The following is a 57,050-nucleotide window of genomic DNA, read 5'->3' as shown; positions in this document are numbered from 1 at the left end:
TCACCCCAGTCCTCGCCGGCCACGTGCAGCCAGTTGGCCAGGTACTGCATGGTGCCGCCCTCGGTGAGCAGGTCCGGCGCGGCGGCGGCGAGTTCGGCGGCGATCCCGTCACCGATCCGGCCCGAGTCGCGGTAACTGTGCGTGGTGGTGCCTGGGCCGACCACGAACGGCGGGTTGCTCACCACCAGGTCGAAGCGGCGACCGGCCACCGGGCCGACCAGGTCGCCCTTGAGCAGCTCCCAGTGGCGTCCGTTCAGCGCGGCGGTGGTCGCGGCGAACCGCAGAGACCGCTCGGAGACGTCGGTGGCGGTCACCGAGCGGGCGTGCTCGGCCAGGTGCAGGGCCTGCACGCCGCTTCCGGTGCCGAGGTCGAGGGCGCTGCCGACCGGGCGCCGGATGGTCGCCCCGACCAGCGTGGTGGTCGCCCCGCCGATCCCGAGTACGTGGTCGGCGGCGAGCGGCTGGCCGGGACGGGCGCTGGCCGGCACGTCGGAGATGACCCACCAGGTGTCCCCGTACGGCTCCAGGTCGACGCCCTGGCGGAGCCCGTCACCGACCCGTTCGAGCAGCCCTCCGGCGAGCGCCTCGGCGAGCGGCAGCGGGGCGAGGGCCGCCCGCACGGCCGCCTCCGGCTCGGTCTGGGCGCAGACGAAGAGCCGGATCAGGGTGGCGAGCGGGTCGCGGTCCTCGGTGCTGCGCAGCGCCGCCCGGTAGTCGTTGCGGGCCAGTCCACTCGTCGCGGCCGGGCCGAGCCGGTCGGCGATGCCGCTCGAGGTGTAGCCCGCGCTGGTCAGTGCCGTCCGGAGCTGGTCCACCCCAGCCGGGGACAGCAGCATCTCGTTCCCGTCCACGGCGTCCATCCTGCCCGTCGCCCGGACCGGGCCGACCCGCAACCCCCGCAGTTGGCGGCCCGGAACCACCCGTCGGGTGTAACGGGTCGGCACGTCGCCGGTCAGTCGGTCGGTCCGATCGGCGTCTGACCAGCTCGCGGCCCCTGTGTCGGGGCGGTCGGCGCCTGATGTCCGTGCTGCCCGCCCCGGTCGTGCTGGCCGTTCTGCCGGCTGTCCTGGTCGGTCCCGGGGAAGGGCTGCCCGGCCCCGGGGAGCGGTTGCGCCGGCCTGAGGAGTGGATGTTCCGGGACGGGGGCCGGATAGCCGGGTGGGACGAGTGGATGCCCGGGGACGGGGACGGGGGCGGGGTAGCCGGAGACGGGGGCCGGGTAGCCGGGGGCAGGGAACGGGTGTCCGGGGACGGCGGCCGGGTGTCCGGGGACGGGGAACGGGTGTCCGGGGACGGGGGCCGGGTGGCCGGGTGGCCGGACCGGCCACTCGGACGAGACGGTCGGCAGCCGGCGGCGGCGGGCCAGCCGGAGCACCGCGACGGCGTAGCCGGCGTTCACCAGCAGGCTGACCGCGAACATCTCCCACGGAGCGTCGGCGGCGGTCTCGTCGCTGCCGAGTTGGCCCAGCGCGGCCGCGCCGACGAACGAGACGAGGTTGTTCACCACGTGCAGCGCGACCGCGGCCTCCAGGCCACCGGTACGGACAGTCAGCCAGCCGAGTACGCCGCCCATGATCACCAGGTCGGCGAAGCCCCACCGGGTGCCCCAGCCGTGGGCCAGCGCGAAGAGTACGGCCTGCAGGGCGATCGCCGGCCACGGCGTCCGGAGGAACGTCCCGACGAGCTGCACCAGCCAGCCCCGGAAGACGTACTCCTCGGCTGCGGCCTGCACCGGCACCAGCAGGAGCAGCAGGACCAGTGCGCCGAGGAAGCCGGCCCAGCCCGGCCAGCCGGTGCCGACCGCCTCGTCGCCGTCGGCGCTGCCGGTCAGGGCGAGCAGGCCGAAGCTGCCACCGAGCAACAGCAGCACCGCCGGTAGGGCGATCAGCGCACACCAACCGAGCCAGCGCCAGCGCAGCCGGCCGAGTACCGAGGAGACCGTACCGGCCGGACGGGCCTGCACCCAGCGCGCCGCGAGCAGGACGAAGGGCAGCGCGGCGGCGATGGCGGTCAGTAGCAGTACGAGATCACCCAGTGCGCCCAGCGCCGGCAGGCCGTCCGGGCCGGTCGGGCGCCCGGCGACGGCGGCGATCGCGGTGCCGACCCCGACCAGCAGGCAGAGCACCACGAAGGTGCCGCCGAGGATCAGCAGGGTCCCGAGCAGCGGGCGCCACCAGCGGTGCCGGTCGGTACGGGCCAGCCGGTGGTAGGCGGTGCCGGGCGCGGGTGCGGTCGTCATGTGACAAGGGTGCCGGGTCGGTGCCAATGAGACATCGGCGGGAAGCCCTGACACGGTGCGGGCCCGAGGTGTTCAACCCGGCGGGACGGGCCGGGAAAAGCCGTTCTCGACGGGATGCCATCGCCGGATCGGGCCGGTGGTGGCATCCCGTCGAGAGCGTCACGGTTCGCCGCGCGGGGGCGGGCCGGGCGACGTGCTCGCGGTGCGGAGGCCGTGGCTCAGTGGGTCAGAACGTCACGTCCGAGCAGCCGTAGAAGGTCTCCGTGCTGTCGGAACGGGTCCAGACCGAGTAGATGATGTGGTGGCCGCTCTTGCCGGACGGCAGTCGACCGGTCCAGTAGTAGTGGCCGTCGTTGCTGCCCACGTTGCCCCGCTGCGGCGGGTTGGTGACCGAGGAGAACGGGGTCGCCTCCAGGTCGCTCCAGGCCAGCGCGCGGGTGGGGCTCCAACCGTTCCGGGTGACGTACAGGTCGAAGCGGCCGGGGTGCGCGGCCCAGTTGCTGTACCGGAACTCGATGCTCGCGCCCGAGCTGACCTGGGCCTTCGGGAAGTCGTTCCGAGCCAGGTCCCAACCCCGGAAGGTGGAGTTGCCGCCGCTGCACAGCTGGCCGTCCGGGATGAAGCCCCGGGTCCGGCCGGCGCCGTCCGAGCGGAGCACGCTGAACCAGTTGTAGAGCGGGGAAACGCCGCTGATGTTGGCCGCGGCGACACAGCCCGGGTTCTTGTTCACGATGTTGCCCTGCGGGGTCAGGCCGTCCCGGTAGCAGGCGTACGTCCGGCTCGCCGGAACCATCAGCGCGCCGTGTGCGTTGGCCGGGGTCGGCGAGATCACCGTCAGGAGGCCGGCGGTCAGTACGGCGGAGACCCCGACGACCGTCAGTCTGCGCATGAGTTTCACGAGTGGATCCCTTCTGTTCGACCCGCTGCCCAGGGATGTCGTCGGGCGGCGCGGTCGGGTGGATTCCGGCGGGGCGTGCGGGCGTGGTGGTGGTGTCCGTCCGTCGCGCCCGGTCACCGGCTACTGGCACATCTGACCCGGATCCCACACACGCAGCACGGTTGCCCCCGTACTGCGGCGATATGAACCATTGCAGCACGGATGGCCGGCTCAATCAATAGGTGTCTATCGATACGTGCGCGACGGAATGGTCCCGCATGTCCACCCGGCCCCGGGGCTGTCGGGCCCGGCTCAGGCCAACTGGAAGTCGGCGAAATCGAAGCCGGGCGCCACCACGCAACTCACCAGGACCGGCTGGTCGCCCGCCGGCTCGGCCGACTGCCAGACGCCGCCGGGGATCAGCAGCTGTGGCTGCTCACCGGCGGTCACGTCCGGGCCGAGCCGGGCCTCGGTCGGTTCCTCCGCCGGCACCTCGGCCGCGCCGCCGAGCCGCAGCCGCAGCGGGCCCCCCGAGTGCCAGAGCCACAACTCGTCCGAGCGGACGACATGCCAGCGGGACCGCTCCCCGGGTTGCAGCAGAAAGTAGATCGCGGTCGCGGCGGCACGCGGCCCGGCGTACCCGTCGGGGGTGAAGGCGTGCGTCGAGCGCCAGGTCTCGCGGAACCAGCCGCCTTCGGGGTGCGGTGCCAGGTCGAGCCGCTCGGCCAGCGGGGGTCGCTGCGGTGTCGTCACGGGTCGACCTCCACTCGGGTACGCCGGGTCCACCCCGAAACCCGACGAACCGGAAGTCTACCGAGCGGGGTAGGCCCCGGCGGCCGGACGGGATCGGGTACGACCTCGCCGCCGGCCGTCCCGGGCGGTCAGAGCCCGGCCGCCTCGTCGTACCGGCGGCGCAGGTCGGCCATCTCGGACTCGTCCAGTGCCTCCTTCTCCGCCAGTTCCTCGTACTTGTCCGGGAACATCTCCCGGAGCCGGTCGATGAACCGGACGTCGGCGGTCGCCTCGACCACCTGGATGCCGGGCGGTTCGGTGGTCATGTCCACGATCACCGGGCCGGCCAGCTTGACCGCCCAGTCCCAGGGGCGGTTCTGCTCGGCGACTCCGCAGAGGTGGAAGCCGTAGACCGTCTTCACCTCGGCGAGCGTGGTCACCTCGCTCGGTTCGAAGCCGTAGACCCGGACGCCGCAGATGACCGCCGGCTTCTTGCCGTCCTTCTCGGCGGTCGCCTGTTGCACGTTGTGTCCCGCGTGCTGGTGTTGCGCCGGGTCGGCCGACTCCAGTGTGGTCCTCAGCCGGGTCATGATCTGCCCCCGCAGATCCGGTGGCCTGGCCTCCGAGCCGGCGGTGTTGATCAGTATGACCGTGCCGGCCGACACCGCCAGCAGGATGACCGCCACCCACACGAAGCGGTTGCGGTACCACCCCGCGAAACTGTTCCGGGTATTCATGATCGATTCTCATCTCGTCGCCGGTCTGGTGCGTTGGCAGATCTCGTCGGACGCGCCGACCCGAGGTGGGGTGGGTGTGTCCGTCCCGTCGTTGGTGCTGAGTGGCCCGGCGAATGCGGCGCGGATCCTGGTGCGGCGTGGATCCGAGTGCGCCGCGGATCCGAGTGCGCCGTGGATCTGGTGCGCGGCGGATCCGATGCGACAGCGCCCCGGGTGTGCTGCGGTCCGGGTGCAGCGCGGAGGCGGCGTCGGGTCGGCGCGCTGCCGGCATTGCGGGGCTCCCGTGCTGGCCGTTCCCAGTGCGGTTGCCCCCGCACTGCGGCGATATGAGTCATTCCAGCACGCCGCGCCCCACCCCGGCAACATCGACGATCCTCAGCGGCCCGCCCACTCCGCCGCCGCTCCCGGCACCCGCACCGTCGACGCTGCTCGCTGCGCCGGCGGGGTTACGGTGGCGGCAGCGGCGGGCACCTGCCGGGTCGGGGTGGCGCGGTTCTTTCGCAGCCCCGACCCGACACGTTTGCACCGGCGCTGCGCCGGTGGTTGATCCGACCACCCGCTGACAGTTCTTCCGGCCTCACCGAGGTTTTCCCGCCGTACGAACCAGCAGCGTACCGCCTTTTTTCGTCCATCCTTCCCGCCTCCGTGCCGGAGCGTGATTCCTGTTCGCGGCACGGAAAATTCTCCTTCCGTGAATCGGAACAAGAATGGACTCATTTCGCGTCTTGACGAATCCTGTTCGCTTGCACATGATCCCTCCAATCGACGAGATCAGCGGGCGGGCTGCAGACCGCCCGGCAGATCCTGCTCTCGTCGCGACTATCGGACCTCCGGTCGGCGTGCACGTTAAGGGTGTCGCCGTCGGCGCAACTGAGGAAGGCCGAGATGCCTGCAAAGAAAGGAGACCCGGATTCCGGGTCTGGGGGGAAATCGTCGGAACGGGGTCGTCTCGTTGCCGGCGCCGCGATTGCGGCCGTACTGCTCGTCGCCGTGCTCGCGATGTTGATGGGTTGCCTGCTCCTGCTGCTGTGGATCGGGGTACCGCTGTGGCCTGCCCTGGCCGTCATCGTCGTGCTCTGTGGAGTGGCTGTCGCGGTGGTCCGCCGGGTCACGGCACCGGCGTCGGGGGAGGGGCGCGACGGCTGGCTAGGCCGGCTGCTGAAGGTGGCGATCATGATCGGAGTGGGTGCCGCCTCAGGGCAGTGAGCTGCGGTTTTCCGGGACGGGGCGACGCCGGGAGTCGATGGTGAATGGGGGCCTTCCGCTGCAACGGAAGACCCCCGCCCGACTCCGCTGGACCCATGGAAGGCCGGATCGGGAATCTGTGATCACTCGGTCACGATTCGTAGAAACCTTACCCTAGGTAGCCGGGTGGCGACAGTCCACTTCGGCCTCGGTTGGTGGATGCCGCCACTCGTACGGCGGACGCAGGTGAAGCATTCTCGGATTGACTGGGCAACTCTCTTGCTGAAGCGATTGTTGTCACAACACATAGCGATCGACCGATTTATGGTTGGATCGCGGCCGAAGTTTTGTTTTTTCTGGACTAGCTTCGGCGGCGCCGCGATGGGATGATCCGAATTGTCGTTCGAGATCATCGGGCCGGCTGCAACCGGTCCGGGCGGGAAATGATCTCCGACGATGGTCTGGAACCGCTGGACCCGGCGGGTGACGCATCGCGCCGCGACGCGTTACCCGCCCCTCGAAAGGCCACGAGAGCGTGCAAGACAGTGACTGGCATCGTCGCCAGCAGTCCACCGAGCCCGGTGTCGAGCCCGGACCGATCGGGCGCCCCGGCCCGCTCGGGCAGCCGGGAACCCCCGGCCCGCCTCGGCAGTCGGGACGGCTCGATCCGCTCGGGCGGGTCGGTCAGCCGGCGACCGCGAGCGGTGCGGACGGGACCGGGAAGGGTGGGGACGGCCGACGCCGTACCGACGGGACGCGGACCGGACGGCCGGGTAACCCGGTGCTGGGCTTCGGGCCGGTGGCCCGGCTCGCGCGGGCGCTCCGCCGGGTTTACGAGCAGGCCGGCAGGCCGCCGCTCGAACGGATGAGGCTCGGCCCCAGCAGCAGCACCGCCAACCTCTCCCGGGCGAAGAACGGTCAGGTGATGCCGACCTGGGAGTGTGTGGAGGCGTTCCTCCGGGGCTGTGACGTCACGGGCGGCGAGACCTACCACGACGTACTCCGGATCTGGGAAGAGACGGCTGCGGCCGCCGCGGCGTTCCGACCGGACCTGGCGAACTGCGAGACCGAGGACGACCTGGTGGATGCCCTGCTCGCGCTCGCGGCCGGGCAGGGACTGACCGTCGACGGGCGGTTGGACACCGCCGTGCTGGCCAGGCGGTTGGTCGAGGCTGCCGGGAGCGTCATCGGGGAGACGAAGAAGGACCGGAAGAAGTGGACGGTGCGGCCGGTACCCGAGCCGGAGATGGTCGCGGAGTTCGTCGACCGGGCTCGCCCGCCGACCGAGCCGGTACTGGACCACGTCGTCTTCGCCTGTGGCGGGATCGACGGCGACGTCCGGTACTGGCGGAAGCACCTTGCCCGGATCCACGAACTCCGCCGCAAGGACCACCTGCTCGCCGAGATCGGATCGCCGCTGCCGGCGAGCCCACCTCGCGTGCGCCTGCTGCCGGAGACGACGGCACCGGCGATTCCCGCGCCTCGAAGGCCCGAGCCCGTGCCCTCGATCCCCGCGCCCGTACCCTCGGCGCCCGCGCCGTCCCCGGTTTCGCCGTCGCCGGTTCCGCCCCGGTGGGCGGGCATCGTCTGGACTCGCCGCAGGGTGTTGGGGGCGGTGGCCGGGGCCGCCGGGGTGGCCCTCGCGGGTGCCGGCGGAGTGCTGCTGGCCGTCCGGGGTGGCGACCGGGAGACTCCGGCCGCCCCCACCACGCCGTCGAGTCCACCGGTCGGGTCCGGCGCACCCGTACTTCCGGAGACGAGCGTGCGTCACCGGCTGCACCACCTCGCCGACCTGGTCCGGCAGGGCTCGGACGCCCCGGCGACCGGCCGGTACGCGTACACCCGGATCCAGTTCTGGTCCCGGGAGACGACGCCGGCCGGGCGGGACGGGGCGCTGACCGTCGAGGAGGAGCGGCTGTGGTGGGCCGAGGACCTCTCCGGACTACGAATCGTGATCCGGACGGACCGGGGTGCCGAGGTACGCACCTCGGATCCGTCGCCGCCCGGTGGGATGACGATCGTCGTCAGGTATCCCTCGGTGGACCCGACGATCCTGGCCGGACAGCTCGACGCGGAGCAGCCGCACGCCGGGCCGGTCGGCCGGCTGCGTGCCGTGGCCAGTGTCAACATGTTCCACCCGCTCGACCGGCAACAGCGGGCCGCCGTCCTGACGGTGCTCGCCGAGACGGAGGGCCTGAGCTACCGGGGCGCGATGCAGGACCAGGCCGGTCGCGACGGCATCGCGATCAGCGCCGACGTCGTCGCGAGCGGCCCGGTCCGGGAACGGGTCACCCTGATGTTCAGTACGACGACCGGTGAGCTGCTCAGCCAGGAGACGAGCAGGCTGCCCGGTCCCGGCGGGCCGGATCCGGCCTACGGTGCCACGAGCGACTACACGCTCTTCCTCGAACGGTCGCGCACCAATCGCCGTGGTTGAGCCGTAAGGCACCGAATTCGCGGCACGCTGTCAATTTCACGTCACGAGTGACCGGGGCGCCGCTGATTCACGGGATATTCGCGTACCCGATCGGGACGATATCGCCGTGAACAGCCGCGACCGGCCGGCGGACCCCACGGATCGGCGGACAGTCTAGAAGGCCCGCGCCATCCGCCGATCTCCGACAGCGATTCACTCACGTCATTTGCTTGGTACGAGTGGCGATCACGCGCGCCTCGTTCCTACTCTGGGAGCAGCGGTGACAGCGGAGAGTGTTGGTACGGCTACTTGATCATCGTCTCCTCGACGCCCTCCGGGTGACCGCATCGCCGGCGTTTTTCTGTCATGCATTCACCCCCGTGAGGCCATCCATGACACCAATTCTCAGACGCTGCTCAGCCATCCTGCTCAGTCTGGTCGGTGCGGCCGTCGTCGCAATTCCCGCGACCCCGGCCGCGAGTTCGTCGGCGCGGCCGGCCGATGTCCCGAAGACGATCTCGGACTATCTCGCCACGCATCCCGGTGGCGTGGTCCTCAACGACAACGAGATCGGTTACGACGGCGGCCGGTTCGTCGTCACCCTGACCCGCCCCGCACACACCCGCGCCGCGGTCGCCGACTGCCCGCGGGACTGGTACTGCTTCTACGACCGCACCAGCTACGGCTACCCCCGGGGCAGGCTCTCCGACTGCGGCGGACAGAACCTGGCGACCTGGGGCTGGCAGTACCGCGTCGAATCCGCGCACTACAACCTCAGCAGCGGGTCGGTGGCGTTCCTCTACAGCGGCAGTCGCCTCTTCTCGGTCGGTGCCGCCGCGCGGGCCCTCGGCGACGTCGCGCCGTACCGGAACTGGGCCACCCACGTGTACCGGTACTGCTAGACCCGACTCGTCGGTGCGCTGCGTTGTTGACCTCGGAGGTAATCGACAGCCTCCGGGTGCGGTGGCAGGTTCGACGGCGTCGGCGGCGCGAATTCCACCCCCGCCGCCGGCGCCACCTGCACCGCTGTCCAGGAAGGACACTCGCATGACCGACTTCAAGGGGCTCGTCGACCGGTACCTCGGCCTGTGGAACGAGCCGGACACCGCCGCCCGCTCGGCCGGAATCGCCGCTCTCTTCGCCGAGGACGCCACCTACACCGATCCACTCGCCGACGTCAGCGGACATGACGGAATCCACGCGTTGATCGGCGGCGCCCGGGAGATGTTCCCGGGGTTGCGCTTCGCGCCGAGCGGGGCGGTGGACGGGCATCACGACATCGTCCGATTCGGCTGGCAACTCGTACCGGCGACCGGCGGTGAACCGGTCGCGGTCGGCTTCGACGTCGCGGACCTCACCGCCGACGGGCGGATCCGGGCGATCTACGGCTTCCTGGACAAGGTCCCCGGCTGACGAGAGATCCGGCTGACGAGAAGTCCCGGTGGTCCGCGCCGCTCGACTCGGACCATACCGCAGCCCAGGCGGATGCCGGTGGTCAGTGACTGGGCGCCGGGCCGGGCGGCGGCCGGTGACCGGGGACCAGGCTCCGAGCCGCGCCGGCCAGGAAGAGCAGCGCCGAGGGCAGGAACGCGACCCCGAGGCCGCCGAGGGCCAGCAGCAGACCCCAGCCGCCGACCGCGACCGCGGCGACGAGATCGAGGTACCCGCCGAAGCGCGGGAAGAACCGCTGGGCCAGCGCTGGCAGGGCGGCGGCGAGCACCGGCACGCCGAGCAGGAAGGAGGCCGCCGCGCCGGAGTCCTCGACGGTGAGCGGTGCGAGGATGACCGCCACCAGTACGGTGATCACCAGCCCGGACCAGCGGACCAGCCGCTGCCCGTCGCCCCCTCTGCCGAGCATCACCAGTACGCCGACCGCCAGTACGGCGGCGAGCGCACCCAGCGTCGTCACCAGGATCAGAGCCATGGCCCCTCCGAGACACCCGGGAAGATCCGGACCGACGGCCCACTCGGCAGTGAACACCAGCGTGTCCGACGCCGACGGGCCACCTGGTTAGATTAGCGTCGATTCCGGAACGCGGACCCACCGTCGTCCGCCGCCGTGCTGCCCGCCGGCTCGGGGGCGTTCCTTCGGTGCCGGGGTGAGCAGGCAAGATAGCCGTATGACGCTCTCGCTGCCCATCGACACCGAAGCAAACGAACTGCTCCGGCGCGACCCGCTCGCGCTGCTGATCGGCATGGTGCTGGACCAGCAGGTCAGCATGGAGAAGGCCTTCGCCGGCCCCTACGAGTTGGTCAAGCGGCTCGGCCACCCGCCGGACGCGGCGGAACTGGCCGGCTTCGACCCGGACGCGCTGACCGCGATCTTCGCCGAGCGCCCCGCCCTGCACCGGTTCCCCAAGGCGATGGCGGGCCGGGTGCAGGAGGTGTGCCGGACCCTCGTCGAGCGGTACGACGGTGACCCGAGCCGGCTCTGGTCGGAGGCCGAGAGCGGCCGCGAGCTGCTGAAGCGGATCACCGGGCTACCCGGGTTCGGCAAGCAGAAGGGGCAGATCTTCCTGGCCCTGCTCGGCAAGCGCTTCGGTGTGCAGCCGCCCGGCTGGCGCGAGGCGGCCGGCGACTACGGCGTCGACGGTGCCTACTACTCGGTCGCCGATGTGGTGGACGAGACGTCGCTGGCCAAGGTACGCCAGCACAAGCAGCAGATGAAGGCCGCCGCCAAGGCCGCCGCAGCAGGCTGATCCGGCCCTCGCCCCGGCCACGCGCACGGCCACCGGCCAACCGCCCCGAGTTCCAGGTGTCCGGGCGGGTCATCCCACCTCGGGTGGCCGGTCTGGTCCTGCTGGGAGCGGTGGTGCCGGCGACAGGTCGGCTGCCCCTGCTGGCGGTCGCCGGCACCGTCGCCGTTCTGAACGGCGCCGGCTGCTGGCCGGCCTGTCCACTGCCGGGATCACGGGTCCGACCGGCGGTCGTCCCGAGGCGTCGACCGCCGGCGGTGGGGCTCAGACGGTCGGTTCGGGCGGTCGGGCTCAGGCCGCGGTCGGGTGGGCGAGCGCGGCCAGGGCCCGGCGTACGTCGGCCAGCGACACCGTCGCCGAGTCGTCCAGGTCGGCCAGCCCGGCCTCGATCCACTGCCGCATCAGGGTGGTCACCCCGATGCCCCGCGCCTCGGCGGCCGAGCGGACCCGTTCGTAGGTGTCCAGCGGCAGGCGTACGGAGCGGCTGACCATCGGCACGTCGGTGTCCGGGGTCGGCAGCTCGACCGGCTGCGCGTCGTTGATCAGGTCCGCGATCTGGTCGTCTCCGGCGTCGAACCGCTTGATGGCATCGTCTCGGTGCATCGTCACCGCCTCCTCCTCGTCTCCGTGCTCGATCCGGTCTCCCGGTGCGCGATCCCCGGGCCCGCCCGGTCGGGCCGACGGACTCATCCTCGGCGCCCCTGGATCGCCTCCTCGTAGCGCTTGGACTCGATGTCGGTCAGGTCCCGCGCGGAGAGGATGTCCCAGTCGTTGTCGTTCTGCTCGGCCTCGGCCAGCAGGATGGCCAGTCGTCGCCCGCGCCGTGCCGCGGCGTAGACGACCATCACGTCGTCACCGAGGTGGCGGATCACTCGTCGGGCGCTGTGCAGCGCCTCCCACACCTCGCCGGGGGTGACGTCGTGGACCCGCAGGTTGCCCAGTGCCTCGTCGGTGAAGCTGAACCGGCTGCCCACCGAGGGAGCGTACCACGTACGTAACACGCCGGTGTGGTACCGACAGGGGCCTCGGGCCCGCGCCGCTTCTCAGGCGAAGGTGCGAGGATGGGGACGGCATCCCGGGACGGGAGAGTTCCGGGCTGGACCGACCGCATCCCTTCCGGAGGCCGTGGTGAAGCGCCAGGCATACCAGCCGATCCTGATCACCGACGCCTCGCGCAGTCAGGACGACCAGCTCCGTACCCGCCAGCGCCGGTACATCGTGATGATGTCCATCCGGGCGCTCTGCGTCGTCGTCGGTGCGATCCTGGTCGGCGCCAAGGCCCCGCTGCTCTGGCTCTGGCTGCCGCTCTGCGCCGTCGGCATGGTGCTGATCCCGTGGCTGGCGGTGATGCTGGCGAACGACCGCCCGCCGAAGGAGCAGCACCGGCTCGGCACCAAGCTGCGCCGTAATCACCTCGACGAGACCCCGCCCCGGGCGCTGCCCGCCGAGGAGCGGCCACACCGGGTGATCGACGCCGAGCCGTGATCCGTACCGGTCCCCCCGTCGGTAGGTAGTCTCACCCGGGCCGGCGATCGACTTCGCGTACCGGCCGCCGCCCGTCGGGACGCGAACGGTCAGGAGAGCAGCGGTGGGGAACTGGGGCTTCGGCAACTTCGACAACGACACCGCGGCGGACCACCTGTCGATCGTCACCAACCGCCTGCTCGACGAGGTCGCCGAGGCGATCTCCGGCGACCCGGTCGAGCTGGAACCGGACGAGTACTGGGGCGTGGCGGTGCCGTGCAACCTCGAACTGCTCTACCGGCTCGCCGAACTCCGCTACGTCGGCGTGACGCTGCCGGAGCCGGATGTCGCCACCGAGTGGAAACGGCACTACCTGGCCGTCTGGGACGAGAGCATCGGCGGGCTCGTCGAGTCCGCGCAGGCCCGGGAGGCTCGCCGGGCCGTACTCGTGGAGACCTTCGACCGGTTCATCGCGGCGGCCGGCCGGGACGCCACCGACTGAGCGGGCGCGGGCGGAACGGTCGCCGACCGGGCAACCGACCCGCCGTCGCCGGTCAACCGATCGCCTCGGCGGAGCCGTCGGCCTGTCGGTCGGGCGCCGAGGGTGCCGACGTCGGCCGGGCGCCGAGGGTGCCGACCGCCGCCGCGCCCAGTTCGGCCGCGCGGTCCAGCGCCTCGGCGGCGGCCGCCCCGGCGACCCAGGCCGCCAGCAGGCCGGCCGCGAACGCGTCGCCGGCTCCGGTCACGTCTTGCACCGGAACCCGGCGGGCCGGCACGGAGACCACCTCGCCACCGCGTTCGGCCCAGACCGCACCGGCGGAGCCGTCCTTCACCACCACGTGCCGGGTCACCTCGGTCAGCGCGCGTGCCTGCCCGGCCGGTGCGCCCGGGCCGGCGAGTACCGCCGCCTCGTCCGCGTTGGCGAGCAGCAGGTCCGCATCGCGTACCCAGGAGAGGAACGCCGCCGCACCGACCCGGCGCAGCGGTTCGGCGGAGGCCGCGTCGACGCTGGTGGTGAGGCCGCGTCCGCGCGCGGCGGCCAGCGCGCGCCGCCCGGCCTCCCGCGACCCGGCGTCCAACAGGGTGTACGCCGACAGGTGCAGATGCCCCGCGTCCACGCTCGCGCCCAGCGCGGCCTCCACGTGCTCCGGGCTCAGCCGGAGGTTCGCACCGCGCTGGGTCACCATGGTCCGCTCCCCGTTCCCGACGAGCACGATGACGGTGCCGGTCGGTACGTCCGGATGCCGCCGCACCGCGCACCGCACGCCCAGCGTGGTCAGCTCGGCGAGCCGCGCGGTGCCGGCCTCGTCGGCGCCGACCTCGCCGACCAGGGTGACCGGGCATCCCCGCCAGGCCAGCCAGGCGGCGGTGTTGGCGGCCTGGCCGCCGCCGGTGACCCGGATCTCGGCCGAGGTGTCCGAGCCGGGCGCCACCGGCCCGGCCAGCACCGCCAGCACGTCGGTGACGACGTCGCCGACGACGACGATCCTGCTCCCCGTCCCGGGTTCCGCGGTGGCCATCACCGGTCGGCGGCGGCCACGGCGATCCGGGCCGCGAGGGCCGCGTTGCGCAGGATGATCCGGACGTTCACCGCCAGGCTCGCGCCCTCGGTGGCGGAGTGGAAGTGGGCCAGCAGGAACGGGGTCACCGCCTTGCCGGTCACCCCGTCGGCGGCGAGCCGGGCCAACCCGTCGGCCAGGGTCCGGTCGTGCAGGGCCGGATCGAGCTGCTCGTCGGTGGGGAGCGGGTTGGCCACGATCAGCGCACCCGGCTGCACCCCGTGGGCGGTCCGGGCCGCCAGCACGGCGGCGACCTGCTCCGGTGAGTCGACCGACCAGTCCAGGTCGAAGCCGCCGTCGGTGACGAAGAAGCCGGGGAACCGGCGGCTGCGGTAGCCGGCCACCGCCACGCCGAGCGTCTCCAGCCGTTCCAGCGTCGCGCCGACGTCGAGGATCGACTTGACCCCGGCGCAGACCACCGCGATCGGGGTCCGGGAGAGCGTGGTCAGGTCGGCCGACTCGTCGAAGGTCTGCGCCGCCTCCCGGTGCACCCCGCCGAGCCCGCCGGTGGCGAAGACCCGGATTCCGGCCGCCGCCGCGACGGCGCTGGTGGCGGCCACCGTGGTGGCGCCGTCCGCCCCGGTCGCGGCGGCCACCGCCAGGTCGCGTACGGAGAGCTTGGCGACCCCGTCCGAGGAGGCCAGCCGGGTCAACCGGGCGTCGTCGAGGCCGACCACGAGTTCACCCTCGACCATCCCGATGGTGGCCGGTACGGCGCCCTCGGCGCGTACCGTCGCCTCGATCTCGCGGGCCACCCGCAGGTTGTCCGGCCGCGGCAGGCCGTGCGAGACGATGGTGCTCTCAAGGGCGACGACGGGGCGCCCGGCGCGCAGTGCCTCGGCCACCTCGGCGCCGTACCGGATCTGGAAATCGTTCACGGCTGACCACCGTACGGGCCGGGGCCGGCGGGTGTTCCGGTGGACCGCTCGGCAGTGACCTGCCAAACTTGAGCGTTGGCGGGGTCACTTAGGGAGGAATCACTGCCGTGAGCACAGAGGTTCTCGAGCGTCCGGAGCTGAAGGACGCGGACACCGGACCGGAAATGTTCCACTACGTCCGGAAGGAAAAGATCGCCGAGAGTGCGGTCATGGGGACCTTCGTGATCGCGCTCTGCGGTGAGACGTTCCCGGTCACCAAGGCCGCCAAGCCCGGCTCGCCGGTCTGCCCGAAGTGCAAGGAGATCTACGACTCCATGCGGGACTGAGCCGAGCCGAGCCGGCCGTCGGGCGCGTAACATCCTGCGGTGACCGCCGCAACCGCCCTACTCCTCGCCGACCTCACCGGGGTGGCGATCTTCGCTGCCTCCGGTGCGTCAGCCGCGGTCGTGAAGCGCCTCGACCTGTTCGGTGTGGTCTTCGTCGGCTTCGTCGCCGCGCTCGGCGGCGGCCTCTTCCGGGACGTGGTGATCGGCGACGGGCCACCGCTGGCCTTCGCCGACTGGCGGTACGCGGTCACCGCGATGGTCACCGCCGCGGCGGTCTTCTGGCTGCACCCCCAGCTTGCGCGGCTGCGTACCACCGTGCTGGTCCTCGACGCGGCCGGGCTCGGCCTCTTCACCGTCACCGGTACCCTCATCGCGCTCGACGCCGGCCTGCCACCCCTCGGCGCCGGCATGATCGGCATGATGGCCGGGATCGGCGGCGGGCTGGGTCGGGACCTGCTCACCGGGGAGATCCCGGTGGTGCTGCGCCGGGAGATCTACGCGGTGGCGGCGCTGGCCGGCGCGGTCGCGGTGGTCGGCCTCGACCGGGCCGGCCTGGCCGGCCCCGGGCCGTTGATGGCGGCGGCGCTCCTCGTCTTCGCCCTCCGGCTGGTGGCCCTGCGCCGGCGCTGGTCGGCTCCGGTGCCGGCCGGCGCGCGGACCGACGACGGCTCCGGCCTCGCGTACCGGGTGGTCGACGACGGCTCCGGCCCGGCGTACCGGGTGGTCGACGACGGCTCCGGTCCGGCGGACCTGCCGGCCGACGGCGGACGCCCGGCCGACCGGGGGCGCTGACCCGGCGCGATCACGGGGCGGCCCTGCACCGTCGAGAGGTCCCGGCCCGGCGGTGCCTGCCGTGGCTGCCGTGGCTGCCGTGGCGTCGGTGTCGCCTGGGTCGGCTGGGTCCGGCTGGTTATGCTGGTACGGCCTTCGCGCTGGATCCGGTCGCGGGGGCGTTTTCGTGTGGTCCGATACCTGGCCGTCGGAGGGGAGTGTTCTGGGTGGGAGCCCCACTGCCGGTTCTCGAGTCGTTCCCGGCGCTGCGGGCATGGCAGCGTAAGGCGCTGGTCGAATACCTGCGGCGCCGCGCGGAGGACTTCCTGGCCGTCGCCACGCCCGGTGCCGGCAAGACCACCTTCGCGCTGCGGATCGCCGCCGAACTGCTCGCCGACGGCACCGTCGAGGCGGTCACCGTGGTCGCGCCGACCGAGCACCTGAAGACCCAGTGGGCGGTCGCGGCGGCCCGGGTCGGCATCCAGCTCGACGCCGCGTTCCGCAACGCCGACCTGCACTCCTCGGCGGACTTCCACGGTGCGGTCGTCACCTACGCCCAGGTCGGCATCGCCCCGCAGGTGCACCGCCGCCGGACGATGACCCGACGGACCCTGGTGATCCTCGACGAGATCCACCACGCCGGCGACTCCCGGTCCTGGGGTGACGGGGTCAAGGCGGCCTTCGAGCCCGCGGTACGCCGGCTGATGCTGACCGGTACGCCGTTCCGGTCGGACGAGAACCCGATCCCCTTCGTCAGCTACGAGCGGGGCGCCGACGGTCTGCAACGCTCCCGGGCCGACTCCGTGTACGGCTACTCCGACGCGCTCGCCGACGGCGTGGTCCGTCCGGTGATCTTCCTGGCGTACTCGGGGGAGACCCGGTGGCGGACCAGTGCCGGTGACGAGCTGGCGGCCCGGCTGGGTGAGCCGATGACCCAGGACCTGATCGCCCAGGCGTGGCGTACGGCGCTGGATCCGGCCGGGGACTGGATGCCGCAGGTGCTGCGGGCCGCCGACGCCCGCCTTCAGGTGCTCCGGGCGGGTGGGGTCTCCGACGCCGCCGGCCTGGTGATCGCCACCGACCAGAACTCCGCCCGGTCGTACGCCCGGCTGATCGAACGGATCACCGGGGAGCGGGCCGTGGTGGTGCTCTCCGACGACCAGGGTGCCTCGGCCCGGATCGCCGCCTTCTCCGCCTCGGAGCAGCGCTGGATGGTCGCGGTGCGGATGGTCTCCGAGGGGGTCGACATTCCCCGGCTGGCCGTCGGCGTCTACGCCACCAGCGCCTCCACGCCGCTCTTCTTCGCCCAGGCGATCGGGCGGTTCGTCCGGGCCCGCCGGCCCGGCGAGACCGCGTCGGTCTTCCTGCCCAGCGTGCCGCACCTGCTCGGGCTGGCCAGCGAGATGGAGGTCGAGCGGGACCACGTGCTCGGCGCGCCGAAGCGCGGTGACGGGCTCGACGACGACCTGCTGGAACGCGCACAGCGCGACGAGCAGGCCAGCGGGGAACTGGAGAAGCGGTTCGAGGCGCTCTCCGCCACCGCCGAACTTGACCAGGTCATCTTCGACGGGGCGTCCTTCGGCACCGGCGCCCAGGCGGGTACGCCGGAGGAGGAGGAATATCTCGGCCTGCCCGGCCTGCTCACCGCCGACCAGGTGGCGGTGCTGCTGAGCAAGCGCCAGGCCGAGCAGTTGGCCGCGCAGCGCCGCCGGAAGACCGCCGAGCCGGCGCCGGCGCCCCGGCCGGAGAGCCGGCCGCTCAGCGCGGCGGAACGGCGGGTCAACCTGCGCCGTCAGCTCAACGCACTGGTGGCGGCGCACCACCACCGGACCGGGCTGCCACACGGCAAGATCCATGCCGAGCTCCGCCGCCGCTGCGGCGGTCCGCCCAGCGCGCAGGCCACCATCGAGCAGCTCGAGGAGCGGATCGCCACCGTACAGACGCTGTGACGACGTTTGACGGCCGTTCGAGCGTCCTGCGGCCGATCGTCGGCAGTGTCGGCAATCGGCACTGTCGGGGAATAGACGACCGGAGGCGCCCGCTCGGGGCACCTCCGGTCAGCTATGTCCTTGGTTGGGTTAGTTCGCCATCAAATCGGCGCCACGCCAGCTGAACTCGGGGTCAACCGCGTACCGGACCGTGATCTTCACGAGATCCTCGGCGTACTTGTTCGCGTGATGCCCACAGAACACCAGCTCGCTCCCACCCGCGAGGGTGATCCGGAGCTTGCCGGCGGCGTTACAGCGGTCGCACCGTTCATCGGCGGCTGGGGGAGCCACCGTCTCGGGCGGCGGCGTGAGGGTCGGGGTCATCGCCTTCCTCCTGCGGTCGTCACCGATGAACACTCTCGTCGTTCATTGCTCACCTATCGTGCAACACCCTTGTGGGGTGTGGCCTTCCCAGTGTGCCCCCGGGGGACCGATGTCACACGTGGTAGAGACAGTGTGCCGTGCCACCAGGGTGCCACGTCAACGATCACAAGTGGGGAACCATCCGATCACCGCGCGCCCGATGTACGCGTGGTGATCAGATGGACACGACTGGTTGACTTTTGGGGTCAGTCAAGATAATCGCGCAGTACCTGCGAACGGGACGGATGGCGCAGCTTCGACATCGTCTTGGACTCGATCTGCCGGATCCGCTCGCGGGTCACGCCGTAGACCTGGCCGATCTCGTCCAGGGTACGCGGCTGCCCGTCGGTCAGCCCGAATCGCAGCCGCACCACGCCGGCCTCCCGCTCGGAGAGCGTCTGGAGCACCTGCTGGAGCTGGTCCTGCAACAGCGAGAAGGAGACCGCGTCGACCGCGACCACCGCCTCGGAGTCCTCGATGAAGTCGCCGAGCTGGCTGTCCCCCTCGTCGCCGATGGTCTGGTCGAGCGAGATCGGCTCCCGGGCGTACTGCTGGATCTCCAGCACCTTCTCGGGTGTGATGTCCATCTCCTTGGCCAGCTCCTCCGGGGTGGGCTCGCGGCCCAGGTCCTGGAGCAGCTCGCGCTGTATCCGACCCAGCTTGTTGATCACTTCGACCATGTGCACCGGGATGCGGATGGTGCGGGCCTGGTCGGCCATGGCCCGGGTGATGGCCTGTCGGATCCACCAGGTGGCGTAGGTGGAGAACTTGTAGCCCTTGGTGTAGTCGAACTTCTCGACGGCGCGGATCAGGCCGAGGTTGCCCTCCTGGATCAGGTCCAGGAACGCCATGCCCCGCCCCGTGTACCGCTTGGCCAGCGAGACCACCAGCCGCAGGTTCGCCTCCAGCAGGTGGTTCTTGGCCCGCTCCCCGTCCCGGGAGATCCACATCAGGTCGCGCTGCATCTCCCGGACGAGCTTCTCCTCGCCCTCCTCGGCGGCGCGCAGCCGCTCGGCGGCGTAGAGCCCGGCCTCGATCCGCTTGGCGAGCTCGACCTCCTGCTCGGCGTTGAGCAGCGGGACCTTGCCGATCTGCTTGAGGTAGGCCCGGACCGAGTCCGCCGAGGCGGTCAACTCGGCGTCCCGGCGCGCCTGCTTCAGCGCCTCGGACTCCTCGTCGTCCCACTCGAAGTCGTTGTCGGTCGCGGCGTCGGCGGCGTCCGCCTCGGCGGCCTTGGCCAACTCGGCCGGCTCCTCGACCACCACGTCCTCGATCTCGGCGGCGAGCACCTCCGGATCGATGTCGTCGCCGGGACCGTCCGGCTCGCCACCCTTGGTCGGGGCGGCGGCCTTGGCGGCCTTGGCCGGGCCGGTGCCGGCGGCCTTCGCCGCCGTACGGCCGGCCTTCGCCGGAGCCTTGGCGGCCGTCTCAGCGGCCTTGGCGGCCGGTCTGGCGGCACCGGCCGGCGACGCGCCGTCGGCCGCGAGCGTCGGCTTGCGGACCGCCGGCTTGCGCGCCGGGCCGGCCTCGTCGGCGGCGGGCGCCTGCTTCGGGGCCGGTGGCGCCGACTTCTTGGTCGCCTTGGCGGTGGTCGCCCGCGACGCGGGGGTGGCGGACCGGGCGGCGGCGACCCGGCGACGGGTACTCGCCGAGCCGTCGACCACGACGGTGACCCCCGCGTCCGAGAGCGCACGCAGGATCTTCTTGGCCTGGGCCGGAGTCACCTCAGCAGACTCGACCGTACGCGCCAGCTCTGCCGACGTGAGCTGGCCGCCGGCGTTCTGCGCGTGGGCGATCAGGGTGTCGGTGAGCGAGCGTACGTCGGCGCCGATGTGGCGGGGTTCTGTCACGAATGACCTTCCGGAGGCGATGAGCGAGCACGGCCGGGATCGGCCGGCGCAGCGCTATGCGTTGTGTCGGGCCGATGTGGTTGAGGGACCCCCGTGTCCCGGGCCGGCCGGGCTCGGCGGTCCGTGGCGCGTGGGCAGGCGTGAATTGTAGCGCCGTCTGCGGCGATCATCCCGCGCCGCACGCCGGAGACGTGGTCCGGAGCCACCGACTCGATACGCGTGTTGACTTTGTAAGGATGATACTCGCGCCGGAGGCAGGACGTCACAGGCGTGCGGGAAGGGGACGCCATGCACGGGACGACACCGGCTCCGGAGGAGCTGCTCAAGATCGCGGTCGAGGTGGCCCGGGAGGCGGCGGAGACCGCGTACCGGATGCGGGCCGAGGGAGTCGCCGCGGTCGCCACCAAGAGCACGGTGACCGACGTGGTCACCGCCGCGGACCGGGCGGTGGAGCGGCAGGCGGTGGCGACCCTGCGGGCGGCCCGGCCCGGCGACGCCGTACTGGGCGAGGAGTACGGCGACGCCGAGGGTGCCGGCCCGGCCGCCGGCAGCGGCGTACGGTGGATCCTCGACCCGATCGACGGCACGGTGAACTACCTCTACGGGCTGCCGCACTACGCCGTCTCGCTGGCCGTCGAGGTCGACGGCGAGGTGGTCGCCGGAGTGGTCCGGAACGCGGCCACCGGCGACGAGTGGACGGCGATCCGGGGCGGGGGCGCCTACCGGGCCGGCCGGCGGCTGAGCGGCTCGGTGGAGACCGATCTCGGACAGGCGCTGGTGGCCACCGGGTTCGGCTACGACCCGGCGCGCCGGGCGCACCAGGCCGGGGTACTGCACCGGCTCATCCCGTACGTCCGGGACATCCGGCGGTTCGGGGTCGCCTCGATCGACCTGTGTCTGGCCGCCGAGGGCCTGGTCGATGGCTACTACGAGAAGGGGCTGAACCTCTGGGACCACGCGGCCGGCGGGCTGGTCGCCACCGAGGCCGGGCTCCGGGTCGACGGGCTGGCCGGTGCCGACCCGGGACCGGACCTGCTGATCGCCGCCCCACCGGCGCTCTTCGGACCGCTGCACGACCACCTGGCCCGGCTCGACGCGGCGGGCGGCCCCTGACGGTCGGGCGGGCCGCCGGCCCGTGACGGTCGGCGGCGGGAGGGCCGGCCCGGTCAGCTCAGGTTGGGGTCGGCGCAGGTGCGCGGCGGCAACTGGGTGCTCTCGCTGTCCCGCTGGGTCAGCGCCTGGTTGACCTCGGTGATGGTCGCCAGTTGCTTGAACTCGCCACCGATGACCACGTCGACCACGTCGTTGTCGCGGTCGAGCTGGAACTCCGGCTCCGCCTCGTTCAGGAAGTACGCCTTGAGCACGTGGTAGGAGCCCACGCCCTTCGGTCCGTACCGCAGCACCGCGACCTGGTCGTCGATGCCCTTCCTGCTCGGCTCGTCGCCGGCCTTGAGGACCTGGAACTGCCGGTTCTGGAAGTCGGTCTTCACCGTGTTGGCCAGGCCGATGGTCTCGGTCGCGTTGTAGACGTTGATCTTGATGTCCTTCGGCAGCCGCAACCGGGTGTCGGCGAGCTTGTCGCCTTCCTGGCAGTCACTGGCGACCTCCCGGCCGGCCTGGGTGTCGCGGACGAGGGTGACGGCGACGAACACTATGGCGATCACCGCGAGCACGCCGACGACGAGGAGGGCTCGGACGCGCGCGAAACTCATCTGCTTGGCTCCTGCGAAGGTGGTGTGTGGAACAGACGACCGCACGGGCCGCCGTGGCTATCGAGTATGCCGGTGAGGCCAGCCGTTGTCCGACCGGGTGCTGAATCCGCCAGATTTGTCGGCGCGGCGACGACGATCGGCCGACCACTACCCCTATCTTCGTGTCGCCTGAGTCACATTGGGAACAACTCCGCGCGCTCGGACGTACATGCATGCCGCAGGGACGGTATACATGCCTCGCCCGAAGGGGGGTAAGGTACCCCGCTCGCCGGGGGAGTTTCGCCCGGCGGCCGCGACCCGGAACGTGCGCCGGGTCGGGCGACCGGAAGTAAGGCCGGCCAGCGGGAACCGAAACAGCGTCCTCCGGCGTTACAACCGGAAGCGACTATATCGATATGGGAGAGTGAGACCGATGGCCACCGACTACGACGCCCCGCGTCGCGACGAGGTCGACCTCGGCGAGGACAGCCTGGAAGAGCTCAAGGCTCGGCGGGTCGACTCACAGTCGGCCGCCGTGGACGTCGACGAGGCCGAGGTCGCCGAGAGCTTCGAGCTGCCCGGTGCCGACCTGGCCGACGAGGAGCTCACCGTGAAGGTGCTGCCGATGCAGTCGGACGAGTTCCGCTGCGCGCGCTGCTTCCTCGTGCACCACCGCAGCCAGCTCGCGGTGGAGCGCAACGGTGATCTGATCTGCCGCGAGTGCGCCTGACTTCCGAGGCCGGAGCGGTCTTCCCGGGCAGGGGAGCCCGTCCGGCGGGTACGGGGTGAGTCTTCCGGGACGGGGGAAGCGGCGACCTCCACCGCTGGGGGTCGCCGCGCGTGATTCGACATGCGGGGTTGGTGGGTAACTGCTTGACTCGATGCGCGTGATGGCAAGCCCAACCGACGACACGCGCTGGAGGTCATGATGAGCCGCTCTGACCGGGCATCCGACGCGTCTCCGCCGGTACGGGCCGAAGCGTCCTCGCCGGGCGACGACACGACCTCGGCCACCCCCGCCGACCAAGGGCCGGCGGCCGGTGCGACCACGGGTGGCGAACTCGTGCCCGCTGACGCCCGGCGGGGGGCGGCGTCCCGGGACGACGAGCCGAGTTCGACCGACGAGCTGAGTTCGACCGTCGCCGCGCTCACCGCCGACGAGCTGAACCGGTCCCGTCGGCGACGACTGCTCGGCCGGTTGGTCAGCCAGGTCCGGACCAGCCGACCCGGCAACCTGTTCAAGCCGAAGGCGGCGGTCCGCTGGCTCACCGACACGGTGACCGAGATCGCGCCGCACATCCCGATACGCGACCGGGAGACCCTGCTCCGGCACTTCGACGGCCTCGACTCCGACGCGCTGGCGGAGCGTCTGATCCGCAACGCCGTACGCTCCACCGCCGGGGTGGGCGCGGCCGGTGGCGGGGTCGCGGCCGTGGAGTGGGTGGCCACCCCGACCCTCCTCTCGGCACCGGTACTGCTGGCCGCCGAAACCGTCGCCGTGGTCGCCATCGAACTCAAGCTGATCGGCGAACTGCACGAGGCCTACGGCGTGCGGCTGCCGGGCGGCACCAGCCAGCGCGCCGTCACGCTGCTCCGCTCCTGGGCGGCCCAGCGCGGGGTCAATCCGCTGCTGCCCGGGGTCGGTGTCGGCGCGGTGCTCGGCACCGCCGCCCGCAAGGAGTTGCGGGACCGGCTGCTGCGGCGCTTCGGCCGCAACCTGACCACCCTCGGACCGTTCCTGACCGGTGCGGCGGTGGCCGGTTTCCTCAACGGCCGCGCCACCCGGGGACTCGGCGAGCGGGTCCGGGAGGATCTCCGCCAGGGACCGAGGGCGCTCGGGAGCTGACGTCGCCGGCCGGCGGACAACTCAGCCGGGTCGGCGGCCGACCCGGCTGGTGGATCGGGCTGGAGGGCGGTCAGTCCGGGTCGCGGGCCGCGAGGATCGCCTCGGCCAGGCGTACCGGATGGCGGGAGCTGACCACCCAGTAGGGCGTCGGGTCGGCCGGATCGTCGAGGACCACCTGCACCGCCCCCGACACCCACGGACGCTGCACCACGAACGCCAGCGGATCGGCACCGACCCCGAGCACCTCGCGCCGGCCCTCGGCGTCCAGCGGGACGGCGTCGGCGACGAACCGCACCGGCAGCCGGGCGTCGTCGACCAGGAGTTCGCCGTCGCGTACGGCGATCCGGATCCGGCCGAGCCAGCCGAGCCCGACGGCGGCCAACGGCAACAGGACCACGAAGGGCAGCCAGGCGCGCATGCCGGTGGAGCCGAGCCAGATCTCGGCGGCCAGCAGCCCGGCGACGGCGACCCCGGCCAGCCATAGCCACCAGGGCAGGGTCAGCCGCTCGGCGTACCCGGCACGGGCCGGGACGACGGCGGGCTCGGAACTTGTCGGGGCCACGCTGGAAGGGTACGACCCGATGCGGCCGGTCGACCCGGCAGGATGGGGGCAGCACCGGTGGATCCGCGAACCTGCCAGGAGAGTGAGAGCGTGACGCACGTGCTGCCCGTACCCGTCCGGCGAATCGACCCGGACCTGCCGCTGCCGGCGTACGCCCATCCCGGTGACGCCGGAGCGGACCTGGTCGCCGCCGAGGAGGTCGAGATCCCGCCCGGCCAGTGGCGGCTGGTCCGCACCGGCGTCGCGCTGGCCCTGCCGGTCGGGTACGTCGGGCTCGTCCATCCGCGGTCCGGGCTGGCGGCCAGGCTCGGTGTGACGGTGCTCAACGCGCCCGGTACGGTCGACGCCGGTTACCGGGGCGAGATCCTGGTCAACCTGATCAACCACGACCGGGTCACGCCGGCGAAGATCTCCCGGGGCGACCGGATCGCACAGCTCGTGGTGCAGCGGGTGGAGCGGGTCGAGTTCCTGCCCGTCGACGAGTTGCCGGACTCCCCGCGCGGTGCGGGCGGGCACGGCTCGACCGGTGGGCACGCCGGGCTGGTCGTCGCCGACCAGCCGGAGGAGCGGGTCGAGGGGACGCAGGGCCGGTGAATCGGCCGGAAAGAGGTGCCCGGGTCGGCCGTGGCCGTACGTCGTACCCGACAATGCGAGTGAGATCGGCCCATCCGGCAGCCGGAAACGGAAGGTAGCAGGTAAGCACGATGATCTTCTCCCGAGGACGCGGCGGGCGCCATTCCCGCGACGAGCGCTCCGGTCGGCAGTCGGCCGACCCCCAGGACCTCGCCGCCGCGACCGAGCCCGAGGGGCCCGGGCACGGACCGTACGACATCGGCGACGAGCCGCCGGACGTGCAGCGGCTCGACCTGGGCAGCCTGCACATCCCGGCCGTCCAGGACGTGGAGGTGCGCGTCCAGGCCAACCCGGACGGGGTGATCCAGCAGGTCGTCCTGGTGCACGGGGAGAGCGCCCTCCAGTTGGGGGTCTTCGCGGCACCGCGTACCGAGGACATCTGGCCGGAGTGGCGGGAGGAGATCCGCACCTCGCTGGCGGCCGACGGGGTGGTGGCCGAGGAGGTGGACGGCGAGTACGGCACCGAGCTGCGGGCCCGGGTCCGTACCCCGGACGGCGGCATCGCCGACCTGCGCTTCGTCGGCGTCGACGGGCCGCGCTGGATGATCCAGGGCGTCTTCCAGGGGCGTGCCGCCAGCGACCCGGCCGCCGCCGGACCGCTCACGGAGTGCCTGAACGGGCTGGTGGTCGACCGGGGGCAGGAGGCCAAGCCGGTCCGCGAGCCGCTGCCGCTGCGGTTGCCGCGCGAGGCGACCCCCGCCGGTGCCGAACCGCAGCCGGACGGCCACCAGCCCGGCGGGCCGGTCAACGGCGTCGTCTCGGGCCAGCAGCACCCGCCACGCCCCGAACCCCGGCCCCGCCGCCGCGACGGCGCCTGACCGCTGCCCCGTCGCAACCGGCCCTTCCGGGCCGCTGCCCGGGCCGGGCGGGCGCGGGTGGCGAAGGGTCGGCAACCCGGCACCGGGCGACCGGGGCACGGGCGCCGGATCGGCGTACGCTTGCGGGACGGCTGCACGCCAGTCGTGTCGAGGACGCGCCGGGACGGCGCGTCGAGGAGGGTGACACCGGGTCATGGCGACCGACCAGGGCCGAGTCTCGTGGCGGGGTTTCCTGCAACGGCTGACCGCGAGCGAGGCCGAGATCGAGGCGGAGGAGCTGCTCCGGGAGAGCGCCGAGTGCGGCAGCACCCCCGCCGGGCAGTGCAGCCGGGGGCAGGTGGTGTCGGTCTCGGGCCGGCTCCGTACCGTCGTCTACACCCCCCGGACGAACCTGCCGACCCTGGAGGCGGACCTCTACGACGGCAGCGACATCGTGACCCTGGTCTGGCTGGGGCGCCGGCACATCTCCGGGATCGAGCCGGGCCGGCAATTGACCGCGCGCGGTCGCATGGCGGTACGGGATGACCGTAAAGTCATCTACAACCCGTACTACGAGCTGGAGTCGCCACGGTGAGCACGGAGACCGGCGCCCCCGGCCGCGACCGGAAGACACACAGATGACCGCTGGACAGCCCCGCACCGACAGCCCGGGCAGTGACCCGACGGCCAGCCGGACCGAGGACGAGGAACAGCTCCCCAGCCTGACCGAGCAGATGGCGGAGCAGCTCGGCGGCTGGCGGGGGATGGTCGAGTCCAGCGTCCCGGTGGTCGTCTTCGTCGCGGTCAACATCATCACCGAACTGCGTCCCGCGGTGATCGCCTCGGTGGCGGTCGCGGTGCTGATCGCGGTCGTCCGACTCTTCCAGCGGCGACCGGTCCGGCACGCCGTCAACGGCCTGGTCGGGATCGGCATCGGCGCCATGATCGCCTGGCGTACCGGCGACGAGCGGGACTTCTACCTGCCCGGCATCCTCTACGGCATCGTCTACGGGCTGGTGCTGCTCGGTTCGGCGGTGATCCGCCAGCCGCTGGTCGGCTGGATCTGGTCCATCATCGCGGCCGGTGGCCGGTCGGAGTGGCGGCAGGATCCGCGGCTGGTCCGCACCTTCAACCGGCTCACCGTGCTCTGGGGCGTCGTATGGCTGGCCAAGGTGGGCGTGCAGGCCGGGCTCTATCTGGCCGACATGGACACCGCGCTCGGCATCGCCCGGCTGCTGCTCGGCTATCCGCCGTACGCGCTGCTGCTGGTGATCACCATCTGGACGGTCCGCCGGGTGAACCGGGTGCCGACCGTACCGGCACCGCTCGGCGGCTGACCGCCGCCGGCAGGAGTCGCCGACCGCTTCGGGCCGCTCAGCTGCTGCTGCGGGTCCGCTCGACGCTGTCCGGACCGAGGATCACCTTGCGGACCTCGTCCTCGACCTCGGCCGTGCACACGAAGATCAGCTCGTCGCCGGCCTCCAACGGGTCGTCGGGGCTCGGCACCAGCACCCGCTTGCCGCGCAGGATGGCGGTGAGCGCCGAGTCGCGGGGCAGCGGCACGGAGTGGATCGGGTGACCGACGTACGGTGCGGTCGGCGGCAGCGTGATCTCGACCAGGTTCGCCTCGCCCTGCCGGAACGTCATCAGCCGGACCAGGTCGCCGACGGTCACCGCCTCCTCGACCAGGGCCGCCATCACCCGTGGCTTGCTGACCGCCACGTCGACTCCCCACTGGTCGGTGAAGAGCCACTCGTTCTCGGCCCGGTTGATCCGGGCGACCACCCGGGGGACGGCGAACTCCGTCTTGGCCAGCAGCGAGACCACCAGGTTGACCTTGTCGTCGCCGGTGGCGGCCACCACCACGTCGCAGCTGGCCAGGTCGGCCTCCTCAAGGCTGGCCAGCTCGCAGGCGTCGGCGAGGATCCACTCGGCGGCCGGTACCCGCTCCGGGCGGAGCATCTTCGGCTTCCGCTCGATCAGCATCACCTGATGCCCGTTCTCGATCAGCTCCTGGGCGATCGAACGGCCCACGTTGCCGGCGCCGGCGATGGCGATCCGCATGTCAGCGCCCTCCTTCCGGCGGCGAGCCCGCCACCGTGGTCACCTGGTCGGCGATGTCGTCGGTGACCAGCATGGAGACCTGGTCGCCCTCCTGGAGCACGCTGGACGCGGTCGGCAGGGCGGCGATGCCGAACCGGGTCAGATAGCCGACCCGGGCCCCGGTGGCCTCCTCCAGCCCGCGTACCGGACGGCCGATCCAGTCGTCGTGCACCGGTACCTCGATGATCGAGACGGTGCTGGTCGGGTCGCGGAAGATCTCCACGTGTCCCTCCGGCACCAGGTGCCGGACGATCCGGTCGGCGGTCCACCGGACCGTGGCCACTGTCGGGATGCCGAGCCGCTCGTAGACCTGGGCCCGCTTCGAGTCGTAGATCCGGGCCACCACCCGGGAGACGCCGTACGTCTCGCGGGCCAACCGGGCCGAGATGATGTTGGAGTTGTCACCGCTGGAGACGGCGGCGAAGCCGTCGGCCCGCTCGATGCCGGCCTGGCGGAGCACCTCCGCGTCGAACCCGGCGCCGGTGACGGTGATCCCGCCGAAGTCCGGGCCGAGCCGGCGGAACGCGTCCGCGTCCTGGTCGATCACGGCCACCGAGTGGCCGCGCGACTCCAGGTTGTGCGCGAGGGTCGAACCGACCCGGCCACAACCCATGATCACGACGTGCAAGGCAAGTCCTCCCGGATCACCGCGGGACCGACCCGTCCGGTGGGGTGATGTCACCATGAGCGTAGCCATCCGGCTCCCGGCCCGTGGCGCCCGACCTCCCCGCGTCGCGGATCTCCGGACCCGTCCCGGCCTCGGCAGCGGCCGCACCACCGTCCGCCACGAACCGACCCCCGGACTCCTGGTGCCGGGCGGTCGCCCCGCTCCGGGCACCGGTTAGCCGGATCACCGGGAAGATCGGCCGCACCGGCCGACCGGGCGAATCCGGCAGCCGTACCCTTAGCGGTTGTGGCCAGTCCCACCTCGCTAGTCAAGCGCCTGCTGCTGGGCCGACCCTTCCGGTCCGACAAGCTGCAGCACACCCTGCTGCCGAAGCGCATCGCGCTGCCGGTGTTCGCCTCCGACGCGCTTTCCAGCGTGGCGTACGCACCGGACGAGATCCTGCTGACGCTCTCGATCGCCGGCACCTCGGCGTACCTCTTCTCGCCGTGGGTCGCCCTGGCCGTCGTGGTGGTGATGCTCACCGTGGTGGCGAGCTACCGGCAGAACGTGCACGCCTACCCCTCCGGCGGCGGCGACTACGAGGTGGCCACCGTCAACCTCGGACCGAAGTTCGGCGTCGGGGTGGCCAGTGCGCTGCTGGTCGACTACGTGCTGACCGTCGCCGTGTCGGTCTCCTCCGGGGTGGCCAACCTCGGGTCGGTGCTGCCGTTCGTCTCCGAGCACCGGGTCGGGGTCGCGGTGACCGCGGTGGTCGTGCTGAGCGCGATCAACCTGCGCGGGCTGCGCGAGTCGGGCACCGCGTTCGCGATCCCGACCTACGGCTTCATGATCGTCATCATCGGGATGATCCTCACCGGACTGGTCCGGATCTTCGTCCTCGGCCACGACCTGCGGGCGCCCAGCGCCGACCTGGTGGTCAGTGCCGAACACGCCAACCTGACGGCCTTCGCGATGGCCTTCCTGCTGCTCCGGGCCTTCTCCTCCGGCTGCGCCGCGCTGACCGGGGTGGAGGCGATCTCCAACGGCGTACCGGCCTTCAAGCCGCCGAAGAGCAAGAACGCGGCCACCACCCTGCTGATGCTGGGCTCGGTCGCGATCGTCATGATCATGGGCATCATCTGGCTGTCCCGGCTGACCGGCCTCCAGTTCATGGAGAACCCGGCCCGCCAGCTCGAACACGGCCCCCTCGACTACGTGCAGAAGACCGTGACCGTCCAGCTCGGCCAGGCGATCTTCGGCAGCGGGGTCCTGCTCTTCGTGGTGGCCGGCGCGACCGCGCTGATCCTCTTCCTGGCCGCCAACACCGCGTTCAACGGCTTCCCGGTGCTCGGCTCGATCCTGGCCCAGGACCGCTACCTGCCCCGGCAGCTGCACACCCGGGGTGACCGGCTGGCCTTCTCCAACGGCATCGTCTTCCTCGCGCTGACCGCGATCCTGCTGATCGTCGCCTTCCAGGCCGAGGTGACCCGGCTGATCCAGCTCTACATCGTCGGCGTCTTCGTCTCGTTCACGCTCTCCCAGGCGGGCATGATCCGGCACTGGAACCGGATGCTGCGTACCGAGCGGGATCCGGTGGTGCGGCGGAGGATGGTCCGGTCCCGGGCCATCAACGCCTTCGGGATGGGCCTGACCGGGGCGGTTCTGGTGGTCGTGCTGCTCACCAAGTTCCTGCTCGGCGCCTGGATCGCCATCGCCGCGATGGCGGTGATCTACGCGATGATGCTGGGCATCCGCCGGCACTACGACCGGATCGCCACCGAGCTGACCCCACCCGAGGGACGCCCGGTGCTGCCGGCCCGCAACCACGCGATCGTGCTGGTCAGCAAGGTCCACCAGCCGACCCTGCGGGCGATCGCCTACGCCCAGGCGACCCGGCCGGACACCCTGACCGCGCTGACCGTCAACGTCGACGGGGCAGACACCCGGGCGGTGCAGGCGGAGTGGGAACGGCACGGGGTGACGGTGCCGCTGACCGTGATCGACTCGCCGTACCGGGAGATCACCCGGCCGATCCTCGACTTCGTCGCGTCGGCCCGCCGGGAGTCACCCCGCGACGTGGTCACGGTCTTCATCCCCGAGTACGTCGTCGGGCACTGGTGGGAGAACCTGCTGCACAACCAGAGCGCACTGCGGATCAAGGGCCGGTTGCTCTTCGAGCCCGGGGTGATGGTGACCAGCGTGCCGTGGCAGCTCGCCTCCACCGCCCGGAAGAACCTGGACCGGTTCGACGCCACCCTCAGCCGCGGACCGGCCCGGGGACCGCGCGGCGGCGCCCCGGTCGGCGGCCTGCTCGGGCCGCCCCCGCCGTCGAACACCGCCGCCACGGCACCGCCGCCGCCCCCGCTGGCCGGTACCGACCTCGACGAGCCGCCGCCCGCCCCCGGGCGGGACAGCGCGGGTCCCCGATGAGCGCCGGCGAGCGGTCCCGGGTGGCCTCGGCGGGTCCGGGCGAGGCCGAGCGGGTCGAGCTGACCGTCGGGCCGGTGGCGCACGGCGGGCACTGCGTGGCCCGGCTGGACGGGCAGGTGGTCTTCGTCCGGCACGCGCTGCCGGGCGAACGGGTGATCGCCCAGATCACCGAGGTACGCCGGGACTTCCTGCGGGCGGACGCGGTGACCGTACTCGACGCCTCGCCGGACCGGGTCGTCCCGCCGTGCCCGTGGGCGGGGCCGGACCGGTGCGGCGGCTGCGACCTCCAGCACGTCGCACCGGCGGCGCAGCGCCGCTGGAAGACCGAGGTGGTACGCGAGCAACTGCGTCGGCTGGCCGCCCTGACCCCGGAGGAGGTCGCCGAGCTGGACGTCCGGGTCGACGAGTTGCCCGGCGGCCCGCTCGGCTGGCGCTCCCGGGTCCGGTACGCCGTCGACGCCGCCGGTCGGGCCGGACTGCTCAAGCACCGGTCGCACGAGGTCGTCCCGATCGACCGGTGCCGGATCGCCCGCCCGGCGATCCAGGAGCTGCCGGTGCTGACGCCCAGCGGTCGACTCTGGCCCGACGCCGACCTGGTGGAGGTGGTCGCCTCCTCGGGCGGCGACCTGACCGTGCACGGCCGGCGTACCACGGGAATGCCCGGCGGTGGCGACCTCGGCGAGGCCGCCGTCCCACCCTCCGGCGGCCCGACCGGCGGCGGCGCCGTCCCGACCGATGGCGGCGCCGTCCCGACGGATGGTGCCGGCGGCCCGCCGGATGCCGCCGGGCGGGACGGGGCGGGGGAGCGGGTCCGGGAGGTGGCGGCCGGCCGGACCTGGCGGCTGCCGCCGGAGGCGTTCTGGCAGGTACATCCGGCGGCGGCGGAGACGCTGGCGGCGGCCGTACTCGACCTGCTGGCGCCCCGGGCCGGCGAGTCCGCCTGGGACCTCTACGGCGGCGCCGGGCTCTTCGCGGCGGCGCTGGCCGACCGGGTCGGTCCGACCGGACGGATCACCCTGGTGGAGTCGGCCGATCCGGCGGTCCGGGCCGCCCGGGACAACCTCACCGACCTCCCGCAGATCGAGGTGGTCCGGGCCTCGGTCGGACCGGCGCTGCGGCGGCGCCGGATCGTCGGGCCGGTCGACCTGGTGGTGCTGGACCCGCCGCGGGCCGGTGCCGGTGCCGAGGTCGTCCGGGCCGTCGCCGCGGCCACCACCCGGGCGGTGGCGTACGTGGCCTGCGACCCGGCCGCCTTCGCCCGGGACGCCCGGACGTTCCGGGAGGTGGGCTGGCGGCTCGCCGCGCTGCGCGGCTACGACCTCTTCCCGATGACCCAGCACGTGGAGCTGGTCGCGCTGCTGCTGCCCGACGAGAGCTGACCCCGGCCGGCGGCGGTCGACACCCGGCCGGGGCCGACCGCCGCCACTGCCTCAGCGGCCGGTACGGCGCCGCTTCAGGGTCCGCTCGTAGTCCTGGAAGCGCGCCTTGGCGATCACCGACCGGGTCCGCGAACGCAGCACGATGCCCTCGGCCCGGCCCGGCGTACCGTCCAGGGCCACCGTCGTGGCCGGCAGGCGCTCGGCGAGGAACCGGTGGGTCTTCTCCAGGTCCGTCGGCAGCTCGGCGGCGTCGACCGTGTCGAGCCGGGGCACCGTCGGCAGCCCGGCGGCCTCGGCCCGGGCCAGCAGCTCCGGCTCGGCCAGGAACGGCTGCCCCGCCGACTCCCGCCAGGACGAGATCCGCTCGACCGGCCACTCCAGCAGCTCCGCGTAGTCGTCCAGCACGACCACGTCGAAGAGCCGGGCCCCCACCGCGCGGGACTCGGTGTAGTGCTTCGACGCGCCGGTCACCTTGCCGCCGTAGACCTCCAGGTAGTGCACCACGACGGCGTCCCGGTCGACCGGTGGCAGCCGGTCGGCGACCGGGCGGAGCGCCTCGACGATGCCGAGCGCCGGGTTGCCGATCAGGTCACCACGGGCGTACAGCAGCTCCTCGCGGCTGCCGATCAGGTAACTGCCGTCCGGCAGCGAGACGATCCGACCATTCGTGCCGTCGACCTTCTCGGTCAGGTGGACCGGGCCGGAGAAGGTGACGGTCTCGTCGAGCAGTCCGCCGTTTCGCGGATCCAGCGAGTGGTAGGTCGGGATGGACGGGTACTTGGTCAACGAGTTGATCGCGTTCAGGTTCGCGGTACGTACGTTGAAGTCGGACATGTCGCCTCCCCGTGATCTGTGCTGCCCTCCACCCACCGGTGGGTGTCGGCAACTCTGCGGGATCGCCGATCGGGCGGGCAAGGCGGTTTCCGGCGACCCGACCGGTGTGGCGACGTGCGCGCCACGACCGGCACGGCGTCGTGGCGGTTGCCGGGAGAAGCGGGGTGCGGGCCGAGGTGGGTCAGGGAGTGGCGTGCAGGGCGGACCGGGGCGCGGTGGGGACCGCCTCCGTATCCCGGCGGGCGGCCCGGTCCCGGAGCCGGATCCAGGCGACGATCAGCAGAATCAGCGGCAGCAGCGGCAGGGCGACCAGCAGCACGATGCCGACCGCGAGGACCTGACCGGCGGCGTACCGGCCGGATGTCGGAGTGGTTCGGGCGCGACCGGGGGACCGGTCGGGGCGGGAGCCGGCAGGCGACATGTCGAGACCTTAGGGGAGGGTGGGATTACCGGCCATGCTACGGCCCTTGACGGCATCTGCCCGATTTTTCGTTCGTTCGGCGGAACCCCGACCCACCACTCGCGGTGCGGGGTCGTCGACTGTCCGCGACCGCCGCGCCGTCCGGTCAACGGGACTCTGCTGATCGCCGAGCGCCCGCGACCGGCCGGCGAGGCGGTTCGCCGGCCGAAGCGCTTCCGATCGGCTACCCTGGCCCGTCGATCGACGCACCGAACCCCCGGCGACCGGCGCCAGCAGCGCGATCCGTGGCACTGCTTCGGCGGCCCGGCTGCGGCCCGGCCCGGCCCCGATAGACTCTGCGGCTATGAGCCTGTGTAGGGAGCGAATCAGCCAGCCCAGTGCCGTGCGGCCCGATACCCCTGCCGAGCGCGGCGAGGTGACGGCATGACCGTGGAGGAGTCGGAGACGTCCGCCGGCCGGCTGTTGGGCACGGTCCGTGGGCCGCGGGACGTCAAGCGGATGTCCGCCGAGCAACTGGCGTTGCTCGCCGCCGAGATCCGGGACTTCCTGGTCGCGAAGGTCTCCCGGACCGGCGGCCACCTCGGCCCGAACCTCGGGGTGGTCGAGCTGACCCTGGCGATGCACCGGGTCTTCGACTCGCCCCGGGACCGCTTCCTCTTCGACACCGGGCACCAGGCGTACGTGCACAAGATGCTCACCGGGCGGCAGGAGGGCTTCGACCAGCTCCGCCAGCGTGGCGGCCTCTCCGGCTACCCCAGCCAGGCGGAGAGCGAGCACGACCTGATCGAGAACTCGCACGCCTCGACCGCGCTCTCCTACGCGGACGGGCTGGCCAAGGCGTACGCGCTGCGCGGCGAGTCGCGCAACGTCGTGGCGGTGGTCGGTGACGGGGCGCTGACCGGCGGCATGTGCTGGGAGGCGTTGAACAACATCGCCGCCGCCCGCAACCCGCTGGTCATCGTGGTCAACGACAACGGCCGGTCGTACGCGCCGACGATCGGCGGCCTCGCGGACCACCTGGCCACGCTGCGGCTCAACCCCGGCTACGAGAAGGTGCTGGACGCCGTCAAGGAGGCACTCGGCTCCACCCCGCTGGTCGGCAGGCCGATGTACGAGGTGCTGCACGCGGTCAAGAAGGGCATCAAGGACGCGGTCGCGCCGCAGGCGATGTTCGAGGACCTCGGCATCAAGTACCTCGGCCCGGTCGACGGGCACGACGTGGCGGCGATGGAGTCGGCGCTGCGCCGGGCCAAGGGCTTCGGCGGGCCGGTGATAGTGCACGCGGTGACCCGCAAGGGTCTGGGCTACCGCCCGGCCGAGGAGGACGACGCCGACTGCCTGCACAGCCCGGGCACCTTCGACGTCGAGACCGGCAAGCTGCTGGCCGCGCCCTCGGTGAAGTGGACGCACGTCTTCGCCGACGAGCTGGTCGCGATCGCCGACGAGCGGCCGGACGTGGTCGGCATCACCGCCGCGATGGCCGAGCCGACCGGCATCGCGCCGATGGCGCACAAGTACCCGAACCGGGTCTACGACGTCGGCATCGCCGAGCAGCACGCCGCCACCTCGGCCGCCGGTCTCGCCATGGGCGGCCTGCACCCGGTGGTGGCCGTCTACGCGACCTTCCTCAACCGCGCGTTCGACCAGGTGCTGCTCGACGTCGCGATGCACAGGCTGCCGGTGACGTTCGTGCTGGACCGGGCCGGGATCACCGGCCCGGACGGGCCGAGCCACTACGGCATCTGGGACATGTCCGTCTTCGGGGTGGTGCCCGGGCTGCGGATCGCCGCGCCCCGGGACGCCGCCACCCTGCGGGCCGAACTGCGCGAGGCGGTGGCGGTCGAGGACGGCCCGACGATCCTGCGCTTCCCGACCGGTTCCGTCGTCGCCGACCTGCCGGCGGTACGCCGGGTCACCGGTACCGACTCGGTCACCGGCGGGGTGGACGTACTCGCCGAGTCCGCCCGCACCGACGTCCTGCTGGTCGCGGTCGGCGCCTTCGGGCAGCTCGGCGTCGAGGTGGCCGCCCGGGTCGCCGAGCAGGGTTACGGCGTGACGGTGGTCGACCCACGCTGGGTCCGGCCGATCCCGCCGGAGCTGCTCACGCTGGCCGGCGGCCACCGGCTGGTGGTCACGGTCGAGGACGGCGTACGCGCCGGCGGGGTCGGTGACGCACTGGCCAAGGCGATGCGCGACGCCGACCTGCGGGTGCCGGTACGCGACCTCGGCGTACCGTCGGTCTGGCAGCCGCACGGCACCCGGGCGCAGATCCTCGCCGACCTGGGGCTGACCGCGCAGGACGTGGCCCGGGACGTCACCGGCTGGGTCTCCCAGCTCGACGACGAGCCGATCGCCCCCGTGCGGGTGACCGCCCCCAACGGCGACCGCGCGACGAAGGGCCGCAACGGCCGGGGCGTCGCCTGATCCCGCTACGTCCCTGATGTAGTGGCCTCGTCCGACGACGAGGCCACTACATCACCGCAAGAGCCGGCACCGGGAGCGGCTCAGTTGCCGCCGGCCGAGCGGTCGGTGGTCTTGTCCGGGGTGGTCAGGCTGAAGGTTTCCCGGGTGGCGGGCTTCGGCACCACCACCAGGCCGGGGCGGTCGACCAGGCGGGTGGTGTTCGGCGGCAGCGCGAGGCTGGTCTCCGGGTTCGGCTGCCAGGCCAGCACCACGACGGGGCTGGACAGCGGCAGGACGTACGCCTGGAGCGGTTCGAGCCGGTCGGCGGCCGAGACCACCGGCGGGCCCTCGGCGGGCCGGAGCAGGGCTGCGGTCATCATGCCCTCGTCGGTACGCCAGCTCAGCTGTTCGAGCTTGGCCGGCTCCTCCCCGGCGCCCACCAGCTCGACCTCGGCCAGCTCCTTCGTCGACAGCCGGTCGATCGGCCAGGAGACCGGCACCGATCCGGGGTGGACCTCGCCGTGCACCCGGTGCGGGATGCTGCCGAACGGCCCGGTCTTGGTGGCCAGGGCGCAGGTGTCGAGGCCGTCCAGCACCTTCGCGCCGGAGCCGGTGTCGTCGCCGACCAGCGGATAGCGCGGCCCCTCGATGCCGGTGCCGAGGTCGATGAGCCGGTCGGCGGCCTTGCCGCTCGGCAGCGACTCGCTGGGGCGCAGCCGGGCGGTGACGGTGCGGGCGGCGCAGGCCGGCAGCGCGACCGGGCCGGTGAGGCCGTCGGTGACGGCCAGCGGCCGGCGGTCCGGTCCGAGCAGCCGGTCCACCCGGGCGGAGACGAGATAGCGCCGGCCGGTGGGCAACCGCACCGGCAGCACGTCGGAGTAGACCAGGTAGCCGGGATCGGTGTATTCCACCGCCCGGTCGACGCGGAAGTCCGACCCGTCACCGGTGAGCTGCAACAGCCACGATCCCGCCTCGCCGGGCACGTCGGCGGCGACCAGCGCGAGCCGGCCGCCGTCGACCTCGCCGAGCCAGAGGATGCCGGAGGAGGGCAGATGCACCCGGTCCTCGACCGGGGAGCGCCACTCGTCGACGGCCCGGGCCACTGCGGCGGTCGCTTGTGGATCACCGGCCAGGGCGCCCCGCGAGGGCCAGACCTGGAGCGTGCCGTCCAACGTGTCGTAGCCGACCCGGAGCGCGACCGGGGGTTCCTTGGGAACGGTGCCGCAGCCGCCGGTGAGGAGGGCCAGGGTGAGGGCCGCGCCGACGATCCCGCTTCGAGGGAGTGAACCCACCGCTGTGCTCCCGATCCGCCTCAGTCGTCAACAGATGCCACATCCTACGAGATCTCGGACGCGGCTCGGGCGTGACCCGGGAAAGCCCGACCGATCGGGGACGGCCGGTGCGGCGACACGACTCGCCCTGCGGAAACGCGCCGCCCAGGCAACTGGGACCAATGGGGTACTCCTGTAGACTCCGCCGACTGTGACGCTTGCCCAGCCACGTCTGCACAGCACGCCGGACCCGGAGGTCCCCGAGTCGGGAAGCCGAACGGCGACCGGTACCGACGGGGGCGCGGCGGAGCCGGCGGATTCGAGCACCGGTTCCGAGACCGGCTCGGAGACCGCGTCGGCGGCGGCCGCCGACCGGGAGCCGGCGCCGCGTTCCGGCGCCGCGGGCGAGGGCTCGGGCACCCCGGACCGGAACACCGGCCACCCGGCCACCCGGCCGGCCCGCTGGCCCACCTGGCGCCGCGACCTGGCCGTCTACGCGGCCTTCCTGGTCGCCGGCTTCTGGGTGACCAGCCAGATCTGGCTCGACCCGGCCGGCCGGGTCGCCTCGCTCTACAGCAGCGACCCCGCACAGGTGCAGTACTTCCTCGCCCACTCCGTACGCGTGGTGCTGCACGGGGAGTTCCCGTTCTTCACCGACCGGCTGAACTATCCCGACGGCGTCAACCTGATGGCCAACACGGCGATCCTGGGCCTGGGCATCCCGATGGTGCCGGTGACGCTGCTCTTCGGGCCGGCGGTCTCCTTCGTGGTGCTGGTGACGATCGGCCTGGCCGGCACCGCCTCCGCCTGGTATTACGTGATCTCCCGGCACCTGGTCAGCGCGCCGGTCGCGGCGATCGTCGGCGGCTGGTTCTGCGGCTTCTCCCCGGCGCTGCTCTCGCACGCCAACTGGCACCCCAACATCATTTCGCAGTTCCTGCTGCCGTTCATCGTCTGGCGGGTACTGGTACTGACCCGCTCCACCCGGCCGGTCACCGACGGCGTGATCCTCGCCCTGCTCGTCACCTACCAGGCGTTCATCAACGAGGAGATCCTGCTCTTCACCGCGATGGCCTGCGGGGTCTTCCTGCTCGCCGTACTGGTGCAGGAGCCGGCCCGCTGGAAGGCGGCGTGGCGGCCGCTCGGCGCCGGGCTGGCGGTCTGCGCCGTACTCGCCGGGGCGCTGCTGGCGTACCCGCTGATCGTGCAGTTCGCCGGCCGGCAGGCGTACCACGGGCTCAGCGACGCGGTACGGGACTACGGCAACGACCTGGCGGCGTTCTTCGTACCCGGCTCCACCACGCTCGGCGGCAACCAGCGGGCCAACCTCGACCTCGCCCCGAACTACTCCGAGGAGAACGCCTTCTTCGGCTGGAGCCTGGCGCTGCTGACCGTGGCGATCGTGGTCTGGCTGCGCCGCGAGGTGGTGATCCGGGCGCTCGCGGTGACCGGCCTGCTCTTCGCGATCCTCTCGCTCGGCGAGCGGATCTCCTGGTGGAACCGGGGCGCCTTCTGGGGGCCGTGGGACATCCTGGTGCGGGCACCGCTGCTCGACGCGGTGGTGCCCACCCGGTTCGGCCTGATCACCACCGTGGTGATCGGGCTGCTGCTCGCGCTCGCCACCGACCGGGCCTGGAAGCTGGAGATCGCCGACCGGCGGGCGCTGCGTACCGTGGTGGCGACCGCGCTGGCGATCGCGCTGGTGCCGATCCTGCCGTTGCCGCTGCGCGAGGTGAGCCGGCCGCCGGTGCCGCACTTCATCACCTCCGGCCAGTGGCGGCCGTACGTCGGCGCCGACCAGACACTGGTGCCGGTGCCGGTCCCGGCGATGGGGCACACCAACGGGATGCGCTGGGCCGCCGCCGTCAACCTCGACTTCAAGATCCCGGGTGGCTACTTCCTCGCGCCCCGCAACGGCAACACCGGCGACCCCGGCCGGTTCGGCGGCCGGCCCAGCGGGCTCAGCGCGGTACTCGACCGGGTCGCCACCAGCGGCCAGCCGGCGACGCTGACCGACCGGCAGCGACGGCGCGCCCTGGACGAGCTGCGGCACTGGCGGGCGGCGATCCTGGTGCTGCCGGTCCGGCAGGACAACGCCGAGGCGCTGCGCAGCACCGTCGACCAGCTCGCCGGCCCGGCCCGGCGTACCGCCGACGTGTGGGTGTGGGACGTGCGCGCCCTGACCGACCGCACGGCTGGGTGAGCGGGCCGGGTCGACCCGCCGAGACCGCGCCGGACGTCGCGGTCCCGGCGGGCGTGCCGTCGACCGCCGCCGGTCGCCGGGCCGCGCTGCGGCGCGTCGTCGCCGACCGGCTCGGCGCGCTGCGGGCCTGGTCGGCGCGACGGCGGGGTCCACTCGTCGACGCGGCGGTCGTGCTGTTCTACCTGGCGGCGGCCGGTTACGTCACCTCCGGGCTCTGGCTGCACCGGGACCGGATGACGTACGCCAGCAACGACATGATGCTCTTCGAGTGGATGCTGGCCCGGGCCGCCCGGGCAGTGACCCACCTGGAGAACCCGTTCTACAGCACCGCGTTGAACGCGCCGGACGGGATCAACCTGATGGCGAACACCTCGGTGCTCGGCCTCGGCGTGCCGCTGACCCCGGTGACCCTGCTGGCCGGCTCGCAGGTCAGCTATCTGCTCGCGGTCGTGCTCGCGCTGGCCGGCACGGCCGCCGCCTGGTATGTCTTCCTGTCCCGCCGGATCGTCGACTCCCGGCTCGGCGCGGCCGTCGCCGGCCTCTTCTGCGGATTCGCGCCCGGGATGATCTCCCAGGCCACCGGGCACCTGCACATGATCGCCCAGTTCCTGGTGCCGGCCATCCTCGCCGTCGTCTTCGACCCGCGCACCGACCGGGTGCTCCGGCGCGGCGTGCTGCTCGGCGTACTGGTCAGCTATCAGGTCTTCCTCGGCGAGGAGGTGCTGGCCTTCCTGGTGCTCGCCTGCGGGCTCTTCACCGTCGGCTACGCGGTCTCGGCCCCGCGCACCGCCCGGCGGCTGGCACCGGCGTTCCTCGGCCGGCTCGGCGTCGGTACCGGGGTCGGGGTGGTGCTGCTGGCGTACCCGCTGTGGTTCCAGTTCTTCGGGCCGGGGCACTACCGCGGGCTGCCGTTCGACCCGAAGGCGTACCCGCTGGACCTGGCGTCGTTCACCGCCGCGTCCCGCCAGTCGATCACCGGTCACGACTCGGTGCCGGGGATGCTCTCGCCGAACCTGACCGAGGAGAACTCCTTCTTCGGGCTGGCGCTGATCGTGCTCTGCGCGGTGGTGGCGGTCTGGCAGTGGCGGCGGCCGCTGGTGCGGGCGCTGGTGCTCTGCACACTGGTCTTCGCCGCGCTCTCGCTCGGCGAGGACGTACGGCTGGGCGGGGAGGTGCTGGAGCTGCCGGGCCCGTACCGGCTGGTCTCCGGGCTGCCGCTGATCGACCTGGCGGTGCCGGCCCGGTTTCCGCTGATCTGCGTACCGGCCCTGGCGATCCTGCTGGCGCTCTCCTTCGACGAGGTCTTCCGGCGTACGCCGGGGACCGACACCTCGGGCGACGGTGTGGCGGCAGCCGGGGCGGGGCGCGCCGGCGGGCGGGTGCCGGTCCGGCTGCTCTGGACCGGGGCGGTGGTCGCCGTACTGCTGCCGCTGGTGCCGACGCCGTTGCAGACCAGGCCGGTCTGGCCGGTACCGGAGTTCGTCGCCAGCGGCGAGTGGCGGTCGTACGTGCCGCCCGGACGTACCCTGGTGGCCGTGCCGCCGACCCGGGGCTCCGAGGCGATCGCCGGGATGTACTGGTCGGCCCGGACCGGACTCGCCTTCACCGCGCCGGGCGGCTACTTCATCGGCCCTGCCGGGCCGGACGACCAACAGGCCCGCTGGGGTGCGCCGGACCGCCCGACGGCGGTGCTGCTCGACCGGGTCGCCGCCACCGGTGAGGTGCCGCCGATCGGCGAGGCCGAACGGCGGCAGGCGATCGAGGACCTGCGGCACTGGCGGGCCGCGATCGTGGTGCAGGGCGGCCTGCACCGGGGCGTGCCGGTCAGGGAGACCCTCGACCAACTGCTCGGGCCGGGCCGGGACATCTCCGGCGCCTGGGTCTGGGACGTCCGCGCCCTCGTCGACTGATCCGTCACCCGAGAACCCGTCGCGCGGCCCCGGCCGGTCAGCCCAAGGAGCGGGTCAGTCCACGAGCGGGTCAGTCCACGAGTGGCCGGACGTCCCAGAGCCAGACGTCGTCGACCCGCTGAGCGGGGCCGAGTAGCCCGGCCAGCAGGACGTGCAGGGCGGGGGCGGCCGGATGGTCGCCGAGCACCACCACCGAGGCCTTCCAGAACCGCAGGTCCTCGATCGCCTGGCGACGGTTCTCCTCGGTGACCAGGGGTGCGGCGCCCCGGTCCATCGTCCCGTAGATCAGCAGGCTGGTCGGCCGGGACGGCGCGCCGAACACCCCGAAGCCCTGCGCGTCCGGCCCGATGAAGTAGCCGGCCGGGATCGGGAACTCCTGCCCGGTCAGCGCGCTCCAGCGCAGCGTGGAGAGGCCGTGCACGTTGCTCGGGATGGGTACCGGCACCAGGGTCCGGCCGGCCGGCACGTAGGGTCGCCAGGCCCCGGAGCTGATGAAGTGCGGCGGCGGGTCGATGTGCATGGCCGGCAGCGGGCGCGGGACGATCGGCAGCAGCGCGAGCACGATCGCGGCGTACGCCAGGACCCGCAGCCGTGGCCGGGCCGGCTCGACGGCCCCGGTGAGGTCGAGCGGGGGGCCGCCGGACGCCGGGCCGCCGTTGGCCGAGGCGCCGACCGACGACGCGGCGCTGTCTGCCGAGGTGCCGTTCGGCGACGCGGTGCCGTTCGAGGCGGTTGGCCGCGACCGGCTCCGGGCGACGTCGTTCCAGGCGAGCGCGACCAGGATCCCGACGGTGGCGACCGTGACCAGACTCAGCCGGGTCGGCATCATCATCTCGATCAGCGGCAGGTCCTCCGGCAGCAGGTGCCACGGCCCCTCGTGCTCGGTGAGCCGGCCGTCGTAGCGGATCTGCCGGCCCAGCGAGGCGAGCGCGAAACCGGCACCGAGCAGCGCGGCGATCCGGGCGACGACGGAGGTCCGCCAGAGCAGCACCGCTACCAGTACGACCAGCCCGACGAGCGGCCAGCCCAGCCAGGTGTTCTGCTCGGTCACCCCGATGGTCTTCTCCACCTCGGGTGAGCCGGCGATGGTGTCCCGGGAGTAGGTGACGAAGGCCCGCAGGTCCTCGCCCCAGTTGTGGAAGACGCCGCCCTGTAGCCCCCGGTAGGACTGCGGGCCGTTGAACTGGTACCAGATCGGGTAGCCGGCCAGCAGCAGCGCCAGCGCGCCGCCGACGCCGAGGCCGCGCAGGAGGTTCCAGATCCGGTGGCGCATCACCGACCAGCGGAAGGCCGCGTAGAGCGGTACCGCCACCGCGCAGGCGAGCGCGGTGAGCAGCAGCATCTCCTCGTTGATGAAGATCTGGTACGCCACCAGCAGCCCGAGTACCAGCCCGTTGCGCAGCCACCGCCCCGGCTCGCCGAGCCGGAACACCCGGACCACGATCAACGGGAGCAGGAAGTTGGAGACGAAGTTCGGCTGGCCGTTGGCGTGGTGGATGATGCCCGGAGCGAAGCCGAGGAAGGCTCCGCCGACGAACGCCGCGCCCCGCGAGGAGACCAGATACCGGGAGAGCATCCAGTACGAGGTGGCGGCCGTCGCCGCGAGCGCACCACCGAGATAGAGCGCGTACGTCACCTGCGGGCCGAACAGCCAGGTCAGCGGAGCCAGCGGCAGGGTGACGCCCAACAGCGAGGTGTTGGCCATCATGTTGACCCCGTCCGGGGCGTTCTGCCGGGCGGAGAAGAGCGGATTCTCCAGGTGCTGGACCGAGTAAGCGCCGTGTGCGAAGAGCCACTCGAACCAACTGTGGTCGGTCGGCAGGTGCGAGGAGACCCGGTGGTTGACGTCGACCCAGTAGTTGGCGCACACGAGGACGCCGAGCAGGACGTACGCTCCGATGGCCAGTACGTCGACCCGCGCGGGCGCTCGGAAGACTCGCCACTGTCGAGATCGACCGACCTCGGTCGAGCCGGCTTCGGCGTCCGAAGAATTGTCCACCACCGGAACTGCCACGAGGCGCCATCGTACAGGTGGGTTCGCGTCCGAATTGCCGCTACCCGCTCCGGTGTGACCGGAGTGTGCCGGACCAGCGTGGCGGCCCATACCGGACCATCCGGACGGTGTCCCGCCGGGCCGGGCCGGGGGAGTCGGCGAGGGCCGGGGGAGTCGGGGAGGGAGGGGAATGCCCACCATCGAGCTGGGTGAGTTGACCGCCGGGGCCGGCGCGGAGCTGTCCGGGCCGGACCGGACCGTGCGGCGGACGAGCCGGCGCCGGGCGCCCCGGGCGGGGTTGCTGGCGGCGGTGCTGGCCGGGCTGCTCGGCACGGTGGCGGCCGGCGGCCCGGTCCCGCGAGGCTGGCCGGAGGAGACGGTACCGGCCCGGCTCGGCGCCACCGTGCTGGCCAACCGGGAGTGGATCTTCGTCGCCGAACCCGGGCGGCCCGGTGAGGGCGGTTCGGAGCTGGCCGCGTACCGACTGCCGGCGGCGGAGCCGGGCTGGCGGGTGGCGTTGCCGACCGACGACGTCGACAGCCTCCAGTCGATCGGCGACCAGCTGCTGCTGCTGACCTATCCGCGCCCACCGACGGCCGGGAAAGCCCGGTTGACGGTGCTGGACGTGCCGACCGGTGCCGTGGCCTGGAGCCGCGAGGCGAGCCTGATGGCGGTCAGCACCGGCGGCGACCTGATGCTCTGGGCGTCGGCCGAGGAGTGGCGGCCGAACGGGGAGAGCGGGCCCGGCACGCTGGAGGCGGTGGATCCGGCCTCCGGCGCCGTACGCTGGTCACTGCCGGTGCCGGCCGGCGCCCTGTCGTCGTTCGACATCTCGGCCGGGAACTGGACGGCACCCATCCGCGCCTCGAGCCTGGTCCTCACCCTGCCGTCGGGTCGGGTCGAGGTGCGCGATCTCGGCAGCGGCGCCGTGCTGCGGGCCGTCCAGCTGCGACCGCCGGGTGCCGGGGCGCGGATCAACTGGCGGCCCGAGGTCGCCGCCGGGCTCTTCCTGGTGTACGACGAGAGCACGGTCACCGCCTACGGCCTGCCCCGACTGGACCGGCGCTGGTCGGTCCCGTTCCAGCCCGGCGTGGAGTACGGGCCGGTCGGCTGCGGCGTCGACCTGTGCAGTCTGCGCCCCCAGCACGGCGTCCGCGTCCGGGACGGGCGGACCGGCGTCATCCGCTGGTCGGACGAGCGCTGGACCGGCATCTGGAACGTCGGCGACACGCTGGTCGGCGCGCGGGCCGATGCCGGCGGCGGGACCGAGTCGCTCTCGATCCTCGATCCGGCCACCGGGCGGATACTCGCCGACCTCGGCTCCTGGGGTTTCCTCGCGCCGCGCGGATCCCGGTTCGTCGGCCTCCGGTACGGCGCGGACCAGCGGGCCTGGGTGGTGGAGTTCGATCCGGCGACCTGGCGGAGCAGGCTGCTGACGGTGCTCCCCGGGGTGTCCGGCGCCTGCGGGCTGACCGCGACGGTGCTGCACTGCCGCCGGCCGGACGCCTCGGTCGGGGTGTGGCGGCTGCCCGGGTAGTCGGCCGGGCCGCGCCTGCGAGCTGTCACTTGTCGGGCACGGATAGGTTGTCCCCTACAGGCAGCCGGGGAGGTCGTGGTGCGGGTACTGGTGGTGGAGGACGAGCGCAACCTGGCCGACGCGATCGTCCGTGGGCTGCGTCGGCGGGGCATGGCGGTCGACGTCGCCTACGACGGCTCGACCGGGCACGAGATGGCCTTCGTCACCCGGTACGACGTGGTGGTGCTCGACCGGGACCTGCCGGGCATGCACGGCGACCAGATCTGTGCCGACCTGGTCACCTCGGAGGCCCTGACCCGGGTGCTGATGCTGACCGCCAGCGGCACGGTCGCCGACCGGGTGGAGGGGCTCCAGCTCGGTGCCGACGACTACCTGCCGAAGCCGTTCGCCTTCGACGAGCTGGTCGCCCGGGTGCAGGCCCTCGGCCGCCGGGCCACCCCGGTCACCCCGCCGGTGCTGACCGTGGCCGACCTGGTGGTCGACCCGGCCCGGCGGGTGGCGACCCGGGGCGGTACGGCGGTGGACCTGACGCGTAAGGAGTTCGGCGTGCTGGAGGAGCTGCTCAAGGCCCGCGGGGCGGTGGTCTCCAGCGAGGAACTCCTGGAGCGGGTCTGGGACGCCAACACCGACCCGTTCACCACCACCGTCCGGGTGACCGTGATGACCTTGCGGAAGAAACTCGGCGATCCGCCGCTGATCGAGACGGTGGTCGGCGCCGGCTACCGGGTACCCGACCCGTACGTGCCAGGGCAGGTGAGCGCGTGACCGTCTATCTGACCCGCCGCCGGCCCCGGGTGCGGCCCACCCTGCGCCTGCGGTTGACCCTGCTCAACGGCGTCCTGCTGATCGGCGCGGGGGCGATCCTGGTGCTGCTCGCCTGGCTGCTGGTGGGGGACGCGCTGACTCCGGACATCCGGCTGCGGTCGAATCCGATGCTCGAACTCTCCGACGGCCGGACGGTCGGCGCAATCGAGTGGCAGCGGGAGATGGCGCAGGCGGCGACCAGGGAACTCCTGGTCAAGGGGCTGCTGGCGCTGCTGGTGATCAGTGTCGTCGGGGTTCTCGGGGCGTACGCGGTGGCGGGCCGGGCGCTGCGCCCGCTGCACCAGGTCACCTCGACGGCCCGACGGCTCGGCGAGGCCACCCTCGACCAGCGGATCCGCTACTCCGGGGCGGACGACGAGGTGGCCGAGCTGGCCGGCACCTTCGACGCGATGCTGGACCGGATCGCGGATGCCTTCGAGGCGCAGAAACGGTTCGTCGCCAACGCCTCGCACGAGCTGCGTACGCCGCTGGCGGTGATGCGTACCGAGATCGACGTCACGATGGCCGACGACGAGGCGGACGTCGCCGAGTACCGGCGGATGGCCACGGTGGTCCGGGACGCGTCGGAGCGGGCCAACAACCTGGTCGACGCGCTGCTGGTGCTGGCCCGCAGCGAGGCGCAGTCCGGTCGCCGGCTGGCCCGCAAGGCGCCGACCGATCTGGCCACCGGGGCCAGCGCGGCGCTCTCGGCGGTCCGGAACGAGACGACCCGGCTCAAGCTCCAGGTCGAGACGGCGTTGTCGCCGGCGCCGGTGGTCGGCGATCCCGGCCTGCTGGAGCGGCTGGCCGGCAACCTGATCGAGAACGCGGTGCGCTACAACCACCTGCACGGACGGATGTGGGTGCGGACCGGGTCGGATCCGGAGCAGGCCTGGCTGGTGGTCGGCAACACCGGTTTCGAGGTGGAGCAGGCGGACGTGCCGGGGCTGTTCGAGGCGTTCCGGCGGGGTGGTCGGGAGCGGACCGGTGCCCGGGGCTCCGGGCTGGGGCTGTCGATCGTCCGGGCGGTCTGCGACGCGCACGGCGGCACGGTCAGCGCGATCGCCCAGGACGGTGGCGGGCTGGAGGTGACGGTGACGCTGCCGGCGGCCGAGACGACTCCGGTGGTGGCCGCCTCGGCGGTGGTCGGGGGCGGTCCGGGCGCGGTGCCGGTCCGGCCGGTGCCGGCGAACGTCGCCGCGAGTGCCGTCAGTGCCGCGAGTGCCGCCAGCTCGGCGAGTGCCAGTGCCGCCAGCACCGTTCCGCTGGGTTCGGCGTCCGGCCGGGCGGCCCCGGCCGTGCCGGTTGCGGGTACGTCGCCGCAGCCGACTCCCGGCACCCCGAGCGACCTGGCAGAGGCCGGCCCCGGCGCCGACCCGGCGCCCGGCTGACCGTCCGTTCCGGCAGCCCGCTGGGCGGTGGTGCGGTCTTACGCGACGAGGTCGAGTTCGCGTACCTCGCGGCGGATCGCCCGCAGCCGGGCGGTGGTGATGCCGAGTTCCTGCGCCACGTCGGCGTCACTGGCCTCGGGGCGCTCGGCCTGGATCGCCGCCGCGAGCGCGGCGGTCTCGGTGATCGGGCGGCGCGGCCGTGCGGCAGCGCTCGACCTGGCCGCGCGACCGGTCGGTGTCCCCTTCCGGGCCGTTCCGGTTGCCGCCTTCCGGGGCCGGACGGCGGGGCGGACGTCGGTCGGGCCGCTGTCGGTCGGGCCGGCGTCGATCGGCGTCCCCGCGTCGATCGGCGTCCCCGCGTCGATCGGCGTCCCCGCGCCCGCACCGCCGGCCGCTGCCGTCCCCGCACCGTTCGCGGTGCCCGAGCGCGCCCCACCGATCGACGCGGGGAGGATCTCGCCGTTCACCCGGCCGACCGCGTCGACCGCGTCGACCGCGCCGACCGCGCCGACCGGTTCGATCGCGCCGGGTGGCTCGCCGCCGGGTGCCGAGGTGGCCTGGGCGGCTCCGGAGGTCGTCGCGGCCTGTGCGGTGGCGATCCGCCCGCCCAGCTCGACCAGGCAGATGCTGGCCACCACGATCAGGCCGTCGACCGAGAGCGGCAGCAGGTACGGCGACGCGCCCGTCTCGCCGTACCGGGCGGCCACCCCGACCATGTGCCAGTACGACACCCAGGCGGCGATCCCGGCGATGGTGGCGGTGGCCGCCATCCGGGCGAACGCGAGGGAGCGGCGGTGCACCGGTACCCGTGAGATCAGCTCGACGGTGAGCAGCAGGGCCAGCGGCGGCCACGCGGCGATGGCCTGGCTGATCGGGTTGTCCCTGGCGTGCAGGATGTTGGCGACCACCGAGGCGGCGACCCCGAGCGCGAGGGTGGCGCGCACCGCCCAGCGGACCCGGCGAAGCTGTGGGAGGGGCACCGGTCGCTCCTTGCCTGTCGTCGTGCTTCCTCTCGGCCCAGCGGACCAGCCGGCCTGACCGCTCATCCTTACGGCCGAAGCGGTCCGGCCGGTGTACCGAGGGAATTTCCGGCGTGTCGCTCACCGCCCGGTGGCCGTCCGTGTGCTTGGCGTGGTTGTCGCGCCATCCCGCCCGGCCGGTCGTCGGAACCCGGCCCGGCCCGGCCTGGCCCTCGGCGGGAATCCCGGTTGCCGATCCCGGCACTCCGTGCAAGGCTTGCCGCCGTCAGCCCGGATCATGGGAGGAGGTGCGGTAGATGGTTGCGCTGTCCTGTTCCGCGCCTCGCTTCGGCCACCGCTGACCGATCCGCGTTCCTCCGCGAGGCGCACACTCCCGCATGGAGGACCCGTGAGTTCCATCATCCACAACGTCAGCTTCGACTGCGCCGACACGTACCGGCTCGCCGGCTTCTGGGCACAGGTGCTGGACCGGTCCCTGCGTCCCGAGGACCAGCCCGGCGACGACGAGATCACCCTGCTGTCGCCGGACGGCGTCAGCCCGCAGGTCTTCTTCCAGCGGGTTCCGGAGGGCAAGTCGGGCAAGAACCGGCTGCACGTCTGCCTGCAACCGGCCGACCGGACCCGGGACGAGGAGGTCGACCGGCTCCTCGGGCTCGGTGCCACCCTGGTCGCCGACCACCGGCGGCCGGACGGTACCGGCTGGGCGGTGCTCGCCGACCCGGAGGGCAACGAGTTCTGCGTCGAGCGGAGCGCCGCCGAACGCGCCGGCTGAGTCGCGGGGACCGGGCCAGGTCCAGCGGGCTGTGCTGGCACCGTTGCTGCCGGCGCAGCCCGTTCGCGCTGCGAGCCGTGGAAGACCGCCTGCCAGCGGTCGCGTCGATGGGCGGCCGGTGGCACCCGGCGTTGCGGCCGACCCTGAGACCGCGAAGGGGGCGACCACGGCGGAGGAAATCCTGCTCTCCGCTGTGGTCGCCGCTCGTCTGATCCAGAGCTGGTGTTCAGCGCATCCGGGGTTCATCGGGTGATAGCGGCCGCACCCCGAGGTTGTGGCGACGGGCGAGGTGACTGATGCCAGTCATGGTGGCGGCGATCACCGTGATGAGGATTGCCAGTGGTAGTGGCTGACCGTCGAAGTGCCGCATCGCCGTGTTGGAGAGCAGCGGGTCGGGGATGAGCCATCCGGCGACGAAGCCGGTGAGTCCGACGCCGATGATGACGGCGGGCCGGTGGCGGCGGACCGCGAAGGCGGCTCCGACAGCGGCGGTGGCGGCGGTGAGGATCCCGAGGATCGTCGGCACGGAGTCGAGAACGTACACGCCGTGGCGTCCCCACTCTCCGGTGCCTTTCCAGGCGAGGATCCCGAGCGGGAGGAGGGCCCACCAGAACAGGCGCGGCCGGGGCGCGGTCCACCGCTCACGGGCGGCGATGGCGAGCAGGACGAGGATCAGGACCGGTACGGTGAATGCGAGGAGCTGTTGGCCGGGACTGGCTCCCATGGCGGCGCCGTTGAGCACGTCGACGATGAACCAACCGACAACGACCGTCAGGCAGCCCGCCTGTAGGGTGAGAGCGCTGCGAGTCGCGCCGCACAGCCAGGCGACCAGCGGCGCGAGGGGCGGCAGGGCGAGGACGGCGAGCTGGGGCCAGCTCGCGATTATGGCCGGCATGTCGGTGGCGAGGGCGGCGCCGGTGAAGAGGTCCAGAGTGTCACCGGCGGGCTGGGTGCCGGCGGCGACGAGCAGGGCACTGAGTCCGGTGGTGAGGGCCGCGGTGGTGACGGGCGTCGTGAGTCGCAGCCGGATCGCCAGGGCGATGATGTGCAGCGCCTCGTGCCGGCTCGGGTATCGGCGGCCGTGGTCGAGGTCCAGCAGCAGTCCGAGCAGTTCCTCGCCGCGGGCGGTGCGGTGCGTGGCCGGCAGTAGGCGCAGCAGTCGTCGGTACCGTCGCTCCAGGAGGCTCATGCCCGGGGTCATCCGATGGTCCCGAGGCGCGGGGCGTTGCGGGCGGCGCGCTTCTTGAGGCGTTCCTCGGCGAGCCGGACCGCGGTGGCCATCCGCCGGCTCTCGGCGCGGATGGCGTCTGCGCCCGCGTCGGTCAGTCTGTAGAAGCGGCGCAGCCGGCCCTTCTCCACCTCGTCGTGGTCGGGGGCGATGAGCCCTTGGGTGACGAGCCGGTCGAGAGCCCCGTAGAGAGTGCCGGCACGTAACCGGATCCTGCCGCCGGTCATCTCGTCGACCTCGGTCACCAGGGCGTACCCGTGGCGGGGCTGGTCGGCGAGGGCGGAGAGGATCAGGAACGTCTGTTCGCTGATTTCCATGCGCTATATATATCGCACCACGATATATATAGCAACGACGGAACCTAGCCGGGCAGCCGGGCCAGCAGGGCGTACGCGTTCGGCAGCCGACCCTGCCAGGCGGCCGCCGAAACCCCGTCCGGCCGCCAGAACGGTTCGGGGAACTCGGCGAGGTGGCGCAGTTCGAGGCCGGCGCCGAGTACCGCGTTGACCACCTCGCCCAGCGTCGACTGCCATTCCACGGCGCCGTTCCCCGGAAAGGTGTCGTTGACGTGCGAGCGGCCGAAGTAGCTGCGGTCCGGTCGGATCCGGGGCTCGTCGGAGTCCCAACTCCAGAGCGGTACCGCCGGATGACCCTCGTAGACGAAGAGGTGGGCACCGGGGCGGAGCAGCCGGGCGACGTCCCGGGCCCAGGCCGCCAGATCGGGCATCCAGATCAGCGCGCCCTTGCCGGTGTAGACGAGGTCGGCGCAGCCGTCCCGCAGCGGGGCGCCGGGCAGCCGGGCGACGACGTACCGGCAGGGGACCGCCAGGTCGGCGGCCCGGCGGGCGGCGGCGGTGGCCGCGACCGAACTGAAGTCGACGCCGCAGACGGCGCGCGCCCCGGCCCGGACCAGCGCGACGTCGTCGAGGCCGTGCCCGCTCTGTAGGTGTACGACGGTCGGCGCCGACCGCAGCAGCGGCCGGAGCAGCGCGACCTCGGCCGGGAATAGCGACGAGCCGTCGCGGGCCTGTCGCAACAGGTCCTGATATTCCCGGACGTGCTTGACGGAGGCGGTCTCCCAGGCGACCCGGTTCCGGCTCGTCTCACGATCCATGCCGTTGAATCTCGACGGGTACGAGCGGCGCCGCAACCGGATTCGCCCCGCCCTCGCCGCCCTGACTGACGGCCCCAGTGACGTCCCGAGTGACGTCCCGAGCGGCGCCCCGGTCTGCCGCCCGCTCGCCGAAGCCGCCGAGCACCGCCTCCAGCAGCGGCAGCGCGTGCAGCACCTGACCGGCCCGGATCACCGCGTGCCAGGCGGGTTCGAACTTCTTCCAGCCGCCCGCGTACGCCACGTGCCGCAGCCGGCCGCGCAGACTGTCTTTTGTGGATGCTCCGCGCCAGATCGCCGGCCAGCGGTAGAAGTTCCGGTAGGCCCGGTGGTAGCCGTCGGTGAGCTGGGTCGGGGTGAGCCCCTTCGGCCGGTAGACCACCTGCCGGGTGTCGTACCGGTCCCAGTCCCGGTGCAGGATCCGGTCCTGCGCGGCCATCCGGTCGTACAGCGCGGTGCCGGGGTACGGGGTGAGGATGTGGAAGGTGGCCGTCTCCACCCCCTGCTCGACCGCCCAGTCCACCGTACGGTCGAAGACGTCCGGCCCGTCGTCGTCCAGCCCGAAGACGAAGCTGCCGTTGACCATCACGCCGTGCCCGTGCAGCCGCCGTACCACCGCGGAGTAGTCCCGGCCGACGTTCTGCCGCTTGCGGGTCGCCGCCAGGTTGCCGTCGTTGACCGTCTCGAAGCCGACGAAGAGGCTGCGCAGCCCGGCGTCGACGGCACGTTCGAGCAGATCCGGCGCGAGTACCGCGTCGACGGTTCCGGCGGCCTGCCAGAGCCGGCCCATCCCGGCCATCCCGTCGAAGAGGGCCCGGGCGAACCGCCGGTTGCCGAAGAGATGGTCGTCGAGGAAGTAGAGGTGCCGGCCGGGGAGCCGCTCGATCTCGGCCAGCGCGTCGTCGACGGCCTGGGTGTAGAACGACTTCCCACCCTCGAAGAAGGCGTCCTTGTAGCAGAAGTCGCAGTGGTGCGGGCAACCCCGGGAGACGACGATCGAGTTCGGTACCAGGTAGCGGTGCCGGGCGATCAGGTCGCGGCGTACCGGGGGCAGGCCGGCGAGGGTCCGGGTGGTGGAAACGTACCGGGGCTCGGGCGCGCGGCGGCGCAGGTCGGCGAGGAACTGCGGCCAGGTGTCCTCGCCCGGGCCGAGGAAGATCGTGTCGGCGTGTGCCGCCGCCTCGTCCGGCAGCGCGGTGACGTGCAGGCCGCCGAGGACCACGTACGCGCCGCGGGCCCGGTAGTGGTCGGCGATCTCGTACGAGCGGCGGGCCGAGGTGATGTAGACCTGGATCACCACCAGGTCCGGGACGGGGTCGTCGGTCAGTTCCAGCCGCTCGACGTGCTCGTCGTGCAGGCTCACCTCGGTGTCCTCGGGCAGATAGCCGGCGAGGGTGGCCAGGCCCAGCGGCGGGAACAGCGAGTACTTGATCGGTCGGAAGAACGGGCTGGTCGCCTCGGTCAGGGCCGGCAGGATCAGCTTGACGCGCATACCAGCGACGCTAGGCAGCCGGTGCGGGCCGACTGTGTTTCCGACGTGGAGACTCGGTGAAGGATGCCTCCGGGGGTCCCCTCGACGGGACGAATCCAGTCCACGTCCAGTGGCAGTTCAGTCCGGTACGCGAATCTTGAGCCCTGCCCGGCCGGCGCCCCCGCCCGGTCGGGCAGGCAATCGCCGGACGCCAGCGGTGTCCGGGCAGATCGCGGTGATCAGGGACCGGGTCGCACAGCGCGCCGTACGACCCGCCGGGACAGGTCCCTGATCACCGGCGATCGTGCCGGGTCGGCTCAGCCGGGCAGGCTCGCCAGGCCCGGGGGCAGGAACCGGCGGCCGGTCACCCGCTCGGAGGTGCCGGTCCGGTCCAGGTACGGCGTGACGCCACCGAGGTGGAACGGCCAGCCGGCACCGAGGATCATGCAGAGGTCGATGTCCTGCGGCTCGGCGACCACACCCTCGTCCAGCATCAGCCGGATCTCCTCGGCGAGCGCGTCCAGCGCCCGCTGGCGTACCTCCTCGGCGGTCAGCGGCGTGGAACCGACCTCCAGCAGCCCGACCACCTCGGGGTTGACGTCGCCGTCGACCACCAGCGGCCTGCCGGACTCGGCGATCCGCCGCAGGTTCTCGCTGACCCCGAACCGGTCCGGGAAGGCGGCGTGCAGCGTCCCGCCGACGTGGTACGCCACCGCCGGCCCGACGAGCTGGAGCAGCGCCAGCGGGCGCATCGGCAGGCCGAGCGGGTCGAGCGCGGCGTCCGCGACCTCGGGCGGGGTGCCGGCGTCCACGGCCGCGAAGATCTCGCCGAGGAACCGGGTCAGCACCCGGTTGACCACGAACGCCGGGGCGTCGGCGACCAGTACGCAGGACTTGCGCAGTTCCTTGCCGACCGCGAACGCGGTGGCCAGGGTGGCGTCGTCGGTCCGCTCGGCCCGGACGATCTCCAGCAGCGGCAGCACCGCGACCGGGTTGAAGAAGTGGAACCCGACCACCCGCTCCGGGTGCTCCAGGTCGGCGGCCATCGCGCTGACCGAGAGCGAGGAGGTGTTGGTGGCGAGTACCGCCTCCGGGGAGACGATCTTCTCCAGTTCCGCCCAGACCTGCTTCTTCACGGCCAGGTCCTCGAAGACCGCCTCGATCACGAAGTCGGCGTCGGCGAAGACGCCCTTGTCGACCGAGCCGCTGACCAGGCCGCGCAGCTTTGCCGCCGTACCCTCGCCGAGCCGGCCCTTGCCGACCAGCTTGTCGATCTCGGCGTGCACGTAGCCGACGCCCTTGTCCACCCTGGACTGGTCGAGGTCGGTGAGCACCACCGGGACCTGGAGTCGGCGGGCGAAGAGGAGCGCGAGCTGCGACGCCATCAGGCCGGCGCCGACGATGCCTACCTTGGTCACCGGCCGGGCCAGTGCCTTGTCCGGCGCCCCGACCGGCCGCTTGGCCCGGCGCTGCACCAGGTCGAAGGAGTAGAGCCCGCTGCGCAGTTCCTCGCTGAAGACCAGCTCGGCCAGCGCCTCCACCTCGGCGGCCATCCCCGCAGGCAGCCCGTCCGGGTCGCCCTCGGCGGGTGCGTCCGGCGCCTCGCGGGCCAGCTCCAGCAGCTCCAGCGCCCGGTACGCGGCCGGGACCGCGCCGTGCAGCCGCTGGTCCAGCGTCTGCCGGGCGAAGTAGAGCACCCCGTCCCACATCTCCCGGTCGACCTCCGGCCGGGTCACCTGGACCTCGCCGCGCACCACCTGCACGGCCCACTCCAGCGAGCGCTCCAGGAAGTCGGCCGGCTCCAGCAGCAGGTCCGCGATGCCCAACTCGGCGGCCTGCTTCGGCTTGAGCATCCGGTTCTGCATCAGCGGGTTCTGGATGACCACCTGGGCGGCACCGGCGATGCCGATCAGGTTGGGCAGCAGTTGGGTGCCGCCCCAGCCGGGGACCAGGCCGAGGGAGACCTCGGGCAGGGCCAGCGCGGCGGCGCCGCCGGAGAGCGTCCGGTAGTGGCAGTGCAGCGCCAGCTCCAGGCCGCCGCCCATCGCCGCGCCGTTGACGAAGGCGAAGGTCGGCACGGCGCTGGTGCGCAGCCGGCCGAAGACCCGGTGGCCGAGCCGGCCGATCTCGCGGGCCTGGTCCCGGTCCGCGAGCAGCGGCATGCCGGTCACGTCGGCGCCGACGCAGAAGATGTACGGCTTGCCGGTCACCGCCACGAACGCCGGCTCGGCGGCGAGCGCCTCGGTGATCGCGTTGTCCAGACTGGACAGACCGGCCGGCCCGAAGGTGTTCGGCTTGGTGTGGTCGAATCCGTTGTCCAGGGTGATCAGCGCGGCGGGCCGGTCCAGCCCCGGCAGGTTCACCAGGCGCAGCAGCGCACGGGTGACCACCTCGTTCGGGTTACCTGGAACCGTCATTTGTCGCCGCCCTCCCAGTTCGGGTTCTCCCAGATGACCGTGCCGCCCATGCCGATGCCGATGCACATCGCGGTGATGCCGTACCGCACCTCGGGGTGCTCGGCGAACTGCCGGGCGAGCTGGGTCATCAGCCGTACCCCGGAGGAGGCGAGCGGGTGGCCGATGGCGATCGCCCCGCCCCACGGGTTGACCCGGGGGTCGTCGTCGGCGATGCCGAAGTGGTCGAGGAAGGCGAGCACCTGCACCGCGAACGCCTCGTTCAGTTCGAAGAGGCCGATGTCGTCGATGCTCAGGCCGGCGATCCGCAGCGCCTTCTCGGTCGAGGGGATCGGGCCGTAGCCCATCACCTCCGGCTCCACCCCGACGAAGCCGTACGACACCAGGCGCATCGACACCGGCAGTCCGAGTTCCCGGGCGACGTCCTCGGCGGCGAGCAGGCTGGCGGTGGCCCCGTCGTTGAGTCCGGCCGCGTTGCCGGCGGTGACCTTGCCGTGTGGACGGAACGGCGTCTTCAGGGTGGCGAGCTTCTCCAGCGAGGTCTCCCGGGGCGCCTCGTCGGCGGTGGCGAGTCCCCAGCCGCTCTCCGGGTCGCGGGTCGCCACCGGAACCAGGTCGGGCTGTAGCTTGCCGTTGGCGTACGCCTTGGCGGTCTTGACCTGGGAGGCGAGCGCGTACGCGTCGGCGCGCTCCTTGCTGATCTGCGGGAGCCGGTCGTGCAGGTTCTCGGCGGTGGAGCCCATCACCAGCGCGGAGGGGTCGACCAGCTTCTCGGCCAGGATCCGCGGGTTGGGGTCCACGCCCTCGCCCATCGGATGCCGGCCCATGTGCTCGACGCCACCGGCGATCGCCACGTCGTAGGCGCCCATCGCGATCCCGCCGGCCACCGTGGTGACCGCGGTCATCGCCCCGGCGCACATCCGGTCGATGGCGTAGCCGGGCACCGTCTTGGGCAGCCCGGAGAGCAGCGCGGCGGTACGGCCGATGGTGAGGCCCTGGTCGCCGATCTGGGTGGTGGCGGCGATGGCCACCTCGTCGACGCGCTCCGGCGGGAGCTGCGGGTTGCGCCGCAGCAGCTCGCGGATGCAGCGGATCACCAGGTCGTCGGCGCGGGTGTGGGCGTACATCCCACCCGCCTTGCCGAACGGGGTGCGGACGCCGTCGACGAAGACGACGTCTCGGACTTCACGGGGCACTGGAGCCTCCTTGCCGCAGGGGCCCGGGTGGGCGGTACCTCGGATGCTACTAGCCAGTAACTACTGCCGTTTGCGCCCCCCGTGTGGCTCGGACCACATATCGTCCGGCTGGATGCCCCGTAATCCCGCTATTGACGGCTAAACACCGAGCAATAGTGAGAAAACTTCCGAAACAGCCAGGAGTCCGGGTGAAGGTGCTGGTCGCCGGTGGTGCCGGCTTCATCGGCAGCACCATCGCGTCGGCCTGCCTCGACGAGGGCATCGAGCCGGTGATCCTGGACAGCCTCTGCACCGGTCGGATCGAGTTCACCCGGGGACGGACCTTCTACCGGGGCGACATCTCCGACGGCGGGCTGGTGGACCGGATCTTCGCCGAGCATCCGGAGATCGGCGCGGTGGTGCACGCGGCGGCGCTGATCGTGGTGCCGGAGTCGGTCAGCGAGCCACTGCGCTACTACCGGGAGAACGTCGCCAAGTCGCTCGACTTCCTCGACCACGTGATCCGCAACGGGATCACCCGCTACGTCTTCAGCTCCTCGGCGGCGATCTACCGCACCGGCGCCGACCTCTCGGTCGACGAGAGTTCACCGCTCGGGCCCGCCAGCCCGTACGCCCGGACCAAGGCGATGATGGAGACCGTGCTCGCGGACACCGCAGAGGCCACCGGGCTGCGGGCGCTCTCGCTGCGCTACTTCAACCCGATCGGTGCCGATCCACGACTGCGTACCGGCCTCCAGGTGCCCCGGCCGACGCACGCGCTGGGCAAACTGATCGACGCCTGGACCGACGGCGGGGAGTTCCTGATCACCGGTACCGAGTGGCCCACCCGGGACGGCTCGGGCATCCGCGACTACATCCACGTCTGGGACCTGGCCCGGGCACACGTCTGCGCGCTGCGCCGGTTCGACGAGATCCTGCCGGCCGGCGGCGACCGGTCGGTGGAGGCGGTCAACCTCGGCACCGGGGACGGCACCACCGTCCG

The 57,050-nt window shown here is 72.5% G+C and carries 51 protein-coding genes and 3 pseudogenes (2 of these 54 running past the window's edge); 27 read left to right on the top strand and 27 right to left on the bottom strand.

The window, feature by feature from the left end; translation table 11 throughout:
- The 5 genes and pseudogenes from V1634_RS06965 to V1634_RS06945 form a co-directional block, all read right to left on the bottom strand.
- Positions 1-851, bottom strand: the 5' portion of a protein-coding gene (locus V1634_RS06965) for a DUF7782 domain-containing protein (RefSeq protein WP_331206912.1). The gene continues 634 nt to the left of window position 1, outside the view; 851 of the gene's 1,485 nt are visible here — the first part of the coding sequence; it begins with the start codon at positions 849-851; the stop codon falls past the left edge of the window.
- Between the two features lie 101 nt (positions 852-952).
- Positions 953-2,239 (bottom strand): CPBP family glutamic-type intramembrane protease, encoded by a 1,287-nt coding sequence (locus V1634_RS06960; RefSeq protein ID WP_331206911.1) that lies wholly within the window; start codon positions 2,237-2,239, stop codon positions 953-955.
- Between the two features lie 229 nt (positions 2,240-2,468).
- Positions 2,469-3,128 (bottom strand): annotated as a pseudogene (locus V1634_RS06955) (lytic polysaccharide monooxygenase auxiliary activity family 9 protein); the annotation flags it as partial.
- Positions 3,129-3,428: 300 nt separating this feature from the next.
- Positions 3,429-3,869 (bottom strand): cupin domain-containing protein, encoded by a 441-nt coding sequence (locus V1634_RS06950; protein ID WP_331206910.1) that lies wholly within the window; start codon positions 3,867-3,869, stop codon positions 3,429-3,431.
- 128 nt (positions 3,870-3,997) lie between these two features.
- Entirely contained in the window at positions 3,998-4,585 is a 588-nt protein-coding gene (locus tag V1634_RS06945) for a hypothetical protein (protein WP_331206909.1), read from the bottom strand.
- Positions 4,586-5,575: 990 nt separating this feature from the next.
- On the opposite strand from V1634_RS06945, the gene V1634_RS06940 reads away from it, so the two are divergent.
- From V1634_RS06940 to V1634_RS06925, 4 genes are all read left to right on the top strand, one after another.
- On the top strand, positions 5,576-5,791 hold the full coding sequence (locus V1634_RS06940; RefSeq protein WP_331206908.1) for a hypothetical protein: 216 nt from the start codon (positions 5,576-5,578) through the stop codon (positions 5,789-5,791).
- 760 nt (positions 5,792-6,551) lie between these two features.
- Entirely contained in the window at positions 6,552-8,207 is a 1,656-nt protein-coding gene (locus tag V1634_RS06935; RefSeq protein ID WP_331206907.1) for a hypothetical protein, read from the top strand.
- A 371-nt stretch (positions 8,208-8,578) separates the two neighbouring features.
- Entirely contained in the window at positions 8,579-9,088 is a 510-nt protein-coding gene (locus tag V1634_RS06930) for a hypothetical protein (protein WP_331206906.1), read from the top strand.
- A 145-nt stretch (positions 9,089-9,233) separates the two neighbouring features.
- A complete protein-coding gene (locus tag V1634_RS06925; RefSeq protein ID WP_331206905.1) occupies positions 9,234-9,599 on the top strand; it encodes a nuclear transport factor 2 family protein in 366 nt (121 codons plus the stop codon).
- An 82-nt stretch (positions 9,600-9,681) separates the two neighbouring features.
- Here the strand turns inward: V1634_RS06925 and V1634_RS06920 are convergent, their stop codons facing one another.
- Positions 9,682-10,110, bottom strand: coding sequence for a hypothetical protein (locus V1634_RS06920; protein ID WP_331206904.1), 429 nt, complete (start codon positions 10,108-10,110; stop codon positions 9,682-9,684).
- A gap of 196 nt (positions 10,111-10,306) precedes the next feature.
- On the opposite strand from V1634_RS06920, the gene V1634_RS06915 reads away from it, so the two are divergent.
- Entirely contained in the window at positions 10,307-10,885 is a 579-nt protein-coding gene (locus V1634_RS06915) for an HhH-GPD-type base excision DNA repair protein (RefSeq protein ID WP_331206903.1), read from the top strand.
- Between the two features lie 288 nt (positions 10,886-11,173).
- On the opposite strand, the gene V1634_RS06910 is transcribed toward V1634_RS06915, so the two are convergent.
- Together V1634_RS06910 and V1634_RS06905 are read right to left on the bottom strand one after the other, a co-directional pair.
- Entirely contained in the window at positions 11,174-11,485 is a 312-nt protein-coding gene (locus V1634_RS06910; protein ID WP_101371988.1) for a hypothetical protein, read from the bottom strand.
- 83 nt (positions 11,486-11,568) lie between these two features.
- Positions 11,569-11,856: a hypothetical protein gene (locus tag V1634_RS06905; RefSeq protein ID WP_331206902.1), complete on the bottom strand. Its 288-nt coding sequence runs from the start codon at positions 11,854-11,856 to the stop codon at positions 11,569-11,571.
- A gap of 154 nt (positions 11,857-12,010) precedes the next feature.
- On the opposite strand from V1634_RS06905, the gene V1634_RS06900 reads away from it, so the two are divergent.
- Both V1634_RS06900 and V1634_RS06895 read left to right on the top strand, forming a co-directional pair.
- On the top strand, positions 12,011-12,367 hold the full coding sequence (locus tag V1634_RS06900; protein WP_331206901.1) for a DUF3099 domain-containing protein: 357 nt from the start codon (positions 12,011-12,013) through the stop codon (positions 12,365-12,367).
- A gap of 103 nt (positions 12,368-12,470) precedes the next feature.
- Positions 12,471-12,848: a DUF4259 domain-containing protein gene (locus V1634_RS06895; RefSeq protein ID WP_331206900.1), complete on the top strand. Its 378-nt coding sequence runs from the start codon at positions 12,471-12,473 to the stop codon at positions 12,846-12,848.
- A 52-nt stretch (positions 12,849-12,900) separates the two neighbouring features.
- Here the strand turns inward: V1634_RS06895 and V1634_RS06890 are convergent, their stop codons facing one another.
- Entirely contained in the window at positions 12,901-13,866 is a 966-nt protein-coding gene (locus V1634_RS06890) for a carbohydrate kinase family protein (RefSeq protein ID WP_331206899.1), read from the bottom strand.
- Positions 13,866-14,783 (bottom strand): pseudouridine-5'-phosphate glycosidase, encoded by a 918-nt coding sequence (locus tag V1634_RS06885; RefSeq protein ID WP_331206898.1) that lies wholly within the window; start codon positions 14,781-14,783, stop codon positions 13,866-13,868. Before V1634_RS06885 ends, V1634_RS06890 begins: the two co-directional genes overlap by 1 nt.
- 107 nt (positions 14,784-14,890) lie before the next feature.
- On the opposite strand from V1634_RS06885, the gene V1634_RS06880 reads away from it, so the two are divergent.
- The 3 genes and pseudogenes from V1634_RS06880 to V1634_RS06870 all read left to right on the top strand — a co-directional run bounded on the left by V1634_RS06880 (position 14,891) and on the right by V1634_RS06870 (position 17,829).
- Complete coding sequence (locus tag V1634_RS06880) at positions 14,891-15,109, top strand: DUF3039 domain-containing protein (RefSeq protein ID WP_101370506.1); 219 nt, start codon at positions 14,891-14,893, stop codon at positions 15,107-15,109.
- Between the two features lie 39 nt (positions 15,110-15,148).
- Positions 15,149-15,751, top strand: a pseudogene (locus tag V1634_RS06875) (trimeric intracellular cation channel family protein); the annotation flags it as partial.
- Positions 15,752-16,107: 356 nt separating this feature from the next.
- Entirely contained in the window at positions 16,108-17,829 is a 1,722-nt protein-coding gene (locus V1634_RS06870; RefSeq protein ID WP_331206896.1) for a DEAD/DEAH box helicase, read from the top strand.
- 129 nt (positions 17,830-17,958) lie between these two features.
- On the opposite strand, the gene V1634_RS06865 is transcribed toward V1634_RS06870, so the two are convergent.
- Together V1634_RS06865 and V1634_RS06860 are read right to left on the bottom strand one after the other, a co-directional pair.
- Positions 17,959-18,192, bottom strand: a complete 234-nt coding sequence (locus V1634_RS06865) for a DUF7455 domain-containing protein (protein WP_101371992.1) — start codon at positions 18,190-18,192, stop codon at positions 17,959-17,961.
- A 245-nt stretch (positions 18,193-18,437) separates the two neighbouring features.
- A complete protein-coding gene (locus V1634_RS06860) occupies positions 18,438-20,081 on the bottom strand; it encodes an RNA polymerase sigma factor (protein WP_331206895.1) in 1,644 nt (547 codons plus the stop codon).
- Positions 20,082-20,369: 288 nt separating this feature from the next.
- Here V1634_RS06860 and V1634_RS06855 point away from each other — a divergent pair, with 288 nt between their 5' ends.
- Positions 20,370-21,194, top strand: a complete 825-nt coding sequence (locus tag V1634_RS06855) for an inositol monophosphatase family protein (protein ID WP_331206894.1) — start codon at positions 20,370-20,372, stop codon at positions 21,192-21,194.
- A 53-nt stretch (positions 21,195-21,247) separates the two neighbouring features.
- Here V1634_RS06855 and V1634_RS06850 read toward each other — a convergent pair whose 3' ends face one another.
- Positions 21,248-21,793 (bottom strand): LytR C-terminal domain-containing protein, encoded by a 546-nt coding sequence (locus V1634_RS06850; RefSeq protein WP_331206893.1) that lies wholly within the window; start codon positions 21,791-21,793, stop codon positions 21,248-21,250.
- A 412-nt stretch (positions 21,794-22,205) separates the two neighbouring features.
- Here V1634_RS06850 and V1634_RS06845 point away from each other — a divergent pair, with 412 nt between their 5' ends.
- Both V1634_RS06845 and V1634_RS06840 read left to right on the top strand, forming a co-directional pair.
- Positions 22,206-22,502, top strand: coding sequence for a DUF4193 domain-containing protein (locus tag V1634_RS06845; protein ID WP_101370510.1), 297 nt, complete (start codon positions 22,206-22,208; stop codon positions 22,500-22,502).
- A 198-nt stretch (positions 22,503-22,700) separates the two neighbouring features.
- A complete protein-coding gene (locus tag V1634_RS06840) occupies positions 22,701-23,618 on the top strand; it encodes a hypothetical protein (RefSeq protein ID WP_331206892.1) in 918 nt (305 codons plus the stop codon).
- A 70-nt stretch (positions 23,619-23,688) separates the two neighbouring features.
- On the opposite strand, the gene V1634_RS06835 is transcribed toward V1634_RS06840, so the two are convergent.
- Complete coding sequence (locus V1634_RS06835) at positions 23,689-24,180, bottom strand: DUF3093 domain-containing protein (protein ID WP_331206891.1); 492 nt, start codon at positions 24,178-24,180, stop codon at positions 23,689-23,691.
- 42 nt (positions 24,181-24,222) lie between these two features.
- Between V1634_RS06835 and dut the strand changes: the two genes are divergently transcribed.
- The 4 genes from dut (at position 24,223) to V1634_RS06815 (ending at position 26,947) form a co-directional block, all read left to right on the top strand.
- Positions 24,223-24,774 carry a dUTP diphosphatase gene (gene dut, locus V1634_RS06830; protein WP_407951730.1) on the top strand — a complete coding sequence of 184 codons (552 nt, stop codon included), beginning with the start codon at positions 24,223-24,225 and terminating at the stop codon, positions 24,772-24,774.
- A gap of 110 nt (positions 24,775-24,884) precedes the next feature.
- A complete protein-coding gene (locus V1634_RS06825; protein WP_331206889.1) occupies positions 24,885-25,631 on the top strand; it encodes a DUF3710 domain-containing protein in 747 nt (248 codons plus the stop codon).
- 193 nt (positions 25,632-25,824) lie between these two features.
- Complete coding sequence (locus V1634_RS06820) at positions 25,825-26,205, top strand: OB-fold nucleic acid binding domain-containing protein (RefSeq protein WP_331206888.1); 381 nt, start codon at positions 25,825-25,827, stop codon at positions 26,203-26,205.
- Positions 26,206-26,248: 43 nt separating this feature from the next.
- Complete coding sequence (locus tag V1634_RS06815) at positions 26,249-26,947, top strand: DUF3159 domain-containing protein (RefSeq protein ID WP_331206887.1); 699 nt, start codon at positions 26,249-26,251, stop codon at positions 26,945-26,947.
- A gap of 37 nt (positions 26,948-26,984) precedes the next feature.
- On the opposite strand, the gene V1634_RS06810 is transcribed toward V1634_RS06815, so the two are convergent.
- Positions 26,985-27,674, bottom strand: coding sequence for a potassium channel family protein (locus tag V1634_RS06810; RefSeq protein ID WP_107258643.1), 690 nt, complete (start codon positions 27,672-27,674; stop codon positions 26,985-26,987).
- Position 27,675: 1 nt separating this feature from the next.
- Positions 27,676-28,341 carry a potassium channel family protein gene (locus tag V1634_RS06805; protein ID WP_107258644.1) on the bottom strand — a complete coding sequence of 222 codons (666 nt, stop codon included), beginning with the start codon at positions 28,339-28,341 and terminating at the stop codon, positions 27,676-27,678.
- A gap of 285 nt (positions 28,342-28,626) precedes the next feature.
- Here V1634_RS06805 and V1634_RS06800 point away from each other — a divergent pair, with 285 nt between their 5' ends.
- Together V1634_RS06800 and V1634_RS06795 are read left to right on the top strand one after the other, a co-directional pair.
- The gene (locus V1634_RS06800; RefSeq protein WP_331206886.1) at positions 28,627-30,750 is read left to right on the top strand and encodes an APC family permease; all 2,124 of its coding nucleotides are present in this window, start codon (positions 28,627-28,629) and stop codon (positions 30,748-30,750) included.
- On the top strand, positions 30,747-32,129 hold the full coding sequence (locus V1634_RS06795; RefSeq protein WP_331206885.1) for a class I SAM-dependent RNA methyltransferase: 1,383 nt from the start codon (positions 30,747-30,749) through the stop codon (positions 32,127-32,129). Before V1634_RS06800 ends, V1634_RS06795 begins: the two co-directional genes overlap by 4 nt.
- Positions 32,130-32,180: 51 nt before the next feature.
- Here V1634_RS06795 and V1634_RS06790 read toward each other — a convergent pair whose 3' ends face one another.
- The gene (locus tag V1634_RS06790; RefSeq protein ID WP_331206884.1) at positions 32,181-32,963 is read right to left on the bottom strand and encodes an RNA ligase family protein; all 783 of its coding nucleotides are present in this window, start codon (positions 32,961-32,963) and stop codon (positions 32,181-32,183) included.
- A 181-nt stretch (positions 32,964-33,144) separates the two neighbouring features.
- On the bottom strand, positions 33,145-33,384 hold the full coding sequence (locus tag V1634_RS06785; RefSeq protein ID WP_331206883.1) for a hypothetical protein: 240 nt from the start codon (positions 33,382-33,384) through the stop codon (positions 33,145-33,147).
- Positions 33,385-33,807: 423 nt separating this feature from the next.
- On the opposite strand from V1634_RS06785, the gene dxs reads away from it, so the two are divergent.
- On the top strand, positions 33,808-35,808 hold the full coding sequence (dxs, locus tag V1634_RS06780) for a 1-deoxy-D-xylulose-5-phosphate synthase (protein WP_331206882.1): 2,001 nt from the start codon (positions 33,808-33,810) through the stop codon (positions 35,806-35,808).
- A gap of 80 nt (positions 35,809-35,888) precedes the next feature.
- Here the strand turns inward: dxs and V1634_RS06775 are convergent, their stop codons facing one another.
- The gene (locus tag V1634_RS06775; protein ID WP_331206881.1) at positions 35,889-37,079 is read right to left on the bottom strand and encodes a hypothetical protein; all 1,191 of its coding nucleotides are present in this window, start codon (positions 37,077-37,079) and stop codon (positions 35,889-35,891) included.
- A gap of 190 nt (positions 37,080-37,269) precedes the next feature.
- Here V1634_RS06775 and V1634_RS06770 point away from each other — a divergent pair, with 190 nt between their 5' ends.
- Together V1634_RS06770 and V1634_RS06765 are read left to right on the top strand one after the other, a co-directional pair.
- The gene (locus V1634_RS06770) at positions 37,270-39,261 is read left to right on the top strand and encodes a hypothetical protein (RefSeq protein ID WP_331206880.1); all 1,992 of its coding nucleotides are present in this window, start codon (positions 37,270-37,272) and stop codon (positions 39,259-39,261) included.
- Positions 39,258-41,171 carry a hypothetical protein gene (locus V1634_RS06765; RefSeq protein ID WP_331206879.1) on the top strand — a complete coding sequence of 638 codons (1,914 nt, stop codon included), beginning with the start codon at positions 39,258-39,260 and terminating at the stop codon, positions 41,169-41,171. Before V1634_RS06770 ends, V1634_RS06765 begins: the two co-directional genes overlap by 4 nt.
- A gap of 70 nt (positions 41,172-41,241) precedes the next feature.
- Here V1634_RS06765 and V1634_RS06760 read toward each other — a convergent pair whose 3' ends face one another.
- Positions 41,242-43,173, bottom strand: coding sequence for a hypothetical protein (locus tag V1634_RS06760; RefSeq protein ID WP_331207350.1), 1,932 nt, complete (start codon positions 43,171-43,173; stop codon positions 41,242-41,244).
- Positions 43,174-43,354: 181 nt separating this feature from the next.
- Here V1634_RS06760 and V1634_RS06755 point away from each other — a divergent pair, with 181 nt between their 5' ends.
- The 3 genes and pseudogenes from V1634_RS06755 to V1634_RS06745 all read left to right on the top strand — a co-directional run.
- Positions 43,355-44,701, top strand: a complete 1,347-nt coding sequence (locus tag V1634_RS06755) for a hypothetical protein (protein ID WP_331206878.1) — start codon at positions 43,355-43,357, stop codon at positions 44,699-44,701.
- A 78-nt stretch (positions 44,702-44,779) separates the two neighbouring features.
- Complete coding sequence (locus V1634_RS06750; protein ID WP_331206877.1) at positions 44,780-45,466, top strand: response regulator transcription factor; 687 nt, start codon at positions 44,780-44,782, stop codon at positions 45,464-45,466.
- Positions 45,467-45,474: 8 nt separating this feature from the next.
- Positions 45,475-46,620, top strand: a pseudogene (locus V1634_RS06745) (sensor histidine kinase); the annotation flags it as partial.
- A 314-nt stretch (positions 46,621-46,934) separates the two neighbouring features.
- Here the strand turns inward: V1634_RS06745 and V1634_RS06740 are convergent.
- Entirely contained in the window at positions 46,935-47,876 is a 942-nt protein-coding gene (locus V1634_RS06740; RefSeq protein WP_331206876.1) for a DUF2637 domain-containing protein, read from the bottom strand.
- Between the two features lie 388 nt (positions 47,877-48,264).
- Between V1634_RS06740 and V1634_RS06735 the strand changes: the two genes are divergently transcribed.
- On the top strand, positions 48,265-48,648 hold the full coding sequence (locus tag V1634_RS06735) for a VOC family protein (RefSeq protein WP_331206875.1): 384 nt from the start codon (positions 48,265-48,267) through the stop codon (positions 48,646-48,648).
- 226 nt (positions 48,649-48,874) lie between these two features.
- On the opposite strand, the gene V1634_RS06730 is transcribed toward V1634_RS06735, so the two are convergent.
- From V1634_RS06730 to V1634_RS06705, 6 genes are all read right to left on the bottom strand, one after another.
- The gene (locus V1634_RS06730) at positions 48,875-49,837 is read right to left on the bottom strand and encodes a hypothetical protein (RefSeq protein WP_331206874.1); all 963 of its coding nucleotides are present in this window, start codon (positions 49,835-49,837) and stop codon (positions 48,875-48,877) included.
- Between the two features lie 8 nt (positions 49,838-49,845).
- Positions 49,846-50,193: a PadR family transcriptional regulator gene (locus tag V1634_RS06725; protein WP_331206873.1), complete on the bottom strand. Its 348-nt coding sequence runs from the start codon at positions 50,191-50,193 to the stop codon at positions 49,846-49,848.
- A gap of 44 nt (positions 50,194-50,237) precedes the next feature.
- Positions 50,238-50,990, bottom strand: a complete 753-nt coding sequence (locus V1634_RS06720) for a class I SAM-dependent methyltransferase (protein ID WP_331206872.1) — start codon at positions 50,988-50,990, stop codon at positions 50,238-50,240.
- Positions 50,980-52,479 carry a B12-binding domain-containing radical SAM protein gene (locus V1634_RS06715; protein WP_331206871.1) on the bottom strand — a complete coding sequence of 500 codons (1,500 nt, stop codon included), beginning with the start codon at positions 52,477-52,479 and terminating at the stop codon, positions 50,980-50,982. Before V1634_RS06715 ends, V1634_RS06720 begins: the two co-directional genes overlap by 11 nt.
- 296 nt (positions 52,480-52,775) lie before the next feature.
- Positions 52,776-54,875, bottom strand: coding sequence for a 3-hydroxyacyl-CoA dehydrogenase NAD-binding domain-containing protein (locus V1634_RS06710; protein ID WP_331206870.1), 2,100 nt, complete (start codon positions 54,873-54,875; stop codon positions 52,776-52,778).
- Positions 54,872-56,068, bottom strand: coding sequence for a thiolase family protein (locus tag V1634_RS06705; protein ID WP_331206869.1), 1,197 nt, complete (start codon positions 56,066-56,068; stop codon positions 54,872-54,874). Before V1634_RS06705 ends, V1634_RS06710 begins: the two co-directional genes overlap by 4 nt.
- Positions 56,069-56,256: 188 nt before the next feature.
- Here V1634_RS06705 and galE point away from each other — a divergent pair, with 188 nt between their 5' ends.
- Positions 56,257-57,050 carry the 5' portion of a UDP-glucose 4-epimerase GalE gene (gene galE, locus V1634_RS06700; protein WP_331206868.1) on the top strand. 244 nt of this gene lie beyond the right edge of the window, so 794 of the gene's 1,038 nt are visible here — the first part of the coding sequence; its start codon is at positions 56,257-56,259; its stop codon lies off the right edge, out of view.

The sequence above is a fragment of the Plantactinospora veratri genome (assembly GCF_036421995.1).
GTDB lineage: Bacteria > Actinomycetota > Actinomycetes > Mycobacteriales > Micromonosporaceae > Plantactinospora > Plantactinospora veratri.
The sequence above is the reverse complement of the archived record's forward strand: the minus strand, read 5'-3'. Positions and strand labels throughout refer to the sequence as shown.

What these genes read in the sequence shown, in the direction of transcription:
- V1634_RS06960 (WP_331206911.1), bottom strand. Translation starts at nt 2,239, where the DNA reads ATGACGACCGCACCCGCGCCCGGCACCGCCTACCACCGGCTGGCCCGT.
- V1634_RS06945 (WP_331206909.1), bottom strand. Translation starts at nt 4,585, where the DNA reads ATGAATACCCGGAACAGTTTCGCGGGGTGGTACCGCAACCGCTTCGTG.
- V1634_RS06930 (WP_331206906.1), top strand. Translation starts at nt 8,579, where the DNA reads ATGACACCAATTCTCAGACGCTGCTCAGCCATCCTGCTCAGTCTGGTC.
- V1634_RS06925 (WP_331206905.1), top strand. Translation starts at nt 9,234, where the DNA reads ATGACCGACTTCAAGGGGCTCGTCGACCGGTACCTCGGCCTGTGGAAC.
- V1634_RS06920 (WP_331206904.1), bottom strand. Translation starts at nt 10,110, where the DNA reads ATGGCTCTGATCCTGGTGACGACGCTGGGTGCGCTCGCCGCCGTACTG.
- V1634_RS06915 (WP_331206903.1), top strand. Translation starts at nt 10,307, where the DNA reads ATGACGCTCTCGCTGCCCATCGACACCGAAGCAAACGAACTGCTCCGG.
- V1634_RS06910 (WP_101371988.1), bottom strand. Translation starts at nt 11,485, where the DNA reads ATGCACCGAGACGATGCCATCAAGCGGTTCGACGCCGGAGACGACCAG.
- V1634_RS06890 (WP_331206899.1), bottom strand. Translation starts at nt 13,866, where the DNA reads ATGGCCACCGCGGAACCCGGGACGGGGAGCAGGATCGTCGTCGTCGGC.
- V1634_RS06865 (WP_101371992.1), bottom strand. Translation starts at nt 18,192, where the DNA reads ATGACCCCGACCCTCACGCCGCCGCCCGAGACGGTGGCTCCCCCAGCC.
- V1634_RS06855 (WP_331206894.1), top strand. Translation starts at nt 20,370, where the DNA reads ATGCACGGGACGACACCGGCTCCGGAGGAGCTGCTCAAGATCGCGGTC.
- V1634_RS06850 (WP_331206893.1), bottom strand. Translation starts at nt 21,793, where the DNA reads ATGAGTTTCGCGCGCGTCCGAGCCCTCCTCGTCGTCGGCGTGCTCGCG.
- V1634_RS06845 (WP_101370510.1), top strand. Translation starts at nt 22,206, where the DNA reads ATGGCCACCGACTACGACGCCCCGCGTCGCGACGAGGTCGACCTCGGC.
- V1634_RS06840 (WP_331206892.1), top strand. Translation starts at nt 22,701, where the DNA reads ATGAGCCGCTCTGACCGGGCATCCGACGCGTCTCCGCCGGTACGGGCC.
- dut (WP_407951730.1), top strand. Translation starts at nt 24,223, where the DNA reads ATGGGGGCAGCACCGGTGGATCCGCGAACCTGCCAGGAGAGTGAGAGC.
- V1634_RS06825 (WP_331206889.1), top strand. Translation starts at nt 24,885, where the DNA reads ATGATCTTCTCCCGAGGACGCGGCGGGCGCCATTCCCGCGACGAGCGC.
- V1634_RS06820 (WP_331206888.1), top strand. Translation starts at nt 25,825, where the DNA reads ATGGCGACCGACCAGGGCCGAGTCTCGTGGCGGGGTTTCCTGCAACGG.
- V1634_RS06815 (WP_331206887.1), top strand. Translation starts at nt 26,249, where the DNA reads ATGACCGCTGGACAGCCCCGCACCGACAGCCCGGGCAGTGACCCGACG.
- V1634_RS06810 (WP_107258643.1), bottom strand. Translation starts at nt 27,674, where the DNA reads ATGCGGATCGCCATCGCCGGCGCCGGCAACGTGGGCCGTTCGATCGCC.
- V1634_RS06795 (WP_331206885.1), top strand. Translation starts at nt 30,747, where the DNA reads ATGAGCGCCGGCGAGCGGTCCCGGGTGGCCTCGGCGGGTCCGGGCGAG.
- V1634_RS06790 (WP_331206884.1), bottom strand. Translation starts at nt 32,963, where the DNA reads ATGTCCGACTTCAACGTACGTACCGCGAACCTGAACGCGATCAACTCG.
- V1634_RS06785 (WP_331206883.1), bottom strand. Translation starts at nt 33,384, where the DNA reads ATGTCGCCTGCCGGCTCCCGCCCCGACCGGTCCCCCGGTCGCGCCCGA.
- dxs (WP_331206882.1), top strand. Translation starts at nt 33,808, where the DNA reads ATGACCGTGGAGGAGTCGGAGACGTCCGCCGGCCGGCTGTTGGGCACG.
- V1634_RS06755 (WP_331206878.1), top strand. Translation starts at nt 43,355, where the DNA reads ATGCCCACCATCGAGCTGGGTGAGTTGACCGCCGGGGCCGGCGCGGAG.
- V1634_RS06730 (WP_331206874.1), bottom strand. Translation starts at nt 49,837, where the DNA reads ATGAGCCTCCTGGAGCGACGGTACCGACGACTGCTGCGCCTACTGCCG.
- V1634_RS06725 (WP_331206873.1), bottom strand. Translation starts at nt 50,193, where the DNA reads ATGGAAATCAGCGAACAGACGTTCCTGATCCTCTCCGCCCTCGCCGAC.
- V1634_RS06720 (WP_331206872.1), bottom strand. Translation starts at nt 50,990, where the DNA reads ATGGATCGTGAGACGAGCCGGAACCGGGTCGCCTGGGAGACCGCCTCC.
- V1634_RS06715 (WP_331206871.1), bottom strand. Translation starts at nt 52,479, where the DNA reads ATGCGCGTCAAGCTGATCCTGCCGGCCCTGACCGAGGCGACCAGCCCG.
- V1634_RS06710 (WP_331206870.1), bottom strand. Translation starts at nt 54,875, where the DNA reads ATGACGGTTCCAGGTAACCCGAACGAGGTGGTCACCCGTGCGCTGCTG.